At 67.0% G+C, this 42,876-nt stretch carries 41 protein-coding genes (1 of these 41 only partly in view); 18 read left to right on the top strand and 23 right to left on the bottom strand.

All coding sequences use genetic code 11. The features are described 5' to 3' along the window. The first annotated feature begins 128 nt into the window (after positions 1-128). The gene (gene fsa, locus V6D00_07890; GenBank protein ID HEY9899088.1) at positions 129-779 is read left to right on the top strand and encodes a fructose-6-phosphate aldolase; all 651 of its coding nucleotides are present in this window, start codon (positions 129-131) and stop codon (positions 777-779) included. Positions 780-846: 67 nt separating this feature from the next. Here the strand turns inward: fsa and V6D00_07885 are convergent, their stop codons facing one another. From V6D00_07885 to V6D00_07875, 3 genes are all read right to left on the bottom strand, one after another. Continuing rightward, entirely contained in the window at positions 847-1,419 is a 573-nt protein-coding gene (locus tag V6D00_07885; protein HEY9899087.1) for a hypothetical protein, read from the bottom strand. Positions 1,420-1,530: 111 nt separating this feature from the next. Next, the gene (acs, locus tag V6D00_07880) at positions 1,531-3,480 is read right to left on the bottom strand and encodes an acetate--CoA ligase (protein ID HEY9899086.1); all 1,950 of its coding nucleotides are present in this window, start codon (positions 3,478-3,480) and stop codon (positions 1,531-1,533) included. Positions 3,481-3,553: 73 nt separating this feature from the next. Further along, the gene (locus tag V6D00_07875; GenBank protein ID HEY9899085.1) at positions 3,554-3,949 is read right to left on the bottom strand and encodes a (deoxy)nucleoside triphosphate pyrophosphohydrolase; all 396 of its coding nucleotides are present in this window, start codon (positions 3,947-3,949) and stop codon (positions 3,554-3,556) included. Between the two features lie 102 nt (positions 3,950-4,051). Here V6D00_07875 and V6D00_07870 point away from each other — a divergent pair, with 102 nt between their 5' ends. From V6D00_07870 to V6D00_07855, 4 genes are all read left to right on the top strand, one after another. Continuing rightward, positions 4,052-5,983: an alkaline phosphatase family protein gene (locus V6D00_07870; GenBank protein ID HEY9899084.1), complete on the top strand. Its 1,932-nt coding sequence runs from the start codon at positions 4,052-4,054 to the stop codon at positions 5,981-5,983. A gap of 286 nt (positions 5,984-6,269) precedes the next feature. Next, the gene (locus V6D00_07865) at positions 6,270-6,755 is read left to right on the top strand and encodes a hypothetical protein (protein ID HEY9899083.1); all 486 of its coding nucleotides are present in this window, start codon (positions 6,270-6,272) and stop codon (positions 6,753-6,755) included. 843 nt (positions 6,756-7,598) lie between these two features. Then, positions 7,599-8,078, top strand: a complete 480-nt coding sequence (locus V6D00_07860; protein ID HEY9899082.1) for a PAS domain-containing protein — start codon at positions 7,599-7,601, stop codon at positions 8,076-8,078. Beyond that, positions 8,053-9,696, top strand: coding sequence for a HAMP domain-containing methyl-accepting chemotaxis protein (locus tag V6D00_07855; GenBank protein HEY9899081.1), 1,644 nt, complete (start codon positions 8,053-8,055; stop codon positions 9,694-9,696). Before V6D00_07860 ends, V6D00_07855 begins: the two co-directional genes overlap by 26 nt. Before the next feature lie 58 nt (positions 9,697-9,754). Here the strand turns inward: V6D00_07855 and V6D00_07850 are convergent, their stop codons facing one another. From V6D00_07850 to V6D00_07785, 14 genes are all read right to left on the bottom strand, one after another. Then, positions 9,755-10,054, bottom strand: coding sequence for a cytochrome C oxidase subunit IV family protein (locus tag V6D00_07850; protein HEY9899080.1), 300 nt, complete (start codon positions 10,052-10,054; stop codon positions 9,755-9,757). Next, on the bottom strand, positions 10,054-10,686 hold the full coding sequence (locus tag V6D00_07845) for a cytochrome c oxidase subunit 3 family protein (protein HEY9899079.1): 633 nt from the start codon (positions 10,684-10,686) through the stop codon (positions 10,054-10,056). The genes V6D00_07850 and V6D00_07845 overlap by 1 nt, the downstream gene beginning before the upstream one ends. Then, positions 10,679-12,295: a cytochrome c oxidase subunit I gene (gene ctaD / locus V6D00_07840; protein HEY9899078.1), complete on the bottom strand. Its 1,617-nt coding sequence runs from the start codon at positions 12,293-12,295 to the stop codon at positions 10,679-10,681. The genes V6D00_07845 and ctaD overlap by 8 nt, the downstream gene beginning before the upstream one ends. Next, complete coding sequence (coxB, locus tag V6D00_07835) at positions 12,292-13,233, bottom strand: cytochrome c oxidase subunit II (protein ID HEY9899077.1); 942 nt, start codon at positions 13,231-13,233, stop codon at positions 12,292-12,294. Before coxB ends, ctaD begins: the two co-directional genes overlap by 4 nt. Continuing rightward, positions 13,233-14,057, bottom strand: a complete 825-nt coding sequence (locus V6D00_07830; protein HEY9899076.1) for an SCO family protein — start codon at positions 14,055-14,057, stop codon at positions 13,233-13,235. The genes coxB and V6D00_07830 overlap by 1 nt, the downstream gene beginning before the upstream one ends. Then, entirely contained in the window at positions 14,047-14,421 is a 375-nt protein-coding gene (locus V6D00_07825; GenBank protein HEY9899075.1) for a hypothetical protein, read from the bottom strand. Before V6D00_07825 ends, V6D00_07830 begins: the two co-directional genes overlap by 11 nt. Further along, positions 14,414-15,433, bottom strand: a complete 1,020-nt coding sequence (locus V6D00_07820; protein HEY9899074.1) for a hypothetical protein — start codon at positions 15,431-15,433, stop codon at positions 14,414-14,416. Before V6D00_07820 ends, V6D00_07825 begins: the two co-directional genes overlap by 8 nt. 3 nt (positions 15,434-15,436) lie before the next feature. Further along, positions 15,437-15,940, bottom strand: coding sequence for a cytochrome c (locus V6D00_07815; protein HEY9899073.1), 504 nt, complete (start codon positions 15,938-15,940; stop codon positions 15,437-15,439). A 49-nt stretch (positions 15,941-15,989) separates the two neighbouring features. After that, positions 15,990-16,526, bottom strand: a complete 537-nt coding sequence (locus V6D00_07810) for a DUF3341 domain-containing protein (GenBank protein HEY9899072.1) — start codon at positions 16,524-16,526, stop codon at positions 15,990-15,992. Continuing rightward, entirely contained in the window at positions 16,523-17,881 is a 1,359-nt protein-coding gene (gene nrfD, locus V6D00_07805) for an NrfD/PsrC family molybdoenzyme membrane anchor subunit (protein HEY9899071.1), read from the bottom strand. The genes V6D00_07810 and nrfD overlap by 4 nt, the downstream gene beginning before the upstream one ends. A 3-nt stretch (positions 17,882-17,884) precedes the next feature. Continuing rightward, positions 17,885-20,851, bottom strand: coding sequence for a TAT-variant-translocated molybdopterin oxidoreductase (locus tag V6D00_07800; GenBank protein ID HEY9899070.1), 2,967 nt, complete (start codon positions 20,849-20,851; stop codon positions 17,885-17,887). Positions 20,852-20,859: 8 nt separating this feature from the next. Further along, positions 20,860-21,516, bottom strand: a complete 657-nt coding sequence (locus V6D00_07795) for a cytochrome c3 family protein (protein ID HEY9899069.1) — start codon at positions 21,514-21,516, stop codon at positions 20,860-20,862. Positions 21,517-21,617: 101 nt separating this feature from the next. Further along, on the bottom strand, positions 21,618-23,843 hold the full coding sequence (locus tag V6D00_07790; GenBank protein ID HEY9899068.1) for a glycogen debranching N-terminal domain-containing protein: 2,226 nt from the start codon (positions 23,841-23,843) through the stop codon (positions 21,618-21,620). A gap of 90 nt (positions 23,844-23,933) precedes the next feature. Further along, on the bottom strand, positions 23,934-24,746 hold the full coding sequence (locus V6D00_07785) for an alpha/beta hydrolase-fold protein (protein HEY9899067.1): 813 nt from the start codon (positions 24,744-24,746) through the stop codon (positions 23,934-23,936). Positions 24,747-24,839: 93 nt separating this feature from the next. On the opposite strand from V6D00_07785, the gene V6D00_07780 reads away from it, so the two are divergent. Beyond that, positions 24,840-25,292, top strand: coding sequence for a hypothetical protein (locus V6D00_07780; protein ID HEY9899066.1), 453 nt, complete (start codon positions 24,840-24,842; stop codon positions 25,290-25,292). A 19-nt stretch (positions 25,293-25,311) separates the two neighbouring features. Here the strand turns inward: V6D00_07780 and V6D00_07775 are convergent, their stop codons facing one another. The 3 genes from V6D00_07775 to V6D00_07765 are packed head-to-tail and all read right to left on the bottom strand — an operon-like array spanning position 25,312 to position 27,111. Then, the gene (locus V6D00_07775) at positions 25,312-26,022 is read right to left on the bottom strand and encodes a hypothetical protein (GenBank protein ID HEY9899065.1); all 711 of its coding nucleotides are present in this window, start codon (positions 26,020-26,022) and stop codon (positions 25,312-25,314) included. Between the two features lie 33 nt (positions 26,023-26,055). Beyond that, a complete protein-coding gene (locus V6D00_07770) occupies positions 26,056-26,739 on the bottom strand; it encodes an alpha/beta family hydrolase (GenBank protein ID HEY9899064.1) in 684 nt (227 codons plus the stop codon). A gap of 9 nt (positions 26,740-26,748) precedes the next feature. Then, a complete protein-coding gene (locus V6D00_07765) occupies positions 26,749-27,111 on the bottom strand; it encodes a DUF5335 family protein (GenBank protein HEY9899063.1) in 363 nt (120 codons plus the stop codon). Positions 27,112-27,309: 198 nt separating this feature from the next. Here V6D00_07765 and V6D00_07760 point away from each other — a divergent pair, with 198 nt between their 5' ends. Continuing rightward, positions 27,310-27,705, top strand: a complete 396-nt coding sequence (locus V6D00_07760; GenBank protein HEY9899062.1) for a rhodanese-like domain-containing protein — start codon at positions 27,310-27,312, stop codon at positions 27,703-27,705. Here the strand turns inward: V6D00_07760 and V6D00_07755 are convergent. Together V6D00_07755 and V6D00_07750 are read right to left on the bottom strand one after the other, a co-directional pair. Continuing rightward, positions 27,687-29,009, bottom strand: coding sequence for an erythromycin esterase family protein (locus V6D00_07755; protein ID HEY9899061.1), 1,323 nt, complete (start codon positions 29,007-29,009; stop codon positions 27,687-27,689). The two genes, V6D00_07760 and V6D00_07755, sit on opposite strands and share 19 nt — an antisense overlap. A gap of 4 nt (positions 29,010-29,013) precedes the next feature. Further along, positions 29,014-29,712, bottom strand: a complete 699-nt coding sequence (locus V6D00_07750; protein HEY9899060.1) for a phosphoribosyltransferase family protein — start codon at positions 29,710-29,712, stop codon at positions 29,014-29,016. Positions 29,713-29,822: 110 nt separating this feature from the next. Between V6D00_07750 and V6D00_07745 the strand changes: the two genes are divergently transcribed. The 5 genes from V6D00_07745 to V6D00_07725 all read left to right on the top strand — a co-directional run bounded on the left by V6D00_07745 (position 29,823) and on the right by V6D00_07725 (position 35,566). Next, complete coding sequence (locus tag V6D00_07745; protein ID HEY9899059.1) at positions 29,823-30,773, top strand: S8 family serine peptidase; 951 nt, start codon at positions 29,823-29,825, stop codon at positions 30,771-30,773. Between the two features lie 66 nt (positions 30,774-30,839). After that, positions 30,840-32,195, top strand: a complete 1,356-nt coding sequence (locus V6D00_07740) for a circularly permuted type 2 ATP-grasp protein (GenBank protein HEY9899058.1) — start codon at positions 30,840-30,842, stop codon at positions 32,193-32,195. 35 nt (positions 32,196-32,230) lie between these two features. Continuing rightward, positions 32,231-33,427, top strand: a complete 1,197-nt coding sequence (locus V6D00_07735) for a carboxylate-amine ligase (GenBank protein ID HEY9899057.1) — start codon at positions 32,231-32,233, stop codon at positions 33,425-33,427. After that, positions 33,420-34,466: an aminopeptidase gene (locus V6D00_07730; GenBank protein ID HEY9899056.1), complete on the top strand. Its 1,047-nt coding sequence runs from the start codon at positions 33,420-33,422 to the stop codon at positions 34,464-34,466. Before V6D00_07735 ends, V6D00_07730 begins: the two co-directional genes overlap by 8 nt. A 53-nt stretch (positions 34,467-34,519) precedes the next feature. After that, a complete protein-coding gene (locus tag V6D00_07725) occupies positions 34,520-35,566 on the top strand; it encodes a hypothetical protein (protein HEY9899055.1) in 1,047 nt (348 codons plus the stop codon). Between the two features lie 101 nt (positions 35,567-35,667). On the opposite strand, the gene V6D00_07720 is transcribed toward V6D00_07725, so the two are convergent. After that, positions 35,668-37,251: a glucosaminidase domain-containing protein gene (locus V6D00_07720; protein HEY9899054.1), complete on the bottom strand. Its 1,584-nt coding sequence runs from the start codon at positions 37,249-37,251 to the stop codon at positions 35,668-35,670. 227 nt (positions 37,252-37,478) lie between these two features. On the opposite strand from V6D00_07720, the gene surE reads away from it, so the two are divergent. The 6 genes from surE to lon form a co-directional block, all read left to right on the top strand. Continuing rightward, complete coding sequence (gene surE, locus V6D00_07715) at positions 37,479-38,276, top strand: 5'/3'-nucleotidase SurE (GenBank protein HEY9899053.1); 798 nt, start codon at positions 37,479-37,481, stop codon at positions 38,274-38,276. 3 nt (positions 38,277-38,279) lie between these two features. Continuing rightward, positions 38,280-39,008, top strand: a complete 729-nt coding sequence (locus V6D00_07710; GenBank protein ID HEY9899052.1) for a gamma-glutamyl-gamma-aminobutyrate hydrolase family protein — start codon at positions 38,280-38,282, stop codon at positions 39,006-39,008. A 142-nt stretch (positions 39,009-39,150) separates the two neighbouring features. Then, positions 39,151-40,458 (top strand): trigger factor, encoded by a 1,308-nt coding sequence (gene tig, locus V6D00_07705; protein HEY9899051.1) that lies wholly within the window; start codon positions 39,151-39,153, stop codon positions 40,456-40,458. A gap of 31 nt (positions 40,459-40,489) precedes the next feature. Continuing rightward, entirely contained in the window at positions 40,490-41,131 is a 642-nt protein-coding gene (gene clpP, locus V6D00_07700) for an ATP-dependent Clp endopeptidase proteolytic subunit ClpP (protein ID HEY9899050.1), read from the top strand. Next, positions 41,124-42,413, top strand: a complete 1,290-nt coding sequence (gene clpX, locus V6D00_07695; GenBank protein ID HEY9899049.1) for an ATP-dependent protease ATP-binding subunit ClpX — start codon at positions 41,124-41,126, stop codon at positions 42,411-42,413. The genes clpP and clpX overlap by 8 nt, the downstream gene beginning before the upstream one ends. 135 nt (positions 42,414-42,548) lie before the next feature. Next, on the top strand, positions 42,549-42,876 hold the beginning of the coding sequence (gene lon, locus V6D00_07690) for an endopeptidase La (GenBank protein ID HEY9899048.1). It continues 2,048 nt past the right edge of the window; only the first 328 of its 2,376 coding nucleotides appear in the window; its start codon is at positions 42,549-42,551; its stop codon lies beyond the right edge, outside the window.

Raw genomic sequence — 42,876 nt, 5'->3', positions numbered from 1 at the left:
ACCACCGCCGCGGGCTCCTACGCCGGCACATACTAGGGCCTTCAACCCGCTCGCCTTTCGTGCGTCCCTTCGGCTACAATGGAGCCAGCGGGGCGCATCGTCGCGCCATGCCCAATAACGGAGGATTCATGAAGTTCTTTCTTGATACCGCGAACATCGACGAGATCCGCGAAGCCGCCAGCTGGGGGCAAATCGACGGGGTCACCACCAACCCGAGCCTGATCGCCAAGGAAGGCCGCGACTTCAAGCAGGTCATCAACGAGATCTGCGCCATCGTCGACGGCCCCATCAGCGCCGAGGCCATCAGCCTGGACGCCGAGGGGATGATCCGCGAGGGCCGCGAGTTCGCCAAGTGGCATCCCAACGTGGTCGTCAAGCTGCCCATGACCATCGAGGGCCTCAAGGCCGCCAAGGTCTTCAAGGCCGAGGGCATCAAGACCAACGTCACGCTCGTCTTCTCTGCCAACCAGGCGCTCTTGGCCGCCCGCGCCGGCGCGACCTACATCTCGCCGTTCGTCGGCCGGCTGGATGACGAGGGCCAGGACGGCATGGCCCTCATCGCCGAGATCGTCGAGGTCTTCTCCAACTACGACTTCGACACCCAGATCCTCGTCGCCTCGATCCGTCACCCCATGCACGTGACGGATGCCGCCAAGCTGGGCGCCGACGTCTGCACCATGCCCTACAAGGTCCTCAAGCAGATGTTCCACCACCCGCTCACCGACATCGGCATCGAGAAGTTCATGGCCGACTGGAAGAAGGCCGCTCAGACGGTCTAACCTCCCCTCTGGCGACCAAAGGGTCGGACGGCAGCTGCCGTCCGACCCTTTTTCCTGCGGGGCTGCGTCAGGCTCTCGGCAACAAGACCATGCTGATGGCCGCGATCACCAGCACGCCCAGCGCCAGGGCATTGAAGGCCATTCGCCCGAGGAGCGACGAGAAGCTCCCGGCGATGCCCACGAAGAACAGCACCATGGCGAAGAAGACCGTCAAGAGCACGTAGCGATCGCTGATGCGGTTCGCCCGCCGCGCCTCCTCGGCCTCTCGCTCGGCCCGCGCGTCGAGCTCCGCCGACTGCTTGGTCTGCGCGATGGAATACTCCGGCATCTCGAACGGGGTCGCGGGCGCGCGCGGGTTGACGATCGGCTTGGTGGCGTTCCAGGCAGTCACAGCGTGCCGCATCTCCGGTCGAAAGCGATGGTAGAGGAAGGTGGCGAGCTCACGGTTGCCTTCACTGATGGCCGCCGCATACTGCACGAACAGCCCCACGTCCGAGGCCTGGATCTGCTGGGCCTGCACGCTGAGCAGGGAGGCCCTGGCCCGGGTGTGCCCGCTCACGCTGTAGGAATTGATCATCTGACCGCTCCAGAGATTGGACTGGTAGGCGCACCAGGCCGAGAGAGCGGTGGCCATGGCCAAGGCCAAAGCGGCCCCCACTTCAAGGGGGCCGCTCCAGCGAGCGAGACGCCGCTCGCCCGGACGATGTGACGTGCCGTCGAGCGACATCGCCTCACCCTTGAGGTCGGCGCGCTAGTCCTGGTCTTCGCGGAGCTTGGCGAGGACCGAGTAGTCCTCGAGGGTCGTCGTGTCGCCCAGCGCGTCGCGGCCCGCCGCGATGTCGCGCAGCAGGCGGCGCATGATCTTGCCCGAGCGGGTCTTGGGCAGGGCGTCGGTGAAGCGGATGTCGTCGGGCTTCGCGATCGCCCCGATCTCCTTGGCGACGTGATCCCGCAGCGCCGCCTTGAGGGCCTCCGAGGGGGCCTGGCCGGTCTGGAGGGTGACGAAGGCGGCGATGCCGGTCCCCTTGATCTCGTCGGGGCGGCCCACCACCGCCGCCTCGGCGACCGAAGGATGACTTACCAGGGCGCTCTCGACCTCCATGGTGCCCAGGCGGTGGCCCGAGACGTTGATCACGTCGTCCACCCGGCCCATGATCCAGAAGTAGCCGTCCTCATCCCGGCGCGCACCGTCGCCGGCGAAGTACATCCCGGGGATCTCGGACCAGTAGGTCTTCTCGAAGCGCCCGGGATCGCCCCAGATGGTCCGCATCATCGACGGCCAGGGACGCTTGACCACCAGGTACCCTCCCTGGTTGGCGCCGACCGGGTTGCCCTCCCTGTCCACCACGTCCACGGCGATGCCGGGGAAGGGGAGGGTCGCCGTGCCGGGCTTGGTCGGGGTGGCGCCGGGCAAGGGGGTGATCATGATGGCGCCCGTCTCGGTCTGCCACCAGGTGTCGACGATGGGGCAGTTGCCGTGGCCGATGAGGGAGCGGTACCACATCCAGGCCTCGGGGTTGATCGGCTCGCCGACCGAACCCAAGAGGCGCAGCGACGAGAGCTTGTGCTTGGTGGGCCACTGCTCGCCCGCCTTGATGAAGGCGCGGATGGCGGTGGGGGCGGTGTAGAGGATCGAGATGCCGTAGCGGTCGATCATCTCCCAGTAGCGGTCGGGAGACGGCGACATGGGAGCGCCCTCGTACATGAAGACCGTCGCCCCGTTGGCCAGCGGGCCGTAGACCACGTAGGAGTGGCCCGTGACCCAGCCCACGTCCGCGGTGCACCAGAAGATGTCGTCGTCCTTGAGGTCGAAGACCCACTTGGTGGTCAGCGCGGCCCCCAGGAGGTAGCCGCCCGTCGTGTGGACGACGCCCTTGGGCTTGCCGGTGGTGCCCGAGGTGTAGAGGATGAAGAGCGGCTGCTCCGAATCGAGCGGGACGGCCGGCACGTCGCACGAGGAGAATTCCATCATCTCGTGGTACCAGTGGTCGCGCCCCGGCAGCATGGGGATCTCGTCACCGGTTCGCTTGAGCACGACCACGTGCTCGACGCCCGGGGTGTTGGGCAGGGCCGCGTCGACGTTGCACTTGAGCGGCACCACCGATCCACGGCGGTAGTAACCGTCCGCCGTCACGATCAGCCTTGCCTGGGCGTCGTTGACGCGGTCCTTGATCGCCTCGCTCGAGAAGCCGCCGAAGATGACCGAGTGGATCGCACCGATGCGGGCGCAGGCGAGCATGGCGACCGCCGCCTCGGGTACCATGGGCAGGTAGATGGCGACGCGATCGCCCTGGCGGACCCCAAGCGAGCTAAGGACGCCGGCGAACTTGCAGACCTCGTGGTGGAGCTGCTGATAGGTGAGCGTGCGACGATCGCCGGGCTCGCCCTCCCAGATGATCGCCGCCTTGTTGCGGCGCCAGGTCGTCAGGTGTCGATCCAGGCAGTTGTAGGAGGCGTTGATCGATCCGCCCACGAACCACTTGGCGAAGGGGAGCTGCCAGTCGAGGACCTTATCCCAGGGCTTGAACCAGTGAAGCTCGCGCTGGGCGTGCTCGGCCCAGTACCCCTCGGGGTCGGCCTCGGCCTTGGCGACGAGGGCCAGGTACTGCTCCATGGACCCGATGTGCGCGCTTTCGCTGAAGGATTCGCTCGGCTCGAAGCGCCGGTCTTCCTGCAGGAGGCTGGTGATGTCCGTCGTCATGATGACCCTCCGTCGTGATGCGGCGACGATTCGTCGCGCACCATCATACCACCCCACGGAGGGTTGAAACGGCTCAGCCGAGGATCACCCCGAGGCGCGCGACCAGAGGGACATCGGCCGGCGCGAAGGCGTATTCGCCGAGCTCCGAGGCGCTCACCCATGCGAGCGCGTGGCACTCGATCGCCCGGGGTTCACTCCCCGTGAGGGTGGCCCAGTAGCATGTCAGGTGGATGCGGCGGCCGCCGTAGTCGTGCAGGACGTCCCCGAAATACGCGCCGACCGCGATCTCGGCGTCGAGCTCCTCGCGGATCTCGCGAGCGAGGCATGCCTCGGGCGACTCGCCGGGCTCCACCTTGCCCCCCGGGAACTCCCAAAGGAGGGCCTCGTGCTTGCCGGGCGGGCGCTGGGCAATGAGGACGCGATCGCCGCGCCGGATGATGGCGCCGACCACTTCGATGGGTGTGTGCAAAGGAACCTCCGTCGCGCAAGAGCCGCCCCCTCACTGTAACGCGCGCTACTTAAGCCCGCAAGGAAGTGCTAGAATCGCAACGCACCGACCAGGAGGACCATCATGCGCCGCTCGCTCGTTCCCTTTTTCGCCGTCTGGCTGGCGCTCGCCGGCACGATCCCGGCCCAGGCCGCCGAGCCCGCCAGGGTCGTGCTCGTATCCCTCGACGGAGGCGGCGAGCGCTTCCTCGAGAAGCTGGTGGCCGCGGGCAAGATGCCGAACCTCGAGAAGATCAAGCGAAGCGGCGTCCAGGCGGATTACGCCCTCACCAACTACCCCAGCAAGACGGCAGCAGGCCATGCCTCGCTCTGGACGGGCGCCTACGGCAACGTCAGCGGCATCACGGGCAACGAGATCCCCCTGCAGCCCGAAAGCGAGCACACCATCCTCGAGCACCAGCGTGGCTTCGAGAGCACCGCGCTTCTGGCCGAGCCCCTCTGGGTCACGGCCGCGCGCGCGGGCAAGCGCACCCTGGCGGTCCAGGCCACCCACCTGACGCCCTTCGAGACCTACGGTCCCAAGGGGCGCTTCGGCGGAGCCAGCGCCGATCGCATGACCCTCTTCGACGGCTACACCGGCAAGGTTTCGCCCGAGTGGATCCTCAGCTCGACGGCCTCTTTCAAGCCCGCCTCCGGCTGGAAGGATCTGCCCGCGAGCCGCGAGGCGCCCTACGAGGTCGTGCTGCCGGTGGGGCCCGCGACGCTCTACGGCCTGATCTACAACGACCCGGCCGATCCGATCCAGGGCTACGACACCATGCAGATCCGCCCCAGCAAGGAGAGCGCGCGCGGAGCGGTGCTCGTCAAGGCCGGAGCGCCCCATCCCGGATCCACCGAGCAGTTCAGCCTGCCCATCCCCGTGAGCGTGGGTGACGTGACCCCCACGGTGCGCTTCCGCCTCTTCGAGCTCGCCCCCAACGGCGCTTCCTTGCTCCTTTACCGCACCGCGCTCGCCATGGACAACAGCAACCGACCCGAGCTCGCGGCGGACTGGGCCCGTGCCACCGGGGGCTTCGTGCCGAAGGGAGCCGAAGACCTCTACGCCTATGGCAAGCTCGGCCCCACCTTGATCGACGGCGGCACGGGGCTTGCCGAGGAGCGCCTGCTCGAGACCATCCGGCTGGCCATGGAGAGCCGCATCGCGAAGCTGCGCCACGGCGCCCGGACCTATCCCTGGGACCTCATCGTCAACTACGTCCCCTATCCCGACAGCATCGAGCACATGTGGTACGGGCTCGCCGACAGCAGCAGCGCCGCCTACCGCCCCGACGTCGGCCCCCGACTCTGGAGCTACATGGAGACCGTCGCGGGGTACGTGGACGAGTTCCTGGGCGCGGCTCGCGAGGTGGCGGGCGATCGCGGCGTCCTCGCCGTCGTGAGCGATCACGGGATGGAGGGGCTGTCGCGCGATTTCCTGCCGAACGTCGCCCTGCGCAAGGCCGGCCTCCTGGCCGTGGACAGCGAGGGCAAGGTCGATCTCTCGCGGACCAAGGCCATGTACGCACCGAGTGACGGGGCCTACGTGGTGATCAACTCGGTTCGCCGCAAGGGGGGCATCGTGAAGCCCGGCGAGGAGCCTGACGTCCTCGCGCAGGTGATCACGACCCTGCGCGGCGTGCGGGATCCCAAGACCAACCGACCGATAGTGACGGGCTTCTATCCCACGAGCGAGGCCGACCCCGCGCTCGGCCTCGGCGGGCCGAACGGCGGGGAGCTCTACCTGGATCTGATGCCGGGGCTGTACTTCAGCGCCGCCCACCAGGGCGACTCCCTCTTCGTGGACCGTCATCCGTTCGCGAGCGGGGGCCACGTGTTCAACCCGAGCCGGGGCTCGATGCACGCCGTCTGCTACCTGGTGGGAGCCGGCGTGAAGAAGGGGGTCGTCCTGCCCCCGATCCGGACCATCGACGTGGCCCCGACGCTCGCCAAGCTCATGGGCATCCCCGCCCCGGCCCAGGCCCAGGGCCGGATCCTTACCGAAGCCCTGTCGAACTAGCCAGGAAGGCCCCGGCCCCTTGATGCGCAGGTGAGAGCTAATCCCCAGGGTCGCTGGTTCGAGTCCAGCTCACGGAGCCAAGCAGAGTGCCACTTCCACTCGGGAGTGGCTCTCTCGTGTTGCGACTCGGGATTCGGCGGGGCTTTCGCGCCGATCGCTTCGACAAAGTGCCTGATCCGTCAGGAAGTCGGGATCATCACTCGCACGTTGCTTGTACCGACTCGGGCCACCCCCTACCGTGGACCGCGCGGGTGCCCTCTCTAGCGAGCACCCGGAAGGAGGGTCCATGCGTAACTGCCCGTTGCTATCCTCTCTGCCGCTGCTGATCCTGAGCCTGAGCCTCGGGGTGGTGGGGTGCGCGCGATCGCCCTCGGCGGTCTCGGCTGCGCAGGTGCCGGCTCGCCACATCGCTCAAACCCTGGCACCAATCCAAGCACCCGTCCAAACTTCTCCCACGAGCCGCCCTATCCTGCAACCCGGCGTGAACCAGACCAACGTAACGAGTTCGACCCCCCGAGCGGCCTTGCTGGGCCTCCCGGCGACGGACATCCGCAGCCGCATCCGGGCGCACCTCGAGGTGGGCGGCCCCGATAACATGCCCGAGGTCATGAGGCTGAACGTGGCCCCCTACGGGACCAACCTCGTGGTGTTCAGCGCGGACGTCCAGACGATCGGCATCGCAGGCCCTGCGTATCCCCTGAATTCCCGGTTGGGCGGGACCTACGATCCCACGACCGATACGATCACGATCCAAAGCAGGAACCGTGGCTGATCGCAGCAGCTACGAGGGGGTGAGGCATGACCCAAAGCTGAACCGCTCAGACGTGGAAAATTCGGTAAGAGCGCGTCGGTCCCCGTCTGGAAGCAGGCGGGGGCGGTGCTGTAGGGTTGGATTGTGGCCTTTGAGTTGGCGGACTCCCGCAAGGCGTAGAAGATCGCCGCACCTCCGTTCCACGGCGAGATTTCGAGCCGTCGTGGTTCTTTCGCCCCACCACGGGCCCTCACATCGCGCCCTCAGCCCCGTTGTTGTCGAACGGCACGCGCGGGTCGTCCAGGAAGACGCTGAGCCCGGCCTTTGACCCCACCATTTAGGATCCTGCATGGGTCAGCGCACTCTGCCATCCTTCAACAACAAGACCCCGCCTTCAATACGTGGAACAGCGAGGACTTACGATCTATTTGTTCCTAATTATGCGTCTTGCTCGCCGAAAAATATCGATAAATTGTCCTACTCGATCGAATAATTGACACTTGGACTTACAACATCCTTCAACCTATACTAGCGAAATACAGGCCGCATTTTCGCAGTCATAGGGGCACGGTTCATGCTCACCGCTTCTACGTACTCACCATATCTTCGGCTTGCTCACTATATCCTCGGACAGCCAGACCTTGGCTTCAGGGAAATTGAATACAAGGCGTTTCAAGCCGGTCTTTAAACAACAAGACTTCAAACCGCAGTCAAAAAGCCTTCGCTTATCTTCCATAAGCCCATGACATCAGTCACGCTCCTCGGCTGGAGACCGAACTTCCGCCAGCCCGTGCAGCCGTATTTATCAAAGGGAAAATTACGTAGATGAGAACGAGACCGGCACCTACTTCGGTCGAGAAGGTCATGCGGGAAGACGACTTCATCGTCTCCAAGACCAACACCAAGGGGATCATCACCTACGGCAACCGCACCTTCATCGAGTTTTCCGGCTATTCGGCACAAGAGCTCATTGGTACCAATCACAACATCATCCGCCATCCTGACATGCCCCGAGCAGCCTTCAAGCTTCTCTGGGACACCATTTCGACCGGCAAAGAATTCTTTGCCTATGTCAAGAATCTGGCCAAGGACGGCAGCTTCTACTGGGTCTTTGCCAACGTGACCCCGGATTTCGATGCAAACGGCAAGATCATCGGCTACTTCTCGGTGCGACGGAAGCCCAAGGAAAGCGCCATTCAAGCCGTCAGCGAGTTGTACCGCCTCATGGTGGCCGAAGAGCAGCGCCTGGGCGGAAGAGCTGGCATGGAGGGCTCTACAGCCCTGCTCCTCAAGATTCTTGCCGATAAGGGGATGAGTTATGAAGAACTGGTTCTTGGCCTTTAGGCTGACGGTTCCTTTTTGGATCGGCTTTGCGCTGTGGGGAGCCCATCTTCTGATGGGACTCTCGTCCCATGGGTTCAAGGATGTCCCTGGTCTGCTCTTGCTCGGGGGAGCCGTCGCTGCGGCTGTCTGGGGACAGGTCGCACTGGGACGCTGGGTAGCGCCGCTTTCAGAGCTTGAAACGATTGCGGAAAAGCTAAGCGCAGGGCACTTTCACGACCGCATCACGGGGGTGAGCGATCGAGATACCATCGGTCGTGTGTGCTGGCACCTCAACGACATGCTCGACCAGCTGGAGGTCTACTTCCGCGAACAGGCAACCACCTCCAACTACCAGGAGAACAAGCACTTCCGGACGCCGCAGGTCGTCGGCTTGCACGGAGACTTCCGGTACGGCCTTGAACGTCACAGCGTCATGTTCACAAACCTTCGCCAGATCGTGGCGGAGGTCCGCTCGACGGCGAATGAAGTTGCAATTGAGGCAGATAACCTCAACCGCTCCCGCACCGATCTTTCCGAGATGGTTGCCCAACAAGCTGCCATCAGTGAAGAGACCTCCCATGCGATCGCGAGCGTGGCCTACAACACCAAGTCCGTGGACGGACACGTCCATGTGCTGGATCAGCAGGTCATCGTCGTGAAAAATCAATCAAGCGACCTGGCTGATGCCGTCTCCCAAACCAGCAGCTCCATTGCGGAGCTTGCTGCCTCGATCCAGCAGGTGGCCCAAAATGTGAGCCATGCCAGCCAGGTCTCCGAACAGACGACTCACACCGCCAATTCCAGCGAAGGCTCAGTGATCAAGACGATCCAGGGAATGCAGGCGATCGCCGACACCGTGGGGGAGACGCGCATCGCCATCCAGCACCTGGATGAACGCTCAAATGCCATCGGTGAGATTGTCGAGGTAATCGACGAGATCGCTACCCAGACCAACCTGCTTGCCCTCAACGCTGCGATCGAGGCAGCTCGGGCGGGCGAACACGGTCGGGGCTTCGCTGTCGTCGCCGACGAGGTACGCAAGCTCGCTGAACGCTCCAGCAAGGCGACCGGTGAGATCGCCGGGCTGATCAAAGGGATTCAGACGGAGATCGCTCAAGCCGTCGACGTCACCCAGCAAGGCTCCCTTCGAGTCCAAGAGGGAACGCAACTGGTCACCGAGACGGGATCCGCCTTGCGACGGATCAAGGAGTCGGCAAGCCAATCGGCTGCATTGTTGCAGGAGTCGGCCATGGCAACCAAGGAGCAGGCGCTGGCCAGCCAAGCGATCGTGCAGGCGGCCGAGAACATGGGGCTCATCAATGAGCAAGTGACCCAGGCGATCGCCAAGATGGAGGAGATCTCCCAGTCCGTCACTGCAGCAACCACCGAACAGCGTGTCGGCACGGAGCAGATCCTTCGGGCGACCGAATCACTGCATACGAGCTCCCAGCAGGCAACTCTGGCGACCGATCAAGTCTCTCGGGTGACCGAAGCCCTGATGTATCAAGCGAAGCTCCTCCAAGACTCCATCGGGTTTTTCCAAGCCGGGGAACCAGTGGCTGAGGTCCAGATTTTGCGGTTGCCTGCAGCCTCAGGGCAGCGACTCTCGACCCGGGAGCGAGCGCTGGCACAGGGGTAACGCCAACTCGTCACCACACCGGGGAGCCGAATCCTGCCTGCACTGCAAGCTAGCGCCTCTACTCCCCAGCCGAGGGCAGCCAGCCACGGGTCAGGTAGTCTCCCAGCGTGAGGCAGAACAGCAAGAAGAGCCAGTAAAGGCCTACGCCCCAGACCAGGCGCGGGAGGCTCCGACTGTCGCGCAGCTCCATGAAGTAGGCGACGACCAGATAGGCCTTTCCAAACGCGATCCCGAGAGACACCACCGGGTGGAGGGGCCCGAGCGGCAAACGCGAGAGGCCGAAGGTCAATAGCAAGAGGCCCATGAGCCCCAGGTAGACCCGAAGGAGGCTCCGGCGCGAAGCGGTAGGTCCTGCCATCACGACCTCCCCTGCAGGTAGAGCAAGGGATACAGGAAGATCCAGACCACGTCGACGAAGTGCCAGTAGAGCCCCCCGAGCGCGATCGGGACGTGCCGCTCGGCGCTGAAGCGCCCGCGCCCAGCCATGACGGCGAGCACCGTCACCAGCCCGGCGCCGATCGTCAGGTGCAGGGCGTGCAGCCCGGTCATGAGGTAGTAGAGCACGTAGAACATTTGCGCCCCGACCGAGGCCTCCCCCGAAATGGCGAAGCCGGGGCCGGGCACCAGGTGCGCGAGGAAATCCTGGCGGTACTCGAGCGCCTTGATCCCGAGGAAGCCGGCGCCGAGAAGGGCCGTCAGCAGCAGCCAGAGCGCCGTGGCTCGACGATGCCCCGCCTTGGCCGCGTGCAGGGCCAGGGCCATGCAGAAGCTGCTCGTCAGCAGCACCGCCGTGTTGAGGGTCCCGAGGACCAGATCGGTGCGCTCGCTCGCCACCGAGAAGGCCTCGGGGAAGCGCAGGCGATAGACGGTGTAGCCCAGGAACAGCACCCCGAAGAGCATCACCTCGGTGCAGAGGAAGATCCACATGCCGAGCGCATCGGCGCCCTGCTGCTGCTCCAGGTCGTCGAACTGCGGCGCGACATCAGCCACGGTCAGCCTCCTCGAGCGAATAGGCATAGGCCTCCTCGGTGACCACCGGAGTCTCGACGAAGTTGTCGCTCGGCGGTGGGGAGGAGGTCCGCCACTCGAGGCCCTTGGCCCGCCAGGGGTTCGGGCCCGCGATCGGGCCGTACTTGAGCGACCAGAGCAGGTAGAACAGCGGGAAAAGATAGCCCACCGCGAGGATCGTCGCCCCCGCAGACGAGAGAACGTTGAGCACCTGGAACTCCGGCGGATAGACGTGGTAGCGGCGCGGCATGCCCAGGTAGCCCAGGATGAACTGGGGGAAGAAGGTGAGGTTGAAGCCCACGAAGAGGGTCACCGCCGCGAACCTCCCGAGGGGCTCCGAGTACATGCGCCCTGTCAGCTTGGGCCACCAGAAGTGGATCCCCCCTAGGTAGGCCGCCACCATTCCCCCCACCATGATGTAGTGGAAGTGCGCGATGACGAAGTAGGTGTCGTGGACGTGGACGTCCACCGCGAGCGCCGCCAGAAAGAGGCCCGTCAGCCCGCCGATCAGGAAGAGCCCGATGAAGCCCAGGATGTAGAGCATGGGCGTCTCGAAGGTGATCTGGCCTCGCCGCAGGGTCGCCGTCCAGTTGAAGACCTTGATGGCCGAGGGAACGGCGACCAGGTAGCTCAGGAGCGAGAAGGTCAAGCCGGCGTAGACCGACTGGCCGCTCACGAACATGTGGTGGCCCCACACCAGAAAGCCGAAGAAGGCGATCGCGAGCGTGGAGTAGGCGATGTAGGCGTAGCCGAAGATCCGCTTGCGGGAGAAGCAGGTGATGACCTCGTTCACCACCCCCATGCCGGGAAGGACCATGATGTAGACCGCCGGGTGCGAGTAGAACCAGAAGAGGTGCTGGAAGAGGAGCGGATCCCCGCCCAGGGCGGGGTCGAAGATGCCTATCCCGAAGAGGCGCTCGACGGCGAGCAAAACGAGGGTGATGGCGAGGACCGGGGTCGCGAGCACCAGGATGACGCTCGTGGCGTACAGCGCCCAGACGAAGAGGGGCAAGCGAAACCAGGTGAGGCCCGGCGCGCGCATCGTGTGAGTGGTGACGATGAAGTTGAGGCCCGTGATGATCGAGGAGAAGCCCACGATGAAGACGCCGACGACCGTGGCGATCACGTGGGAGTTGCTGAACATGCTGCTGTAGGGGGTGTAAAAGGTCCAGCCCGTGTCCACGCCGCCGGCGACCATCGCCGCCATCGTGAAGAGGCCGCCGCCGACGTAAAGGTACCAACTGAATAGGTTCAAGCGCGGGAATGCCAGGTCCTTCGCCCCGATCATCAAGGGCAGCAGGAAGTTGCCGAGCACCGCCGGGATCGAGGGGATCAGAAAGAACCAGACCATCACCACGCCGTGCATGCTGAACATGCGGTTGTACGTCTCGGCGTCCAGCATGCGCCCCTCAGGGGTGGCCAGCTCGAAGCGGATGAGGGTCGCTGCGGCCCCGCCGACCAGGAAGAACAGGGTGAGGGTCACCATGTAGAGCCACGCGATTCGCTTGTGATCGGTCGTCAGGAGCCAGGAGCGGACGGTCGAGCCAGCGCCGAGGTAGTGGCGCTCGGGGAGCGTCGGTTCAGCGTTCATGGGCGGGTCCTTTCCTCGTTTTTCAGCGTCTTTAGATAAGCGACCAGCTGGAGGACCTCTGCTTCGCCGATCTGGCCCTGGTAGCTCGGCATGATGGGCGCGTAGCCCGCCACGACCTGCGAAGCGGGCAAAAGAATCGAGTCGCGAAGGTATCGCTCGTCGGCGCGGGTGAAGCCCCCACCGACGAGCGGCACGGGCTTGCCGTACAGCCCGGCGAGCGCCGGGGCGCGCACGGCAGCGTTCGCCCCGTGACAGCCCGCGCAGCCGAGCCGGGCGAAGAGCTTGGCGCCGGCGAGCGCCGTGGTGTCCTGCGCCTCCCATACGGCGAGCCAGCGCGCGTAGGCGTCGGGCGCCATGACCACCACCCACCCTCCCATCGAGGCGTGCTCGGTCCCGCAGAACTGGGAGCAGAAGAAGCGAAAGCTACCCTCCTGGGTGGCGGTGAACCAGAGGGTCAAGTATCGGCCGGGCAAGACGTCCTGCTTGAGGCGGAAGGCGGGGACGAACAGGTCGTGGATGACGTCCTGCGAGATCATCGTGAGCTTGATCGAACGCCCCACGGGCACGTGGAGGGCGTTGATCTCGCGCTGGCCCCCGGGATGCTCGAATTTCCACATCCACTGCTTGGCGACCACGGCGATCTCGAGCGCGTCGGCCGGCGGACGCCGGATGTCGAAGTACACGCTCGCCCCCCAGCCGAAGAGGAACAGGAAGATCCCGAAGGGAACGACCGTCCAGGCAATCTCGAGCCCGAGCGGGTGCCGGATCCGGTGCGTGCGATCCGCCTGGGATCCGCGGCGGTACTTGATCCCGAAGTAGACGATGGCAATGGCCACGCCCAGCACGATGAGCGAGCTGAGCACGAGCAGGACGAAGAAGATGGCGTCCACTTGCCACGCCATGCTCGAGGCCCGATCCGGGAACAGCGGAAAGTTCATCATTCCCCGCCCTCCGAGGGGTGCTGCGATCGCTTGCGGCGCTCCCTGCGACCCATGGCGAGAATGAAGGCCGCGAGCAGCAGCAGCGTGGCGATCGCCCCGAGTCGCAGCAGCTCCATGATCGCCAGGCCGTAGCGGCCGGTGATGGGATCGTAGCGGTAACAGCGCAAGAGCACCTGATCGATCGGCGTGCCGATGTGCTCGGATGCGGCCTCCACGATCCCCAGGCGCAGGTCCAGCGGAGCGTACTCGATCCCGAAGAAGTAGCGCGCGATCGCCCCCTTCGGGGTCAGCAGGGCGATCGCGCTCGGGTGGGCGTACTGGCGCGTCTCGGGATCGTAGGCGTACCGGAAGCCGAGCGCATCGGCCAGCGCGCGGATCGACGGCTGCGAACCGGTCAGGAAGTGCCAGCCGTCCTCAGCCCCGGCGCGATCGTAGCGCCTGAGGTAGGTACGCTTCTTGAGCGCGGCGAGCGCGGGGGTCTCGGTGGGGTCGATGCTCACCGACAGCACCGTGACATCCTTGCCCACGTCGAAGGATTGCGCGAGCAAACTCTTGACCAGGCCATTGAGAACGTAGGTGCAGAGGTTCGGGCACTCGAAGTACACCAGCGAGAGGATCACGGGCCTGGCGCCCGTGTAATCGCCGAGCGAAACCGGTCGGCCGGCCTCGTCCCGAAATTCGAGGTCGAGCGGGATGCGCTGCCCCAGGCGCTGCTCCACGCGAACCCCGCTCAGGGCATCCTGCGCCGGCAGCCCGGCCATGGCGGGCTGCGCCAGAGCGAGGGCGGCAAGGGTCGAGACGAACCACGCCCTAGCGCCCATCGGCCTGCCTCACGCTCAGCCCCCGGGAGGCCACCAGCGCCATCGCCCGTTCGATCGGGATCCGGACGATCCCGGCCTTCCGGTCCACCCACTCATAGCGGTTGAGCAACTGGTCCTCGCTCTGTCGCAGGCGCGCGAGATCCTGGGGGCTCTCCGCGCGCGCGCCCGGCGCCGGAAAGCGGGATTCTGGCGCCTCGACGGGGACGATCGGGCCCTTGCGGATCGTCTGCCGCTCCACGTCGCGCCAGAAAATCGCGAGGAGCGCAACCCCGATCAGCCCCAGGCAAATGGTGAACCACACCGCGACCCGCCCCACGGCGCGAGCGTCGACGTCCCTGGGCTCGTGCCCTTTTCCCTCAGCCATGGTCGAAGCCCTCCCTTGCCTGTGCGTCCGTGAGCGGGCGGCGTCTCAGCTGCCACCCGAAGGCCCAGAGCCAGACTCCGCCGATGGCGAGCGGCAGCGCGAGATCCCAGACGCTCGGGCGCGGACCGCTCGGGAAGAAGGCAGGAAGCACCAGCCAGTAGACCTCGAGCAAGTGAACCATCAAGAGACCGAGGGCGATCCCCCCCAGGACCGGCGCCCGGCGCTTGAAGGACCTGAACAAGAGCAGCCAGGCAGGCACTGCGAACTGGAGCACCGTCAAGCCGATGGCCGCCCATCGCCAGGCGCCCGCCGTCCGGGCCAGGACCCAGGGATTCTCGTGAGGAAGGTTGCCCATCCAGATGATCAGGACCTGCATGAAGGCGAGGTACGCCCACGTCATGACGGCCGTCAGCAGGAGGTTGCCCAGGTCGTTGAAAGTCCCGGCGAGATCGCTCGGCTTGCTGCTCGACTCGAGCGCCGAGCGCCGGCAGAAGACCGCGATAGCGAACGCGAAGGCCGAGAGGACCTGGCCCATGCCGATCAAGAGGCCATAGATCGACGAGGACCAGTGAGGCTCCAGCGACATGATCCAGTCGATCGAGGCAAAGGACACGGTGAAGGCGTAAAGGAGGAGCCCCGCCGCGCTCAGGGCCGTCACGCTGCGCGCCGGCTCGCGCGTCAGGCGCCAGGCCAGGGCGATCCAGACGGTGAAGTAGACCACGCTGCGCCCCATGAAGAAGAGCGGGTTCAAGTACGCCGCCTGATGCAACCCAGTAGCGGCCCCGGGCTGCGCCCATGGATAGAGCGCGCTCGCGCCGATGAGCACGGGCAAGAAGCACACCGCAAGCACGGGCAAAGTTCGGCTCGCCGCTTCCAGGATGGGACGCAGCAGCCCCCCCCAGCGCCCCCCGGTGAGGTTCTGGAGCATGAGGATGAAGAGGCAGCCGAGCGCGATTCCCCACCAGAAGAGGAAGGCGAAAAGGTAGGAGGCGAGGAAGTGAGTAAGGCTCACGCGTCACCTCCCTTCCAGGCGCAGGCGCTCGGGGACGGGCACGTCGGCGAGCGTCGCGCGCTGGCTGAGCTGAAGGGCGCGAAGGTAGGCGGCGACGGCCCAGCGATCCTCGGGCGAGACCCGCGAGGCGTAGGAGAACATGGTTCCGTAGCCCATGGCCATGACCTGGACGAAGTGGCCGGCCGGCGCCTGGACCAGGCGAGGCTCGTGCAGCGAGGGGGGGCGCGTGAAGCCCCGAGTCACGATGATGCCGTTGCCGTTGCCCGCCCGATCGTGACAGGGGGCGCAGTAGATATCGAAGCGCTCGCGCCCCCGCGCGAGCACGCGCCGGGTGACCGCGAAGGGGAAGGCATCGACCGGGGATCCGGCGACGAGGCCCGACCGGAAGTAGGCGTCGGTTCGCCCCTTCCCGTGCGGCACGGTGCCTGCGACCAGGGGGCGTGCCGCCTGATCGTTCGAGAAGAAATCACTGCTCGCGAGCGGCTTGTACTTGGGCTGGTGGGCCATCTGCTGCTGACAACCAGCGAGTGCCAGCAGTAAGCCCAACAAAGCAGGATTAGCACGGCACATCGGACACGTCCGTCGGGTTCAGGGCTTCGAGGAAGCGTCGCGTCGCATCGCGCTCGAACATGGGATCCTCGGCCTCGATGCACAGGAAAAACCGATCGAAGGTGGCGCGCTCGAAGCCGGGGACGGCGAAGACGGGATGGTGCGGCCGAGGCAAGCCGCTCGCGACCAGCATGCCGAAGACCGCCGCCAGGGCCGCCACCAGGATCGTCACCTCGAAGGTGATGGGCACGAACGAAGGCCAGCTGTTGAGCGGGCGCCCCCCCACGTCGTAGGGATAGCCGTGGACCATCGCGACGTACTGCATGCCAAAGCCGCCCACACAGCCGCAGATGCCGCCGATCAGGACGAGGAGCGGCAGGCGGATGCGCTCGAAGCCGATCGCCTCGCTCAGGCCCTCGATCGGGTACGGGGTGAAGGCGTCCATCCGGCGATACCCGGCCGCACGAGCATGCTTGGCCGCATCGAGCACTTCCTCCTGGGTCTCGAAGCACGCCATGACGCCGTACAGGGCTTGCTCGCTCATCTTCCCTCCTCCACGACCAGCTTCTGCACCTCCGAGATGGAGATCACCGGCAGCAGCCGGATGAACAGGAAGAAGAGGAAGAAGAAGAGGCCGACGGTGCCGACGAGCGTCGCCCAGTCCCAGACGGTGGGGTAGTACATCGTCCAGCGCGACGACAGAAAGTCGTGATGCAGGCTCGTGATCACGATCATGACCCGTTCCATCCACATCCCGAGGTTGGCGACCAGCGCGATCGCAAAGAGCCACGCCGGGTTTGCGCGCACCCGGGGCCACCACAGGAGCTGCAGGACGCCCACGTTGCAGAGCATCACCGCCCAGAAGATCGGCGCGTAGGCCCCCGTCATCCGGTCGAGCATCAGCGACCAGTCGTAAGGGTTGCCGCCGTACCAGGCGGTGAAGACCTCCATCACGTAGCTGTAATCGACGATGAGCCCGGTCGCGAGCAGCATCTTGGCCAGCAGCTCCACGTGGCGCATGGTGATGAGACCCTCGAGACCGTAGGCCGCGCGCAGCGGGATGAGAAGCGTCAGGACCATGGCGAAGCCGGAGAAGACGGCCCCAGCCACGAAGTAGGGCGGGAAGATGGTCGAGTGCCAGCCAGGGACGATGGCCGCGGCGAAGTCGAGGCTGACGATGGAGTGGACCGAGATGACCAGGGGGGTGGCGAGTGCCGCCAGGAGCAAGTAAGCCGTTTGGTGGCGGTGCCAGTGACGGGCAGATCCGCGCCAGCCCATGGCGAGCACCCCGAACGTCAAGCGCTGGAAGGGGTGCCTCGCGCGATCGCGCAGGGTCGCAAGGTCAGGGATCATGCCCACGTACCAGAAGAGGAAGGAGACCGTCAGGTAGGTCAGGACGGCGAAGAAGTCCCAGACCAGCGGGCTGCGGAACTGGGGCCAGAGCCCCATGGTGTTTGGGTAGGGGATGAGCCAGTAGGCGTACCACGGCCGCCCAAGGTGCAGGAGCGGGAACAGGGCCGCGCAGACCAGGGCGAACAGGGTCATGGCCTCGGCGGATCGGTTGATCGAGGTGCGCCACTTCTGGCGCATCAGGAGCAGGAAGGCCGAGATCAGGGTTCCCGCATGGCCGATCCCGATCCACCAGACGAAGTTCCCGATGGCGAAGCCCCACGCCACGGGAATGTTGATCCCCCAGATCCCCACCCCCCGGTAGAAGAGCACCGCGACGGCGATCGCAAGCATCCCCACCAGGAGCAAGGCGAGGCCGAAGCCGAGCATCCAGTTCCAGGTGAGCGAGCGCCTGAGGACCAGGCCGCTCACCTCATCGGCGACCGAGGCAAGGGTGTAGCCCGCTCGAATGAGCGGCGGGCGCTTGCGATTAGGCTCCTGACGCGCCATGGGCTACTGCGCTTCGATCGCGGGGTTGGGGTTGCGGAGCCTGGCCAAGTAGGTCGTGCGCGGACGGGTGTTGAGCTCGCCCAGCAGCGCGTAGTTGAGGGGCTCAGCCTTGCGCCTTGAAACCTCGCTCTTCGGATCGCCGAGGTCACCGAACACGATGGCCCGGGTGGGGCAGGTGGCCTGGCACGCCGTGACCACCTCGCCGTCGCGAATGGCGCGCCCCTCGGCCTGCGCATCGATCCGAGCGGCGCTGATGCGCTGGACGCAGTAGGTGCACTTCTCCATGACCCCTCGGCTGCGCACGCTCACGTCCGGGTTGCGCATGGGCTTCAGGCTGGGCGTCTTGAAGTCCGCGTACTCGAGGAAGTTGAAGCGCCGAACCTTGTAGGGACAGTTGTTCGAGCAGTAGCGCGTGCCGATGCAGCGGTTGTAGGCCATGTCGTTGAGCCCCTCGGTGCTGTGCACCGTGGCCGCCGTGGGGCAGACCAGCTCGCAAGGGGCCTCTTCGCAGTGCATGCACGGCACGGGCTGGAAGACGGTCCTTGGATCGTCCAGCCCGCCCTCGTAGTAGCGATCGACGCGCAGCCAGTGCATCTCGCGACTCCGCTCGACCTGCTCCTTTCCGACGACGGGGATGTTGTTCTCCGCCTGACAGGCTGAAATACAGGCGTTGCAACCGATGCAGACGTTCAGGTCGATGGCCATCCCCCAGGCATGGCCCTCCGATGGCTTCCTGGGAAACAACGTCGTCAGGCGCAGCGGATCGTCGTGCAGGAAGGCCGGATCGGCGCGATAAGCGTCGATCAGCCCCTCGCGCACCGGCTCGGGAGAAGCCATGGCGTGGTGGTGCTGGGTGCTCGCCAGCGCGTGGCGCTCGCCGGTCTTTCGGATTTCCAGCCCGCCGTCGGACCAAGGCGCCTCGGAGGTGCGCAGCGCGTAGGCGTTGAAGCCGATCCCCGTCCCGACGTTGCCGCTTCGCGCCCGCCCGTACCCGAGCGGCAACGTCACCGCCTCCGGCACATGCCCCGGCATCACCCAGACCGGGGCGCGCAGGGTCCTGCCCCGGTAGCAAAGCTCGACCACGTCTTCGCTCGAAAGGCCCAGGCGCTCGGCCGTCGCGGGCGCAAGCAGGGCCGCGTTGTCCCAGGTGAGCTGGGTCAGGGGCTTGGGCAGCTCTTGAAGCCAGGCGTTGTTGGCGAAGCGCCCGTCGTAGACGGTCGGATCGGGGCGAAACAGGACCTCAAGCCCGCTCGGCTCGGTCCGAGCGGGCAGCTCGAAGCGCTGCGGCCTGAGCTTGAGGCCCGCCCTCGCCTTCTCGGCCGTCCCGGGCACCACGCCCGCCTGCAACGCCCCGCTCCAGAAGGGCTCGAAGTCCGCCCCCCGGTGCCGGCGCCGCCACTCGGCGCGCACGAGCGAAAGCGCGTCGGCATTCGGCTCGCCGTTGAGCACCCCGAGCAGCTCCACGGCCGATTTCCCCCCGTAGAGCGGCGCGATGAGGGGCTGCACCAGTGAGACGGTGCCATCGAAGGCACGAACGTCACCCCAGGCTTCCAGGTCGTGCGCTGCCGGCAGGTGCCAGCGGCACAAAGCGGTGGTTTCGTCCTGGTAGAGGCTCAGGTGGATGCTCTGGCGCACCTTCGAGAGCGCCTCGCCGAAGGCCAGATCCGCCGGGGCCGTGTACGCAGGGTTGCCCCCGAGGATCACGAGCACGTCGACCTCGCCCGTGCGCATGGCCGTGGCCAGCTCCCGCAAGGAGGCAAGCTGATCCTCCGGCCGGGCCGCGACGGGCGCCGTATGGACGACGGTGCTTTCAACGTTACCGAGGGCCTCGTTCATCGCATGCACCAGCGCCTGCACCTCGGCGCCAAGGTGAGGACCGGCCACGATGAGGCTCTGGGCCGGATGCGCGAGCAGATCGCGCGCCAGGGCATCGAACCAGCGTTCATCGACCGGCGCGGGGAGCTCGGGGGGGATCCCGGCCAGGGCGACCCCGAGCCGACCGGCAAGGGCTGCCGCCAAGGAAGCGATCGCGCTCGGGGCGAGCGCGAGGCGGTGATCGGCCATGGCTCCGGTGAGGCTGGGACACGCCTCGACGGCGTAGAGCCGGTTCATTGCGGCCTGGGGCGAGGCGACCCTGCGCCCCGCAGCAAAGTCCCATGCATCACGCAGGCTCGCGGGCCCCGAGGCGAGGAAATCCGCATCCAGGCTCAAGACGACCTTCGCGCGATCCAGGCGGTAGTGGGTCTCGAGGGGCTGCCCGTAGGCCATGATCGAAGCGGCAAGAGCCTCGCTCGACGCCAGGGGCTCGTACTGATGCCACCGGGCCTTCGGAAAGCGCTTCAGGAAGGAAGCGATCTGGCTCGAGAGGGTCGGCGAGGTCACGGTCTCGCTCAAGAGACGGATGCCGGCCCCCTGTGTGGCGCGCTTCGCCGCAAGCTCGCCGGTCACGGCCTGGAGAAAGCCTTCCCAGGTGGCGATCGCACCGCGCTCCGTCACGACCGCTGAGCGATCCGGGTCGTAGAGCCCGAGGATCGAGGCCTGGGCAAGAGCGCTCGCCGCCCCGAGGCTCGCCGGGTGGCCGGGGTTGCCCTCGATCTTGGTCGGCCGGCCGGTGTGGCTCTCGACCAAGATCCCGAGACCGTAGCCGCCGAGGATCATGGCCGTGGCGAAGAAGAGCGGCCGGCCCGGGATGATGGCTTCGGGCTGCCGGACGTAGGGCACGAGCTTGCTGGCGGGGCGCGCGCAGGCACTCAGGCCCGCAAGGGCCAGCGAGGCGCCCATCACCTGCAGGAAGCGACGCCGGCTCAGGGGCTCGGCCCACTCGGAGGCCCGATCGGGGAACTCGCGCAGAAGCAGCGCCTCCACCTCGGGCGAGTCGGCGAGCTCTTCCAGGCTGCGCCAGTAGCCGCGCCCCTTGCCCAGCGAGAGGCGATCGCGCAAACCTTCCCAGTCCATATCGAAGCGCTTCATCTCGGGCCTCATCGATGACAGATGGAGCAGTCCGCGAGGGACTTCACGTTGAGGTGGTAGCGTTTCGCCAGCACGGGGCCCTGGACCTGCTGATCCATCGGCTGCCGCCAGGCGGGATCGAAGACCGCCTCGAGGGGGCGAAGATGGCGCTCCGGGGCGCGATGGCACGAAAGGCACCAGCCCATTCGCATGTTCTGGGCCTTCCAGGTCAGGGGCATCTCATCCACCCGGCCGTGGCAGCTCGTGCAGCCGATCCCCTTTGCCACGTGGATGCGGTGGTCGAAGTAGACGTAGTCCGGCAGGTCGTAGACCCGGCTCCACCGGAGGGGGACGTCCCGGGCGTAGCTTTCCCGGACGGGGGCGAGCACCGGGCTGTCCGCCCAGATCAAGGAGTGGCAGGTCATGCACGTCTCGGTGGAAGGCATCCCTGCGAACGAGGCCTGCTCGACCGAGGTGTGGCAGTAGCGGCAATCGAGCCCGAGCGAACCGACGTGGTGCGCATGGCTGAAGGGGACCGGCTGCGCGCGGGGCACCCCCACCCCGGTGACGTAGGCGGACTGGAGGATGCCGTAGGCGGCGCCGGCGATCGCAACCGGCAGCAGCACGACCGCTAGGAGCGTGAGGCGTGCAACGGTGTTGGTGCGTCGACGGAAGAGCTGGGGCATGCCTGGCGCCTTGTCTCGAGGGGGCGGGGGCGCGCGGAGTTGTTATGAGGGTCTTAAATTTTCTTAATAAACCTATGACAATCGATCCCGCCTGTCAAGCTTCAGTGCTGGACGAGGATCTCCAGCGGGCCGTCGAGCTTGAGGGTGCGCACGCTGACCCCCGAGCGATCGCGCTCGAAGCGCAGGTCGACGCGGGCGTTTGCGACCCTGAGGCGGTGAAGCTCCAGGACCTGCAGGAAATCGGGCAGCACGGGGCGCACGATGCGCAGGCGCCGCTCGAAGGCCTCGGGGACGAGGCCCAGCAGGGTCTGCAGCAAGTAGGGGATGGCCGCCGCCGCCCAGGCCTGGGGGTGACAAGCCACCGGGTAGCGGATGGGCTCTGCGAAAGGTACGCTCGGATACCCCGCGAAAAGCTCGGGAACCCGGTAGTGCTGGAAGTGGGTGGCCGCCTCGAAGAGACCGTTGAAAACGCGGTAGGCCGCCTGGTCCAGGCCGTAACGCTTGAAGCCCGCCGCGATCAGGGCGTTGTCGTGGGGCCAGACGGTCCCCAGGTGGTAACCGATGGGATTGAAGCGGCGCTCCAGGGTGGAGAGCGTGCGAATCCCCCAGCCGCTGTACATGTCGGGGGCGAGCAGCCTCTTAGCGACGCGCGCGGCCTTCTCGGGGTCGGCGATGCCGCTCCAGAGGGCCTGCCCCGCGTTGGAGGCGACCACGGCGGCGGGCCTGAACCCCTCTTGCAGGGCCAGAACGTAGCACCCCATGGCCTCGTCCCAGAAGGCGCGGTTGAACCAGCGGCGCAGGGCCTCGGCCTCGGCGATCAGGCGCTCGGCGCGCTCGGCGTCTCCCGAGCGGCGAAACAGGTCAGCGATCAGGGTCTTGGCCAGATAGACGTAGCCCTGCACCTCGACCAGCGCGATCGGCGGGGTCGCCGGGCTGCCATCCGCGTTCATGATGGCGAGCCCCGAGTCCTTCCAGCCCTGGTTCGCGAGCCCCTTGGCCGAGGCGCAGCGGTATGAGAGGCAGCCGGCACCGAGCGGATCGCCGTAATCGGCCATCCAGGACAGGGCCCGCTCGACGTTCGGCTTCAGGGCGACGAACAGGGAGAGGTCCCCCGTCCAGGCGGCGTGCTGCCCCAGGAGGATGAGAAACAGCGGGGTGGAATCGATCGAGCCGTAGTAGGGGTCGTAGGGGATCTCCTTCAGACGCGCCAGCTCGCCCACGCGCAGCTCGTGGAGGATCTTGCCGGGCTGCTCGTCGCGCCACGCGTCCTCGCGCCGCCCCTGGTGCCTGGCCAGGAGGCGAAGCGTCTGCTCGGCGATATCGGGGTTGTAGGCGAGGGCCTCCAGAGAGGCGATCAGGCTGTCCCGGCCGAACAGCGTCGTGTACCAGGGAACCCCGGCCGAGAGGTAGGCCTCGTGCTCGAGCTTGCTGCCAAGCGTGTGCAGGTCCCGCAGGGACTGGGCCATGATGCGGTCCAGCAGGAGGCTGTCGCTTCGAATGTTGGCGTGGTGCTGGTACCACGCCGCCGCCGCCTCGCCGAGCCTGCCGTGGATGAGCGCAAAATCAGGGGGAACCAGCGGCCTGGGGACCGGGGCGACCGGCGCGCGCGCCTCCGTCAGCGCAACGGTCACCTGGACTTCCGCCTGGGTCTCGGGCGCAAGGCCCAGGCGAAACACGGCGCTGGTCCCCTCGCACCGGGTCGGCGCGGGCGAGAAGTGAATCGTGACGTAGCGGTAGAGGCCGTCGGCCCCCGCGTACCCGAGACACAGCGCGCCGTCCTGCCAGACGGGGTCGAGGAGGCGTCCCACTTGCTCGGGGACGAGGCCCCTCACCTCGAAGATGTCCTCGAAACTCGCCCGGAACGTGAGCGAGAACGAGAAGTCGTAAGGCTCGGGCCCGAAGTTGTGAAGGGTGAGGCGATCGTGGAGGGCGCGATCCGCCCCCGAGACCAGGCGCAGCCACTGAACCCCAAGGTCCTCCTTCGGGATGAGCCGGGCCGACTCCCCTTGCAGGTCGGGGTTGCTCAGCTGGAAGACGGCCTGATAACCCTCGCTCGCGCTCGAGGCCAGGACGCTGGCATGTTGCCCCTCGAGCTTCAGCTCGTAGCCGTCCAGGAAACGACAATCGTGGTAGTAGAGGCCGTAGCCGTGCTCGTCGCTCAGCGGGACGTTGCCGTCGGGGGCGCTCAGGAAATAGAGGCTCTGGTCCTTGACCACGATGGCATCGGCGATGCTGCGCACGATCGAGGGCGTCCGCTGGACCAGGACCCGCTGTTTTCGCTCGCGCCTCTGGCGCTCGCTCGGCCGTGGATCTCGCTTCCTCGCCATGACGCCCCTCGCATGCGCACCCGGGTGATCACCAGTATGCGCCGAGGGGCGAGGGCGAAGCGCCGCCGATCCGCCAAAAATCTTAGGGGCTTAGCCATAGATGAACTTCAGGGCCCTCGGCAGCCGGCGGCGCCAGGCACGCTCGTTGTGGGCCCCGCGCGCATCGGGCCGCCACATCAGGTGGTAGCCGGGCACGAAGCCCTTGCGCTCGAGCAGATCCGCCATCCACTCCGCGTGCTTGATGACGATGCCCTTGGCCTCTTTTGCCCCGCAGTCGAGGTAGAGGCGCGGGTCGCCGCCGGCGCGCGCCTTGGCCACGTACTGGAAGATCGCCCCCTCGTCCACCCAGAGCGACGGCGACATGGACAGGGCCTGCCCGAAGACGGCGTTGTGACGGAAGTAGGCGTACAGGGCCAACAGGCCGCCGAGCGAGGATCCCCCGACCATGGTGTGCTGGGGCCCCTCGAGGGTGCGCAGGTCCTCGCGCACCATCTTGGCGAGCGGCCCCACCACCCAGTCGAGAAAGGCGTCGCCAAAAGCGGGCTTCGCGGGCTCGACGGGCCAGGGGGAGAGCTCCTCCATGCGGCGCTCGCCGCCGTGATGGATCCCGACCACGATGGGGACCACGAGCCCCCGGGCCGCGCGGGCATCGAGGGTGCGGTGCAGGTGCCAGCCGCCCGAGTAGGCCCCCTCGTCGGCGAACAGGTTCTGCCCGTCGAACATGTAGGCCACCGGGTAGCGGCGCTCGGGCGCCTGGTCGTAGCCGGGCGGCAGGTAGAGGGTCAGCGGCCGGGCCCCCGCGAGGCCCGGGATCTCGAAGGCCTTGGTGCGGTGGAGGCGGCCCTGGGCGCCGGGATGTGCGCGCTTGCTCGAGGTCGATCTCGGCTTGGTCGTGGAGGTCATGGCACCATTGTACGATCTTTCTCGGGTCACGGCGCGCGAGGCCTGGCCAGGATGAACGATGACGCCGCCGCCGGGCCTGGCTAGGGTGGGGGCATGCGCGGAACGAAGGTGATCTTGGGGACGGTGCTGCTGCTCGCGGCCTGCGGCGGAGCAAAGCCCTCGACGCCGGGCCCCGCCCCGAGCGCGACGCCGAGCCCCCAGGCCCCGGTCGTCGTCCCGATCGAGGGCGAGACCGGGCCGGATGGCTATTCGGCCCAGGTGGTGGTCGTCTCGCGCCAGGCCGAGGTGGACGCCGGAGGCTGGCTGCGCCTTGACGGCCGCCTCGCCAACCGCGGCACCGAGGGCGCCACGGCCGTGGGCCTGAGGGTGCGCTTCTACGACAGCCTCGGGTTGCTCCTGGACACCCGCGAGGCAATCGTCACCCCGAGCGACCTCGCCCCGGCTCAGGAGGCCACCTTCGCTCTGGTCTACCCGCCGGCACAGGCGCCTTCGCACCTCGTCACCCTGCAGCCTCGCTGGATCGCGGCCACTCCCGCTCCGCGCTGAACCGGATCGCCGGACAAGGTCAAGGCAGGGCGCGGATCTCGACCGTGCGCCAGTCCTCGCGGTTGCCCGTGGCCCTCAGCGTCAGGCCTCCCGGGCGATCGCGCGAGACGAGCGGCGCCGACGCCGTCGCGACCGGGCGATCACCGAGGTAGGCCGTCACCTGGCCGGTGCGGGTGTCCACCTCCGCGCCGAAGCGCACCCACTCGCCGATCCTGACCGGGTTGTCGACCTGGGCCAGCAGGGTCCAGCCCTTGCCCTGCATGGGCGGGGCGTCGACGGCCTGCCACAGCATGAGGTGCCGATCGGTCTGGAGGACCTCCACGTAGGAGGTTGGCGAGAGGTAGTAGACCTGGGCGGCGAGCTCCCCGTACCCGCCGAAGCGCGCGGCTCCTCCCTGGCTGCGTCCCTCCAGCCGGACCCGGTAGCGCGCGCTGAGCGCGCCCTGGTAGCGCCTGAAGGTCAAGGGCTCGCTCGGCTCGCTCAGGGCATCGGGGACCTGGTAGATCGCCTGGGCGCCCATTCGCGCGAGGCACCAGCCGCCGCCGTAGAGCCACGGGAAGTCGAAGCCGTCGAAGCGCACGTCTCTCCACTCGGCAGGCTCCGTCCCGGCGGGCAGCTTCGCCCAGTCCGATCGGTAGAGCAGCCGGCCTTCGTCCCTTGCCCCCGCGTCGGGAGGGGGCAAGGAGCCCTGCTGGCCGCAGGCGATGAGCATCAGGATGCAGGCGAACACGGCGCGCAGGGCTCCCTCCTCTTGATCCTTGTCTCAGCGGGGCCGAGGCAGGTGGGTGGCGAACCAGTCGGCGGCGAGCCTGGCCACCGCCTCGAGCGCCCCGGGCTCCTCGAAGAGGTGGGTCGCCCCCGGCACCAGGCGCAAGAGGCGCTCCGCGCGCATCAGGGCCATGGCCTCCTGGTTGAGGCCGATCACCACGTCGTCGTCGCCCCCCACGATGAGCAGGGTCGGGGCCTGGACGCGGGCGAGAGCCTCAGCGGCCAGATCGGGCCGCCCCCCGCGCGAGACCACCGCCCTCACCGCTTCGGGGCGCTCGGCGGCGGCCACCAGGGCCGCCCCGCCCCCCGTGCTCGCCCCGAAGAGGCCCACGGGCAGAAAGCGGGTCTCGGGCTGCGCTCGTAGCCAGTCGATGGCGCCGACCAGGCGCGAGGCGAGAAGGGGAATGTCGAAGCGCAGGTGCGCCGTGCGCTCATCCACCCTCTCCTCCTCGAGGCTGAGAAGGTCCATGAGCAGGGTGCCCACCCCCCGGCGCCGCAGCACCTCGGCCACGTAGCGGTTGCGGGGGCTGTGGCGGCTGCTGCCGCTGCCGTGGGCGAAGAGAACCACCCCCGAAGCCTGCTCGGGAAGGGCGAGCGTCCCCTCCAGGGTCACGTCATCGAGCGGGATCGAGACGGGGCGATCGGCCTCGCGGCGGCGGGCGCCAATCTCATCGGACATGGCGCCCCCTCAGAGGAACCGGATGACGGTCGTCACCCTGGCCTTGGTCCGGGGGTCCTCGCCGCAGATGTCGATCTCGCGGGGGTGGCTGGCGTCGTCCTCCTCGACCACGAGCTTGGTCGTGCAGATGACCGAGTGGGTCAGGCGGTCGGCTTGCTCGGCGCGCTGCGAGCCGACCTCGATGTCCACCGCGCAGGCCTCGCTGCCCTTCATTTCGGGCGTGATCCCGAGCAGCGGCAAGTTGTCAGCGACCAGGCGATCGCCGAACGCGTCGCTCTTGAGCTCAACGGATACCTTGGCGCGCCGCTTGAGGACGCTGATGCCGTTGAGGTAATCCAGCCACTGATCCACCGGGATGACTCGCGTCGCCATGGGCCCCTCCCTCTTCACGGATGGCTATCGTCGGCCGAGCGATCTTAGCAAGGCCCGAGCCCGACTCAAAGCGGCGAGCGCCGCGCCGATGGCCAAGCTTTTTGTCCGGCCGAAGAGTTTCGGCCAAACGTGACGACGCCACCCGGCAGGCCGCAGGTCATCATGGGGTTGCCTGCTACGACGCGAAGGGGAACGCCCATGCCGATGCCCGAGCCCCACATCCCCCGCGTGACGATCCAGCACGTCAAGCGCCTGATGGACGGCGGGGCTTCCTTCTACCTCATGGACGTCCGGCATCGACCCGACTCGACCCAGATCAAGGGGGCCATCTACTACGACCCGGACGACCTCTTGGCCGCCGAGCACATCCAGCTGCCCGTTCCCAAGGACCTCCCCGTCTTCCTCTACTGCACGTCGCTCCACGAGGGCACCAGCGCCGCGATCGCCCGAAAGCTTCTGGCCGAGGGCCACGCGCACGTCCACCCCATCATGGGGGGCTACGGCCCCTGGCGCCGGCGCAAGATCGGCTACCCCATCGAGCGCCGAGGACAGGAGAAAGCGAGCTTCGGTTCGCCCTACAGGCCGCTGGGGTAGGTCTCGAGGCCAGGCGGCTCCGCTCCCAGGTCCAGGGGCTCGACCGCGAGGGTCTCGTCGTGGAAGACGTAGGCGTCGTAGCGATCGGCCAGGCGCGAGGGGACGTAGTTGCCGAGGCGCTCCTCGGCAGGGTGGTAGACCACCCCGATGGCGCGCTCGGGGCGCGTCTCGCAAAGCCACGCCCCGCCGCGCGCCAGGTCCCTGAGCCCCAGGTAGAAGGCAGGAATCCCGGCCTGGTGGAAGATGGCCTCGATGCTGTCCTCGCGGGCCGGGGGCACCGGCATGAACTCCGGCGCGGCGTCCCAGGCCCGCGCGGCGGTGACCGTGCCCCGGTAGGTGCCGAAGCCGACCGAAAAAGCGTTGGCGCCGTGGCGCTCGCGCACGAGCTGGCCGACGTTCAGGTGGCCGCTGTCGCCCTCGTAGGTCGCCCGGAAGTCCCCGATGTGGGAGTTGTGCTCCCAGACGACGGCCTTGGCGTCGGGCCCCAGGTGCGCCAGCAGGCGCTCCAGGGTGGCGACCATGTGGCGATCCCGCAGGTTCCAGGTGGTGGCGCCGCCCAGGACCATCTGGCGGTAGTAGCACTCGGCGTTGGCCGCAGCCACCGCGTTCAGCTCGGCGTCGAAGGCCTCGTCGCTCGAGGTCGCCGCGGCGTAGTGCGCGCGCTGCGCCCGCAGGTCCGTGAGGGCCGCGACCACCTCGGCCTCGCAGGACGCGGCGAGGAAGTGCGCGTTGAGCGCGTACTGCCGGGTGTCCTCGCCGAAGCGGCCGAAGCAGCCGTAGCGCTCGCGCGCGACCCGCGCCGCCGCGGGGTCCACCCGATCGAGGAAAGCCAGCACGGCCTCCATCGAGGCGTGGAGGCTGTAAAGATCGAGGCCGTAGAACCCCGCGCGCGAATCGAAAGAGCGCTTGTCGTTCCAGGCGCGGAGCCATTCGACGAAGGCGAGCACCACCGTGTTGCGCCACATCCAGATGGGAAAGCGCTTGAAGCCCCCCAGGGCCTCCCGGGCATCCCCCGGACCGCCGCGCACGAAGCGATTGACCATGGCGGCATCGGGCCAGTCCCCCTCGATGGCGACGAAGGTGAAGCCCAACTCCGAGATCAGGCGCCGGGTCAGCCGCGCGCGGGTGGCGTAAAAGTCGGCGGTGCCGTGGCTCGCCTCGCCGAGCATCACGATCCGCGCCTCGCCCACCGCGTCCAGGCAGGGGTCGAAGTCCTCGGGGAAGCCGTGCAGGGGCGTCGCGCTGAGGCGTACCCAGTCGGCGTGGGTGAGGGTCGTTTGCCGTGAAGCTCTTCCGTTCGACATGGTATCAGCTCCTCTCGGCCTGCGAGGCGGGGGCACGCGCCGCATCGAGGATGGCGCGGACCTCGTCGTCCTCGACCTGATCGAAGCGATCGTAGAACTGGCCCACCGCGTAGAAGACCTCGGGCACCATGACCGACACGACCGCGTCCGCCTCGGCGGAAAGCACGCGTACGCTGTCGGCGGCGATGACCGGGACCGCGAGCACCACTTTTGAAGGTCCCTGCTCGCGCACGTCGGCCACCGCCGCGCGCGCCGTCATCCCCGTGGCAATTCCGTCGTCCACCAAGATGACGACCTTGTCCTTCAGGGAAATGGGCGCTCGCCCGTTCCTGAGCAGGTGCTCTCTGCTCTCGGCCACCCGGCGCTGCTCCAGGGCCTCCTGCTCCAGATAGCCCGGCGGAAGCCACAGGTGCCTCAGGGCCTCATGGTTCAGGACCCGGACGCCTCGCGCCGTGATGGCCCCGATGGCGAATTCCGGGTTGCCCGGCGCCCCGAGCTTGCGCGAGGCCAGCACGTCGAGCGGGGCGTTCAGCCGCTCTGCGACCTCGCGCGCCACCGGCACCCCCCCGCGCGGCAGCCCGATCACCACCGTGTCCGGCCCCGCGTACCTGGTCAGACGCTCGGCGAGTAACTCACCGGCCTGCTTGCGATCGACGAATCCCATGACCCTCACCTCGCCGTCATTGGCCTTGCGCGCGTGCATCCTAGTCCCGCCCCGGGCCCGTGTAAATCAGAGGTCGGCCGGTGGAAACGCGCCGCCTCACGGCGCTTGGGCGCTTGGCATGGCGAGGTAAGCTTGCTACACTGTGACCCATGACGCGTACGACTTGGCAATGGTCCCTCGAACGGATTCAGGCGCCGCGAGCCTGGCGGATCACCTCGGGGGATCCGTCGGTGGTGGTGGCCGTGCTCGACACGGGGGTGGACCCGCGCCACCCCGATCTGCAGGGCAAGGTCCTGCCCGGGGTCAACCTCTTCGAGCCCGGCAAGCCCGCCCACGACGACAACGGCCACGGCACCGCCGTCGCCGGCATCATCGGCGCCCAGGGGGGAATCCGCGAGCGCTTCCGGGGCGTCGCTCCCGACTGCCGCATCCTGCCGGTCAAGATCAACAAGCCCCGCACCGGCAGCGTGCACGCCACCCAGATCGCCGAGGGCATCCGCCAGGCGCTCGCCCACGGCGCGGACGTGCTCAACCTGAGCGTCGGCTGCGAGATCGGCGAGCCCGGCTTCAACCACGCCACCATGGCGGATCTGGCCAACGCCATCTACGAGGCCCTGCGCCGCGGGGTGCCCGTGGTCTGCGCCGGCGGGCCGCGCGAGCGCAAGACCTACCCCGCCGCCTGGGAGACCCTGCCCGAGTTCGCGGGCCTCATCGCGGTGGGCGCCACCGACCGCAAGGATCGCCTGCACATGTGGTCGCCGCGCTGGGAGTACGTCTCGCTCGTCGCCCCGGCCGACGCCACCACCACCTTCCCCGTCAGCTCGCCTTTCCTGCATGCGCGCTTCGGCGGCACCTCGGCGGCCAGTCCCCACGTGGCCGGGGTGCTCGCCCTCATGCGCACCCTGCGCCCCGAGCTGAAGCCCCGCGAGCTCAAGCGCGTCCTGCTCGAGACCAGCGACAGGATCCGCGGCGGCCGCGTGCTGCGGGTCAACGCCTACCGCGCCCTTCTGGCCCTCGGGGGCCGAGAGGCCCTGCGCGAAAGGGAGCAACTTAACAAAACTAGAAAAACCTCATCAAACACGTTACAATACTCCCCGTAGCCCGGGCCCGCTCCCGGGCCTCCCCTTGCCGAACCCTGCCTGTCCAGAAGGAGTGCCACTGCCGCCGTGATCAACAGTGCCATCGATCGTTACCACGCCCTCGTCGACCAGGCGAACCTCACCCCGGCGGACTTCCAGGGTTTCACCGCACGCATGCGCGAGGCCCGCGTGATGTACGGCGATCGCGTCCAGGTCGAGTACATGCGCGCCCAGTTCCTCTCGCCCGAGCAGAACGCGCTGATCAAGCACGCCGCCCAGACCATCTGGAGCGCCATGGACAAGCTCTCGGAGCACTTCTTCAGCGATCCGCGCTTCATCGAGGAGCTGGGCCTGACCCCGCACGAGCGCGAGCTCGCCGCCATCGACCCCGGCTATCCCGGCTTCAGCACCATGGCGCGCTTCGACTCCTTCCTCATCGGCGACCACCTTCAGTTCGTCGAGCTCAACGCCGAGTGCCCCGCCGGTCCCGCCTACACCGAGATCATGGCCGAGGTCTTCCTCCAGGACCCCGTCATGCAGGCCTTCGGCAAGGAGTACGCGATCCAGGGCTTCAAGACCCGCGATCGCCTCATCAAGACCCTGCTCGAGACCTACGAGATCTGGGCCAAGGGCAAGGGCCTGGGCGCCAAGCCCGGCCGCATCGCCATCGTCGACTGGGACGGCCTCTCGACCCGCCACGAGTTCGAGATGTGCAAGGCCTTCTTCGAGAGCAAGGGCATCCCGACCGTCATCGAGGATCCGCGCCGGCTGCGCTTCGAAGAGGGCAAGCTCCTGGCCTCGGACGGTTCGGTGATCGACCTGGTCTACCGCCGGGTGCTCACCCACGAGTTCATCGGCAAGTGGGACGAGGTGCAGGCCCTGGTCGAGGCCTACCGCGCGGGTTCGGTCTGCGTCGTCAACTCGTTCCGCTCCAAGTTCCTCCACAAGAAGATGATCTTCGGCCTGCTGACCGACGGGGCCAACCAGCACCTCTTCAGCCCCGAGGAGCGCGAGGCGATCGCGCGCCACATTCCCTGGACGCGCAAGGTCCGGCCCGGCAAGACCGATTACCATGGAACGGAGATCGATCTCATCGATTACATCCGCGCCAACCGCGATCGCATGGTCATGAAGCCCAACGACGACTACGGCGGCCGCGGCATCTACATCGGGTGGGAGTCGACCAACGAGGAGTGGGAAGAGGCGATCAACAAGGCGATGGAGCACGCCTACGTGGTCCAGGAGAAGGTCCGCGTGGCCTCCGCCCTGTTCCCCACGGTCCGCGAGGAGCTCGTCTACGACCAGCTCAACGTCGATCTGGACCCCTTCGTCTGGAAGGGCGAGGTCGAGGGCTTCTTGACCCGGCTTTCGGGCACCGCCCTCTGCAACGTCACCTCCGGAGGCGGGATCGTCCCCACCTTCGTCATCGAGCCGCGCGCGTAGGACCCCCACGGGGGCCGGGATGAGGAACATCGTCAATGCTTGAAAAATTCACCATCGGGATCGAGGAAGAGTACCAGATCATCGATCCCGAGACGCGGGAGCTTCGCAGCCACATCTCGGTCATGCTCGAAGAGGGGGGCATGATCCTCGGCGAGCGCGTCAAGCCCGAGATGCACCAGTCGATCATCGAGGTCGGCACCGACATCTGCACCAACGTCACCGAGGCCGCCAAGGACGTCATGCAGCTGCGCGCGGCGATCGCCCGCCTGGCCAAGAAGCACGGCCTCAAGATCATGGCCTCGGGCACCCACCCCTTCAGCGACTGGAAGACCCAGGACATCACCGACAAGGACCGCTACAAGGTGCTGGTCGACGACCTTCAGGACGTGGCCCGCGCCAACCTGATCTTCGGCATGCACGTCCACGTCGGCGTCGACGACAAGGACCTGGCCATCGACCTGGTCAACCAGGCCCGCTACTTCCTGCCCCACCTCCTGGCCATCAGCTGCTCGAGCCCCTTCTGGCTCGGCCGCGCCACCGGCCTCAAGTCGCATCGCTCGAGCGTCTTCAAGAACTTCCCCCGAACGGGCATCCCCGGCGTCTTCTCGTCCTACGCCGAGTTCGACTCCTACGTCCAGACCCTGATCAAGACCAACTGCATCGACAACGGCAAGAAGATCTGGTGGGACCTGCGCCCGCACCCGGTCTACAACACCATCGAGTTCCGGGTCTGCGACCTGCCCACCGACTACAAGACCTCCATCGCGATCGCAGCCCTCGTGCAGGCCATCGTCGCCAAGCTGTACGTCCTGCGCCGCGAGAACATGTCGTTCCGCGTCTACCCGACGGCGCTGATCGACGAGAACAAGTGGCGCGCCTACCGCTACGGCCTGGACGGCAAGCTGATCGACTTCGGGATCAAGGGCGAGAAGCACACCAAGGACCTGATCGTCGAGCTGCTCACCTTCGTGGACGACGTGGTGGACGACCTGGGCAGCCGCCAGGCGCTCGAGCACATCTACACCATCCTCGATCGCGGCACCGACGCGGATCGCCAGCTCAAGGTCTTCGCCGAGACCAACGACCTCAAGGCCGTCGTCGACGACATGTGCGCGCGCACCCTCGAGGGGATCGACCTCTCCTTGGCCGACGACCTCATGGCCTCGGGCTCCGCCCTGTCGGCCTCGGTCGAGCGCGCCATCAACACGGTCAAGGACAACGCCGGTGTCTAGGAAGCTGACCGACATGCGCGCCCTGCCCTTCCCGAGCGAGTACCGGGCCGGAGCGTTCAACGCGATCAACCGGAGCCTGCAGGTCCGGCCCAACGAGCGCGTGGTCGTCATCTCCGACCGGGATTCCCAGTTCATCGGAGCCGCCTTGATCGAGGCGATCGAGCTCGCCGAGGGAATCGCCCAGGGCTTCGTGGTCGAGGACTACTGCGAACGCCCCATCCTCGACATGCCCTACGAGATCCTCAAGGCCGTCTCCGAGTGCGCCGCCTGCCTCTACACGGTGAACCCGCGGCCCGGCGAGGTCCCCTCCCGCGCCCAGGTGATCAACCTTGCGACCGTCAAGAAGGTCCGCTACGGGCACATGGTGGGCATCACCGGCGAGATCATGAACTCGGGGATGCGCGCCGACTTCGACGCCATCAACAAGATGAGCCTCGGCCTGCGGCGCCTGCTCCAAGGCGCACGCCGGGTCCACGTGACCACCCCGGCGGGCACCGACATCGAGATCGAGCACGACCCCAAGGAGTTCCAGTGGATCAAGACCTCGGGCAAGATCTCGCGTGATGCGTGGGGCAACCTGCCGGGCGGCGAGATCTTCACCACCCCCAAGCGGATCAACGGCATCTGGGTGGCGGACGCGCCGATCGGCGACTACTTCTCCTCGAAGTACGGCGACCTCAAGGACACCCCCTTGACCCTCGAGATCCAGGACAACTTCCTCAAGACCGTGACGAGCCCCCACGAGGAGCTCGCCCAGGAGTTCTGGGGCTACACCCACTCGACCGAGAACGCCAACCGCGTCGGCGAGATCGCGGTCGGCACCAACCTCGGAGTCACGGAGTTCACGGGCAATCTCCTCCAGGACGAGAAGATCCCAGGCTTCCACATCGCCTTCGGGGAGCCCTGCGGCTGCTTGACCGGCGCCAACTGGACCTGCCGGGCGCACATCGACCTGCTGGCGCGCGAGTGCTCGATCTGGGCGGACGGCCAGGCCATCATGCTGCACGGCCGCTTCGTCGACCTGAACCCGAGCAGCTAGTCCCCTTATCCCGAACGTTTCCCCCCCATTTTTTATGAGGACGAAATAACACAATGACCGAGAAGAACCCCAAGAAGGTTGGTATCCTGGTCGGCTGGGAGGACACCTTCCCCCACGCCTTCATCAAGGCCGTCAACGAAAAGGGCGAAGGCAAGGTCGTCGCCGAGTTCGCCAAGGTCCACGCCCCCAAGATGGGCGAGCACCCCGGCTACGATGTCCTCGTCGATCGCATCTCGCACGAGATCGAGATCTACAAGCCCTACCTCAAGAACGCGGTGATCCAGGGCTCGTACGTCATCAACGACCCCTTCTGGTGGATCTCGGACGACAAGTTCTTCGACAACTCGCTGGTCGAGCGCCTGGGCGTCGCGGTCCCCAAGACCGTCGTGCTGCCCCCGGTCGAGGCCAACCCCACCACCCGGCCCGAGTCGCACCGTAACCTGTGCCTGACCGACTGGAAGGAAATCTTCGACTACATCAAGTTCCCCGCCTTCCTGAAGCCCTACGACGGCGGCGGCTGGAAGAACGTCTACAAGGTCAACAACGCCGAGGAGTTCTTCCACTACTACCACCAGACGGGCCGTCTCATCATGGTCCTCCAGGAGTTCATCGACTTCGACTCGTACATCCGGTGCCTCACCGTCGGCAAGGACAACATCATGCCGATCAAGTACGATCCGAAGAACCGCTGCTACGTCGAGGACCACAACCACATGTCGGCCGAGCTGGGCGCCAAGGTGGTCCGCGACGCCCGCGTCATCAACCACGCCCTCGGCTACGACATGAACTCGGTGGAGTTCGCCGTCCGCGACGGCATCCCCTACGCCATCGACTTCATGAACCCCGCCCCCGACATGGACTACTACTCGATCCTCCCCCACTACTTCGACTGGGTCGTGGGCGCCATGTCCGACTTCGTCATCAAGGTCGCCAACGAAGAGCGCAAGATGGCCGAGCACTACCCCTGGCACAAGATGCTCAAGGGCCTCTACACCCCGGTGCCCGAGATCGGCGCCGAGGCCACGATCTCGGCCGCCAAGCCCCAGGCGGAAAAGGAGCTGGTCGCTTCGGCTCCTGCCAAGAAGGGCAAGAAGAAGTAAGCCTGCTGCCAGCAGCACCGAGGCCCCGCCGAAACGGCGGGGCCTCCTCTTTTGAATTCAAAAATAAGGGGCGGCTCGCGCCGCCCCCAGGGGTCGCCCGGCTATTCGCCGGTCCAACCCTGCATGAGGTCCTTGATGGTGTTGATGTAGCCGTTGGTGTCGTTCTCCACCGGCGGGGCGTAGGTGTTGATCTGGTCCTCGAGGGACTTGCCGGCGTAGAGCGGGCCGCTCATCAGCTTGTAGAAGTCCTCGATGCCCTCCTCCCACGAGCCGTAGGAGCGGTAGGAGCCGCTGCCGGTGGTGACCGTCGGCCCGTCCCAGCTCGAGCCGGGGCGGATGTTGCCGATGTTGTGATGCTCGCCCTGGGTGGAGCCCACCTTGCCGATCTGCGACTCCATGGTCGCCTGGGCGAGGAACTGGGCGGCAGGGATCCCGTACTTGTTCTCCATCTGGACCATGAACGCGCCCAGGCCCTTGCCCGCGAGCGGAGAGTTGCGCTGGACCAGGATCTCCTCGATCTTCTCGGGGCTGAGCTTGCCCATGTACTTGGCGAGGTCGGGGGACTTGGCCTTGGAAGCCACCAGGTCCGACTTCTTGGCCATGATCTCCTTGGCGAGCTTCATGGCCTTGTCCTTGGGCACGCCGTTCTTCTCGGCGAGCTGCGCGAGCTGGTCCACCGTCATCTCGCCGTCGGTGGCCAGAGCGTTCGAGAGCTTCTGGACGATCTCGAGGGCGATGCCGAGGGCCGAGGACATCCCCGACTCCCACTCCTGGCGCTTGAAGGGCTGGTAATTGCTCGGCTCGCCGGTGCGCGAGGGGACGGTGCGGGTCGGGCCGTCGCTCGAAACCGGGCCCCCGTTGCCGCGGCCGCCCCCCGAGTAGTCCGCCGAGGCGCGAGCGCTTCCCGAGCGGGAATCGCCGGGGAAGGGCGCGTCGCCCAGGGGCGGCAGGGCGTTTGCCGCGTCGTTGTCCGCGGTCGCGTCCTTGAGGCGGCCGATGCCGACGATCTTGTTCCAGCGGCCGTCACCGGGGCTGATCGTGGTGATCTCGGTGGGCTCGTTGAACTTGCGGGACTCCATCAGCTCGGTCGGGTTGCCGTTGGCGTCGACCTTGGTGACGATCGCGACGTGATCGGGATCCTTGGCGCCGTTGCCGTCCCAGTCGAAGAAGACCACGTCGCCGACCTGGGCCTTGGTGCCCTTGTCCGGAGGCGGCAGCAGAGTCTGCTCCTTCTGGAAGTACTGGATCATGGAGGGGCAGTAGTGGGGGTTGTAGCCCTTGTCCTGCATGATCTTCCCGATGTCGTACTCGGGCTTGCCGAGGCTCTTGCTCATCTCCTTGTAGGAGTCGCTGACGAAGTCGGCGCAGCAGCCCACGCTCTTCCCGTCCGCGCTGTACTTGTGGTAGTAGTTGGCGCCGAGATCGGGCGGATAGGTGTAGCCGCGCTGGTGAAGGGCGCGCGAGCCGTCCACGACGGAGTTGCCGATCTTCTTGCTGCTCTCGGCCTTGGCCGCGGCGACCACGTCGGAGAGGGCCGCGGGGCGCGAGGGCCCGTGCTGGATCGCCAGGCGATCGGTCTGGGCCTTGTGCTTGATTTCAGCCTCTTCGTCGAGCGGCTTGGTCTGGGCCGTCTTGTGGACGGTCGGATGGATCCGCGAGGTCTGATCGATGCGGCCGGTTCCCATGGCGCTTCTCCGTTCTGTCTTGGACGGTTCTAAGAGAATTATGCCCCGGCGGGCGAGCAAACCCACGCCGGCTCCCATCTACTTATCGCCCCGGTCGTGCCCGAGTTGCGTGAGGGGTGGCGCGGCTCGGCCTCTCGGCGGTTGCAAAGCACGCACCTGGCCGCTATCTTTGTAAAGAGCGCCCCTGCGCGCCCATCGCCCTGCCGACCGAGAAACGGACACCACCGATGCGCATTCTTGTTTCCAACGACGACGGGATCCACGCCCCGGGCATCCGGGCCCTGGCCCAGGCCCTGGCCACCGAGCACGACGTGACGGTGGTGGCGCCAGATCGCGAGCGCTCGGCCACTGGCCACGCCCTGACGCTGCACAAGCCCCTGCGGGTCGAGAAGCACGACCTCGGCGGCAGGGTCAAGGCGGCCTACTCCGTCAACGGCACCCCCTCGGACTGCGTCAAGCTCGCCGTCGGCCCCCTGCTGGACGAGGCGCCGGACGTCGTCTTCTCGGGGATCAACCGCGGCCCGAACCTCGGCACCGACGTCATCTACTCGGGCACCGTCTCGGCCGCCCTCGAGGCGACCATCCGCGGCTTCCAGGGGGTGGCCATGAGCCTTGCGACCTTCTCCGACGTCGGCTACGACGAGGCCGGCCAGTTCGCCCTGGTGCTCGCGCGCACCCTCGCGGCGCACCGCCTGCCGTCCAAGGTGCTGCTGAACGTCAACTACCCCTCGCTGAGCGAGGCCGCCGCGCGCGAGGTCCGGATCACCCGGCTCGGCGAGCGCAAGTACACCGATCTCTTCGAGACCCGGATCGACCCTCGCGGCAAGGACTACTACTGGCTCGCGGGCGAGGTCGTCGAGGTCGAGGAGGACCCCGACACCGACGTCTCGGCGATCCGCGACAACTGCATCTCGGTCACCCCGATCCACTACGACATGACATGCAAGGCCATGATCCCCGAGGTCCAGGGCTGGCACATCCCCACCACCCTGGCGGGCTTCGCCGCGGCCGGCAAGCAGGACTGACCCGTGCGGCACCCCCTGATCGGAATCACCACCCAGCGGCACGCCGGCGTCGGCGCCATCAAGCGCGGACGGCCGATCTACTACCTGGCCGCGGAGTACGCCGAGCGCGTGCGCGAAGCGGGAGGCATCCCCCTGCTGCTGCCGCCGGGCGCCGCCGAGATCGAGAGCCTGAGAGCCCTCGACGGCTTGCTCTTGACCGGCGGCGAGGACGTGGCCCCGAGCCACTACGGCCAGGAGCCCATCCCCGAGCTGGGCGAGGTCGATGCCGAGCGCGACGTCCAGGAGCTTCCGCTCGCCCAAGCAGCCGCCGAGCAGGGCCTGCCCGTCCTCGGCATCTGCCGCGGCATGCAGCTGCTCAACGTGGCCCTGGGCGGCACCCTCTACCAGGACCTCCCGGCCCAGGTCCCGGGCGCGCTGCCCCACCAGCAGGAGGCCCCTGTCCACGAGTCGACCCACTTGGTCGAGCTGGTGGCAAGGACCCGCCTCGCCGGGCTCGTCGGCGCCCCGACCATGGCCGTCAACACCTTCCACCATCAGGCCGTGCGCGACCTCGCGCCGGGCCTCGTGCCGAGCGCCTTCGGGAGCGACGGGGTCCTCGAGGGCTACGAGGCCCCCGACCGCTGGCTGGTGGGGGTGCAGTGGCACCCCGAGCTCCAGCCCGGCCCCTTCACCGCCGCGCTGTTCGGAGCGTTCGTGGCCGCCTGCGCCCAGCGGGCCCCGGCCCGGATCTGACCGCGTCCCCCGCACCTCGAGCCGTCTTCGCACCCGGCGGTGCCCAAGGGCCAGCGCCCGAAGGCGGCCTCGATGTGTGCTATACTTTTTGGACCAACACCGTCGAAATCCCGTCGTGAGGCGGGAACATCAGGAGGCAATCGTGAAAGTCACCCTGGAGAAGAAGGAAAAGAATCAAGTCCAGCTCGAAGTCCACGTGGACGCCGAGCGCGTCGAAAAAGCATACGATCGCGCCTATCGCCAGGTCTCCAAGGAAGTCCGCATCCCCGGCTTCCGTCCCGGCAAGGCTCCCCGCCCGATCGTCGAGCGTACCGTCGGGGTCGACTACATCAAGCACACCGCCTTCGAGAAGTTCCTGCTGCCCGAGGTCTATCCTGCCGCCATCGAGGAGGGCAAGGTCGAGCCCATCGCCGAGCCCTCGGTCGAGCTCGTCTCCTTCGAGAAGGACCAGCCCCTCGTGTTCAAGGCGACCGTCGAGGTCCGCCCCGAGGTCAAGCTCGGCGCCTACACCGGCCTCGAGATCGCGGCCCCCAAGGCCGAGGTGACCGACGCCGACGTGACCGAGCGCCTCGATCGACTGCGCGACTCCAAGGCCACCCTCGAGGTGGTCGAGCGCGCCGCCGAGATGGGCGACACCGTGACCGCCGACTTCACCGGCACCATCGACGGCGTCGAGTTCGAGGGCGGCAAGGCCACGAGCTATCCCATCGAGATGGCCGCCGGCCGCTTCATCGAGGGCTTCGTCGAGGCGCTCGTGGGCGTCAAGGTGGGCGACGAGAAGGCCACTGACCTCAAGTTCCCCGAGGACTACCCCAACGCCGAGCTCGCCGGCAAGGCCGTGACCTTCACCTTCAAGGTCCACGAGATCAAGGCCCGCAAGCGTCCCGAGCTGGACGAGGCCTTCGCCAAGGCTGCCGGCCACGACTCGGTCGAGGCCATGACCGCCAAGATCCGCGAGGACCTCAAGGCCGAGCGCGAGGATGCCCGCGAGATCGAGCTGCGCAAGCAGCTGATCGAGAAGGTCGTCGAGGGCGCCGAGATGGAAGTCCCCGACAGCATGATTGCCCGCGAGTCCAACTTCCTGCTGCAGCAGCAGGCCAACATGCTCAGCCAGCAGGGCATCGACCCCAACAAGGTCTTCACCAAGGACAACATCGAGACCTGGCGCGAGAACACCCGCCCCGAGGCCGAGAAGCGCATCCGCACCTCGCTGACCCTGGGTGAGGTCGCCCGCACCGAGAGCATCCAGCCCACCGAGGAGGAGATCGAGGAGGCCATCGCCGAGTACGCGAGCAGCTACGGCGTCGAGCCCAGCGAGTTCCGCGCCCAGGTGATCAGCAACGGCGCCTGGCCGCAGATCGCCGACGAGGTCCTCAGCAACAAGATCATCGAGTGGCTCTTCGAGCGCGCCAAGGTCTCGGAGGCCGCCCCCGTCGCCGCCAACGCGTAGCACAAACGCAGCACTGAGAGAGGTATCAACCATGTTAGTTCACAGCGGTTTGGTCCCCATGGTCGTCGAGCAGACGAGCCGCGGCGAGCGCGCCTTCGACATCTTCTCGCGCCTGCTCAAGGAGCGCATCATCTTCTTGAACACCCCGATCGACGATGCGGTCGCGAGCCTCACGATTGCCCAGCTCCTGTTCCTGGAGGCCGAGGATCCCTCCAAGGACATCCACATGTACATCAACTCGCCGGGCGGCGTGGTGACCGCGGGTCTTGCGATCTACGACACCATGCGCTACATCAAGGCCGACGTGTCCACCATCGTGCTCGGCCAGGCCGCGTCCATGGGCGCGTTCCTCCTGAACGCGGGGGCTCCCGGCAAGCGCATCGCGCTGCCCAACGCCCGCATCATGATCCACCAGCCCCTGGGCGGCGCCCAGGGTCAGGCCACGGACATCGAGATCCAGGCCGCCGAGATCCTGCGCCTCAAGCGCCGCCTCAACGAGCTGATGGCCCTTCACAGCGGCCAGCCGCTCAAGAAGATCGAGAAGGACACGGACCGCGACTTCTTCATGAGCCCCGACGAAGCCAAGGAGTACGGTCTGATCGACGAAGTGCTGGTCCCGAAGGCACCCTTGCCCCCGGCGACCGGTAGTGGGGGAACTAAATCGGATGCCTAAGTACGAAGACAACAAGGGCCAGCCCAAGTGCTCGTTCTGCGGTAAGACGCAGGAACAGGTGCGCAAGCTGATTGCTGCCCCTGGAGTCTACATCTGCGACGAGTGCGTGGATCTCTGCAACGAGATCCTCGACGAGGAGCTCTACGACAACCAGCGGACCGCGGAAGCCCCGCCCATGGAACTGGGCGAGATCCCGAAGCCGCAGGCCATCAAGAAGAGCCTCGATCAGCACGTGGTCGGCCAGGAGCGCGCCAAGAAGGTTCTCTCGGTCGCGGTCTACAACCACTACAAGCGCCTCTCGACCAAGGAGGCCGAGGGGGCCGATGACCAGGTGGAGATTGCCAAGAGCAACATCCTCCTGATCGGACCCACCGGCTCGGGCAAGACCCTCTTGGCGCAGAGCCTCGCCAAGCTCCTCAACGTGCCCTTCGCCATCGCGGACGCCACCACCCTCACCGAGGCCGGCTACGTGGGCGAGGACGTCGAGAACATCCTCCTGCGCCTCTTGCAGTCCGCCGACTACGACGTGAAGCGCGCCGAGCGCGGCATCGTCTACATCGACGAGATCGACAAGATCGCCAAGAAGAGCGAGAACCCCTCGATCACCCGGGACGTCTCGGGCGAGGGCGTTCAGCAGGCGCTGCTCAAGATGCTCGAAGGCACGGTCGCGAACGTTCCGCCCCAGGGCGGCCGCAAGCACCCGTACCAGGAGTTCATCCAGCTCGACACGACGAACATCCTGTTCATCGTGGGTGGGGCCTTCGTGGGCCTGGACAAGGTGATCGAGACCCGGGTCGGCAAGAAGACCATGGGCTTCGGCGCCGAGATCAAGGACGTCGTGGAGAAGGACCTGAGCGTGCTCTTCGAGCAACTCCAGCCCGAGGACCTGCTCAAGTACGGCCTGATCCCCGAGTTCATCGGTCGTATCCCGATGGTGGCGACGCTCAACCCGCTCGACCAGGAAGCCCTCATCAGCATCCTCACCGAGCCCAAGAACGCCATCACCAAGCAGTACAAGCGCCTCTTGGGGATGGACGGGGTGGACCTGGACTTCACCGAGGACAGCCTGACGGCGATCGCCGCCGAGGCCCTCAAGCGCAAGACGGGCGCCCGTGCGCTTCGTTCGATCGTCGAGGAGATGATGCTCGACGTGATGTACGAGGCACCGAGCCGCACCGACCTGCGCAAGGTGACCATCACCAAGGAGCTGGTCGAGAACAAGGCCGAGGCCGCCAAGCTCTTCATGCTGCCCGAAAGCGGCACCGCAAAGCAGGCTTCCTAGTCCTTGCGAATCCCCCGAAGCCGGTCCGGCGCGATGCGCCGGGCCGGCTTCGGCCTTGAAAAACCGATCGGTGCTAGAATAGCGAGGGGCCGAACGCCCCTTTACCGCTCGAATTGCCGCTCGAAAGGATCCCCCATGGCGCCAGGCGCTCCGCAAGCCGAGACCACCCTGCCCGTCGTCCCCCTGCGGGAGATGGTGGTGCTGCCCCACATGATCGCGGGCCTGTCCATGGGACGCCCCCGCTCGGTCGCAGCCGTCGAGACGGCCCTCATCGAGGGGCGAAGCCTGCTGCTGGTCGCTCAGCGCGATTCCAAGCTCGAGGCGCCCACGGCCGCCGACCTCCACGAGATGGGCACCGTCGGCGAGATCCTCCAGTCGTTCCGCCAGCCGGACGGGACCTTCCGCGTCCTGTTCGAGGCCAAGACCCGCGCGCGGATCCTGAGGGTCGACGACGGCGACGGCC

The organism is Pantanalinema sp. (genome assembly GCA_036704125.1).
Lineage (GTDB): Bacteria > Cyanobacteriota > Sericytochromatia > S15B-MN24 > UBA4093 > JAGIBK01.
The sequence above is the reverse complement of the archived record's forward strand: the minus strand, read 5'-3'. Positions and strand labels throughout refer to the sequence as shown.

Bases quoted from the DNA above. Each gene is read 5' to 3' on its own strand.
- V6D00_07735 (HEY9899057.1), top strand. From the start codon at position 32,231: ATGCTTGAAAAATTCACCATCGGGATCGAGGAAGAGTACCAGATCATC.
- V6D00_07760 (HEY9899062.1), top strand. From the start codon at position 27,310: ATGCCGATGCCCGAGCCCCACATCCCCCGCGTGACGATCCAGCACGTC.
- V6D00_07860 (HEY9899082.1), top strand. From the start codon at position 7,599: ATGCGGGAAGACGACTTCATCGTCTCCAAGACCAACACCAAGGGGATC.
- V6D00_07825 (HEY9899075.1), bottom strand. From the start codon at position 14,421: ATGGCTGAGGGAAAAGGGCACGAGCCCAGGGACGTCGACGCTCGCGCC.
- V6D00_07745 (HEY9899059.1), top strand. From the start codon at position 29,823: ATGACGCGTACGACTTGGCAATGGTCCCTCGAACGGATTCAGGCGCCG.
- V6D00_07870 (HEY9899084.1), top strand. From the start codon at position 4,052: ATGCGCCGCTCGCTCGTTCCCTTTTTCGCCGTCTGGCTGGCGCTCGCC.
- surE (HEY9899053.1), top strand. From the start codon at position 37,479: ATGCGCATTCTTGTTTCCAACGACGACGGGATCCACGCCCCGGGCATC.
- V6D00_07865 (HEY9899083.1), top strand. From the start codon at position 6,270: ATGCGTAACTGCCCGTTGCTATCCTCTCTGCCGCTGCTGATCCTGAGC.
- V6D00_07750 (HEY9899060.1), bottom strand. From the start codon at position 29,712: ATGCACGCGCGCAAGGCCAATGACGGCGAGGTGAGGGTCATGGGATTC.
- V6D00_07815 (HEY9899073.1), bottom strand. From the start codon at position 15,940: ATGGCCCACCAGCCCAAGTACAAGCCGCTCGCGAGCAGTGATTTCTTC.
- V6D00_07770 (HEY9899064.1), bottom strand. From the start codon at position 26,739: ATGTCCGATGAGATTGGCGCCCGCCGCCGCGAGGCCGATCGCCCCGTC.
- V6D00_07755 (HEY9899061.1), bottom strand. From the start codon at position 29,009: ATGTCGAACGGAAGAGCTTCACGGCAAACGACCCTCACCCACGCCGAC.
- ctaD (HEY9899078.1), bottom strand. From the start codon at position 12,295: ATGAACGCTGAACCGACGCTCCCCGAGCGCCACTACCTCGGCGCTGGC.
- clpX (HEY9899049.1), top strand. From the start codon at position 41,124: ATGCCTAAGTACGAAGACAACAAGGGCCAGCCCAAGTGCTCGTTCTGC.
- V6D00_07720 (HEY9899054.1), bottom strand. From the start codon at position 37,251: ATGGGAACCGGCCGCATCGATCAGACCTCGCGGATCCATCCGACCGTC.
- fsa (HEY9899088.1), top strand. From the start codon at position 129: ATGAAGTTCTTTCTTGATACCGCGAACATCGACGAGATCCGCGAAGCC.
- V6D00_07780 (HEY9899066.1), top strand. From the start codon at position 24,840: ATGCGCGGAACGAAGGTGATCTTGGGGACGGTGCTGCTGCTCGCGGCC.
- V6D00_07725 (HEY9899055.1), top strand. From the start codon at position 34,520: ATGACCGAGAAGAACCCCAAGAAGGTTGGTATCCTGGTCGGCTGGGAG.
- nrfD (HEY9899071.1), bottom strand. From the start codon at position 17,881: ATGGCGCGTCAGGAGCCTAATCGCAAGCGCCCGCCGCTCATTCGAGCG.
- acs (HEY9899086.1), bottom strand. From the start codon at position 3,480: ATGACGACGGACATCACCAGCCTCCTGCAGGAAGACCGGCGCTTCGAG.
- V6D00_07765 (HEY9899063.1), bottom strand. From the start codon at position 27,111: ATGGCGACGCGAGTCATCCCGGTGGATCAGTGGCTGGATTACCTCAAC.
- V6D00_07855 (HEY9899081.1), top strand. From the start codon at position 8,053: ATGAAGAACTGGTTCTTGGCCTTTAGGCTGACGGTTCCTTTTTGGATC.
- V6D00_07790 (HEY9899068.1), bottom strand. From the start codon at position 23,843: ATGGCGAGGAAGCGAGATCCACGGCCGAGCGAGCGCCAGAGGCGCGAG.
- V6D00_07850 (HEY9899080.1), bottom strand. From the start codon at position 10,054: ATGGCAGGACCTACCGCTTCGCGCCGGAGCCTCCTTCGGGTCTACCTG.
- coxB (HEY9899077.1), bottom strand. From the start codon at position 13,233: ATGAACTTTCCGCTGTTCCCGGATCGGGCCTCGAGCATGGCGTGGCAA.
- V6D00_07830 (HEY9899076.1), bottom strand. From the start codon at position 14,057: ATGGGCGCTAGGGCGTGGTTCGTCTCGACCCTTGCCGCCCTCGCTCTG.
- V6D00_07810 (HEY9899072.1), bottom strand. From the start codon at position 16,526: ATGAGCGAGCAAGCCCTGTACGGCGTCATGGCGTGCTTCGAGACCCAG.
- clpP (HEY9899050.1), top strand. From the start codon at position 40,490: ATGTTAGTTCACAGCGGTTTGGTCCCCATGGTCGTCGAGCAGACGAGC.
- V6D00_07795 (HEY9899069.1), bottom strand. From the start codon at position 21,516: ATGCCCCAGCTCTTCCGTCGACGCACCAACACCGTTGCACGCCTCACG.
- V6D00_07785 (HEY9899067.1), bottom strand. From the start codon at position 24,746: ATGACCTCCACGACCAAGCCGAGATCGACCTCGAGCAAGCGCGCACAT.
- V6D00_07800 (HEY9899070.1), bottom strand. From the start codon at position 20,851: ATGAAGCGCTTCGATATGGACTGGGAAGGTTTGCGCGATCGCCTCTCG.